At 63.8% G+C, this 49,395-nt stretch carries 61 protein-coding genes and 3 tRNA genes; 13 read left to right on the forward strand and 51 right to left on the reverse strand.

What is annotated here, in order from left to right; translation table 11 throughout:
• Positions 1–129: 129 nt before the first annotated feature.
• On the reverse strand, positions 130–546 hold the full coding sequence (locus GM910_RS18670; protein ID WP_159589978.1) for a winged helix-turn-helix transcriptional regulator: 417 nt from the start codon (positions 544–546) through the stop codon (positions 130–132).
• A 251-nt stretch (positions 547–797) separates the two neighbouring features.
• Between GM910_RS18670 and GM910_RS18675 the strand changes: the two genes are divergently transcribed.
• Entirely contained in the window at positions 798–1,688 is an 891-nt protein-coding gene (locus GM910_RS18675) for an SDR family oxidoreductase (RefSeq protein WP_159589980.1), read from the forward strand.
• On the opposite strand, the gene GM910_RS18680 is transcribed toward GM910_RS18675, so the two are convergent.
• Positions 1,685–4,018: a ComEC/Rec2 family competence protein gene (locus GM910_RS18680; RefSeq protein WP_159589982.1), complete on the reverse strand. Its 2,334-nt coding sequence runs from the start codon at positions 4,016–4,018 to the stop codon at positions 1,685–1,687. The genes GM910_RS18675 and GM910_RS18680 overlap by 4 nt on opposite strands.
• Before the next feature lie 120 nt (positions 4,019–4,138).
• Between GM910_RS18680 and gltX the strand changes: the two genes are divergently transcribed.
• Positions 4,139–5,572, forward strand: coding sequence for a glutamate--tRNA ligase (gltX, locus tag GM910_RS18685; RefSeq protein WP_159589984.1), 1,434 nt, complete (start codon positions 4,139–4,141; stop codon positions 5,570–5,572).
• Positions 5,573–5,723: 151 nt separating this feature from the next.
• Positions 5,724–7,013 carry a citrate synthase gene (gene gltA / locus GM910_RS18690; protein WP_159589986.1) on the forward strand — a complete coding sequence of 430 codons (1,290 nt, stop codon included), beginning with the start codon at positions 5,724–5,726 and terminating at the stop codon, positions 7,011–7,013.
• A gap of 95 nt (positions 7,014–7,108) precedes the next feature.
• On the opposite strand, the gene GM910_RS18695 is transcribed toward gltA, so the two are convergent.
• Positions 7,109–7,801, reverse strand: a complete 693-nt coding sequence (locus GM910_RS18695; protein ID WP_159589988.1) for a hypothetical protein — start codon at positions 7,799–7,801, stop codon at positions 7,109–7,111.
• 127 nt (positions 7,802–7,928) lie between these two features.
• On the opposite strand from GM910_RS18695, the gene GM910_RS18700 reads away from it, so the two are divergent.
• The 3 genes from GM910_RS18700 to GM910_RS18710 all read left to right on the forward strand — a co-directional run bounded on the left by GM910_RS18700 (position 7,929) and on the right by GM910_RS18710 (position 10,521).
• Entirely contained in the window at positions 7,929–8,195 is a 267-nt protein-coding gene (locus GM910_RS18700) for a DUF4212 domain-containing protein (RefSeq protein ID WP_159589990.1), read from the forward strand.
• A gap of 12 nt (positions 8,196–8,207) precedes the next feature.
• Entirely contained in the window at positions 8,208–10,046 is a 1,839-nt protein-coding gene (locus GM910_RS18705) for a sodium:solute symporter family protein (protein ID WP_159589992.1), read from the forward strand.
• 118 nt (positions 10,047–10,164) lie between these two features.
• The gene (locus tag GM910_RS18710) at positions 10,165–10,521 is read left to right on the forward strand and encodes a YggT family protein (protein WP_159589994.1); all 357 of its coding nucleotides are present in this window, start codon (positions 10,165–10,167) and stop codon (positions 10,519–10,521) included.
• 79 nt (positions 10,522–10,600) lie between these two features.
• On the opposite strand, the gene GM910_RS18715 is transcribed toward GM910_RS18710, so the two are convergent.
• The 8 genes from GM910_RS18715 to GM910_RS18750 form a co-directional block, all read right to left on the reverse strand.
• A complete protein-coding gene (locus GM910_RS18715; RefSeq protein WP_159589996.1) occupies positions 10,601–11,401 on the reverse strand; it encodes an ATP12 family chaperone protein in 801 nt (266 codons plus the stop codon).
• Positions 11,402–11,457: 56 nt separating this feature from the next.
• Positions 11,458–12,441: an RluA family pseudouridine synthase gene (locus GM910_RS18720; RefSeq protein WP_159589998.1), complete on the reverse strand. Its 984-nt coding sequence runs from the start codon at positions 12,439–12,441 to the stop codon at positions 11,458–11,460.
• A 63-nt stretch (positions 12,442–12,504) separates the two neighbouring features.
• A complete protein-coding gene (locus GM910_RS18725; RefSeq protein WP_159590000.1) occupies positions 12,505–12,843 on the reverse strand; it encodes a DUF190 domain-containing protein in 339 nt (112 codons plus the stop codon).
• Positions 12,840–13,337: a CrcB family protein gene (locus GM910_RS18730; RefSeq protein WP_159590002.1), complete on the reverse strand. Its 498-nt coding sequence runs from the start codon at positions 13,335–13,337 to the stop codon at positions 12,840–12,842. Before GM910_RS18730 ends, GM910_RS18725 begins: the two co-directional genes overlap by 4 nt.
• Positions 13,334–13,717 (reverse strand): fluoride efflux transporter CrcB, encoded by a 384-nt coding sequence (gene crcB, locus GM910_RS18735; protein ID WP_159590004.1) that lies wholly within the window; start codon positions 13,715–13,717, stop codon positions 13,334–13,336. Before crcB ends, GM910_RS18730 begins: the two co-directional genes overlap by 4 nt.
• 25 nt (positions 13,718–13,742) lie before the next feature.
• The gene (locus tag GM910_RS18740; RefSeq protein WP_159590006.1) at positions 13,743–14,576 is read right to left on the reverse strand and encodes an aspartyl/asparaginyl beta-hydroxylase domain-containing protein; all 834 of its coding nucleotides are present in this window, start codon (positions 14,574–14,576) and stop codon (positions 13,743–13,745) included.
• Between the two features lie 37 nt (positions 14,577–14,613).
• Positions 14,614–15,930, reverse strand: a complete 1,317-nt coding sequence (locus tag GM910_RS18745; protein ID WP_159590008.1) for a replication-associated recombination protein A — start codon at positions 15,928–15,930, stop codon at positions 14,614–14,616.
• A 4-nt stretch (positions 15,931–15,934) separates the two neighbouring features.
• Positions 15,935–17,413 carry a DegQ family serine endoprotease gene (locus GM910_RS18750; protein WP_159590010.1) on the reverse strand — a complete coding sequence of 493 codons (1,479 nt, stop codon included), beginning with the start codon at positions 17,411–17,413 and terminating at the stop codon, positions 15,935–15,937.
• Positions 17,414–17,598: 185 nt separating this feature from the next.
• Here GM910_RS18750 and GM910_RS18755 point away from each other — a divergent pair, with 185 nt between their 5' ends.
• A complete protein-coding gene (locus tag GM910_RS18755; RefSeq protein WP_159590012.1) occupies positions 17,599–17,949 on the forward strand; it encodes a DMT family protein in 351 nt (116 codons plus the stop codon).
• Between the two features lie 61 nt (positions 17,950–18,010).
• Here GM910_RS18755 and rplQ read toward each other — a convergent pair whose 3' ends face one another.
• From rplQ to GM910_RS18905, 30 genes are all read right to left on the reverse strand, one after another.
• Complete coding sequence (gene rplQ, locus GM910_RS18760; protein WP_159590014.1) at positions 18,011–18,442, reverse strand: 50S ribosomal protein L17; 432 nt, start codon at positions 18,440–18,442, stop codon at positions 18,011–18,013.
• A gap of 40 nt (positions 18,443–18,482) precedes the next feature.
• Positions 18,483–19,493: a DNA-directed RNA polymerase subunit alpha gene (locus GM910_RS18765; protein ID WP_159590016.1), complete on the reverse strand. Its 1,011-nt coding sequence runs from the start codon at positions 19,491–19,493 to the stop codon at positions 18,483–18,485.
• 97 nt (positions 19,494–19,590) lie between these two features.
• A complete protein-coding gene (gene rpsK / locus GM910_RS18770) occupies positions 19,591–19,980 on the reverse strand; it encodes a 30S ribosomal protein S11 (RefSeq protein ID WP_009452513.1) in 390 nt (129 codons plus the stop codon).
• 129 nt (positions 19,981–20,109) lie between these two features.
• Positions 20,110–20,478 carry a 30S ribosomal protein S13 gene (gene rpsM, locus GM910_RS18775; RefSeq protein ID WP_159590018.1) on the reverse strand — a complete coding sequence of 123 codons (369 nt, stop codon included), beginning with the start codon at positions 20,476–20,478 and terminating at the stop codon, positions 20,110–20,112.
• A gap of 187 nt (positions 20,479–20,665) precedes the next feature.
• Positions 20,666–21,250, reverse strand: coding sequence for an adenylate kinase (locus tag GM910_RS18780; protein WP_159590020.1), 585 nt, complete (start codon positions 21,248–21,250; stop codon positions 20,666–20,668).
• On the reverse strand, positions 21,247–22,587 hold the full coding sequence (gene secY / locus GM910_RS18785) for a preprotein translocase subunit SecY (RefSeq protein ID WP_159590022.1): 1,341 nt from the start codon (positions 22,585–22,587) through the stop codon (positions 21,247–21,249). The genes GM910_RS18780 and secY overlap by 4 nt, the downstream gene beginning before the upstream one ends.
• 203 nt (positions 22,588–22,790) lie before the next feature.
• The gene (rplO, locus tag GM910_RS18790) at positions 22,791–23,261 is read right to left on the reverse strand and encodes a 50S ribosomal protein L15 (protein WP_159590024.1); all 471 of its coding nucleotides are present in this window, start codon (positions 23,259–23,261) and stop codon (positions 22,791–22,793) included.
• A gap of 19 nt (positions 23,262–23,280) precedes the next feature.
• The gene (rpmD, locus tag GM910_RS18795) at positions 23,281–23,481 is read right to left on the reverse strand and encodes a 50S ribosomal protein L30 (RefSeq protein WP_159590026.1); all 201 of its coding nucleotides are present in this window, start codon (positions 23,479–23,481) and stop codon (positions 23,281–23,283) included.
• 39 nt (positions 23,482–23,520) lie between these two features.
• Complete coding sequence (rpsE, locus tag GM910_RS18800) at positions 23,521–24,081, reverse strand: 30S ribosomal protein S5 (RefSeq protein ID WP_159590028.1); 561 nt, start codon at positions 24,079–24,081, stop codon at positions 23,521–23,523.
• Between the two features lie 76 nt (positions 24,082–24,157).
• Positions 24,158–24,517, reverse strand: coding sequence for a 50S ribosomal protein L18 (rplR, locus tag GM910_RS18805; RefSeq protein WP_159590030.1), 360 nt, complete (start codon positions 24,515–24,517; stop codon positions 24,158–24,160).
• Between the two features lie 12 nt (positions 24,518–24,529).
• Positions 24,530–25,063 (reverse strand): 50S ribosomal protein L6, encoded by a 534-nt coding sequence (gene rplF, locus GM910_RS18810; RefSeq protein ID WP_159590032.1) that lies wholly within the window; start codon positions 25,061–25,063, stop codon positions 24,530–24,532.
• Between the two features lie 37 nt (positions 25,064–25,100).
• Complete coding sequence (gene rpsH / locus GM910_RS18815; protein WP_159590034.1) at positions 25,101–25,499, reverse strand: 30S ribosomal protein S8; 399 nt, start codon at positions 25,497–25,499, stop codon at positions 25,101–25,103.
• Between the two features lie 13 nt (positions 25,500–25,512).
• Positions 25,513–25,818 carry a 30S ribosomal protein S14 gene (gene rpsN, locus GM910_RS18820; protein WP_159590036.1) on the reverse strand — a complete coding sequence of 102 codons (306 nt, stop codon included), beginning with the start codon at positions 25,816–25,818 and terminating at the stop codon, positions 25,513–25,515.
• A gap of 27 nt (positions 25,819–25,845) precedes the next feature.
• Positions 25,846–26,403, reverse strand: a complete 558-nt coding sequence (gene rplE, locus GM910_RS18825) for a 50S ribosomal protein L5 (RefSeq protein WP_159590038.1) — start codon at positions 26,401–26,403, stop codon at positions 25,846–25,848.
• Positions 26,396–26,710, reverse strand: a complete 315-nt coding sequence (gene rplX / locus GM910_RS18830) for a 50S ribosomal protein L24 (protein WP_159590040.1) — start codon at positions 26,708–26,710, stop codon at positions 26,396–26,398. Before rplX ends, rplE begins: the two co-directional genes overlap by 8 nt.
• Before the next feature lie 11 nt (positions 26,711–26,721).
• Entirely contained in the window at positions 26,722–27,090 is a 369-nt protein-coding gene (gene rplN / locus GM910_RS18835) for a 50S ribosomal protein L14 (RefSeq protein ID WP_159590042.1), read from the reverse strand.
• A gap of 57 nt (positions 27,091–27,147) precedes the next feature.
• Positions 27,148–27,390 carry a 30S ribosomal protein S17 gene (rpsQ, locus tag GM910_RS18840; protein WP_159590044.1) on the reverse strand — a complete coding sequence of 81 codons (243 nt, stop codon included), beginning with the start codon at positions 27,388–27,390 and terminating at the stop codon, positions 27,148–27,150.
• Between the two features lie 11 nt (positions 27,391–27,401).
• Positions 27,402–27,602 (reverse strand): 50S ribosomal protein L29, encoded by a 201-nt coding sequence (gene rpmC / locus GM910_RS18845; RefSeq protein ID WP_159590046.1) that lies wholly within the window; start codon positions 27,600–27,602, stop codon positions 27,402–27,404.
• Between the two features lie 11 nt (positions 27,603–27,613).
• A complete protein-coding gene (rplP, locus tag GM910_RS18850) occupies positions 27,614–28,027 on the reverse strand; it encodes a 50S ribosomal protein L16 (protein ID WP_159590048.1) in 414 nt (137 codons plus the stop codon).
• 24 nt (positions 28,028–28,051) lie between these two features.
• Positions 28,052–28,753, reverse strand: a complete 702-nt coding sequence (rpsC, locus tag GM910_RS18855) for a 30S ribosomal protein S3 (protein ID WP_159590050.1) — start codon at positions 28,751–28,753, stop codon at positions 28,052–28,054.
• Positions 28,753–29,142 (reverse strand): 50S ribosomal protein L22, encoded by a 390-nt coding sequence (gene rplV / locus GM910_RS18860; protein ID WP_159590052.1) that lies wholly within the window; start codon positions 29,140–29,142, stop codon positions 28,753–28,755. The genes rpsC and rplV overlap by 1 nt, the downstream gene beginning before the upstream one ends.
• A gap of 2 nt (positions 29,143–29,144) precedes the next feature.
• Positions 29,145–29,423: a 30S ribosomal protein S19 gene (rpsS, locus tag GM910_RS18865; protein WP_159590054.1), complete on the reverse strand. Its 279-nt coding sequence runs from the start codon at positions 29,421–29,423 to the stop codon at positions 29,145–29,147.
• A gap of 16 nt (positions 29,424–29,439) precedes the next feature.
• Positions 29,440–30,276 (reverse strand): 50S ribosomal protein L2, encoded by an 837-nt coding sequence (gene rplB / locus GM910_RS18870; protein ID WP_159590056.1) that lies wholly within the window; start codon positions 30,274–30,276, stop codon positions 29,440–29,442.
• A 20-nt stretch (positions 30,277–30,296) separates the two neighbouring features.
• Complete coding sequence (locus tag GM910_RS18875; protein ID WP_159590058.1) at positions 30,297–30,590, reverse strand: 50S ribosomal protein L23; 294 nt, start codon at positions 30,588–30,590, stop codon at positions 30,297–30,299.
• Positions 30,587–31,207 carry a 50S ribosomal protein L4 gene (rplD, locus tag GM910_RS18880; protein ID WP_159590060.1) on the reverse strand — a complete coding sequence of 207 codons (621 nt, stop codon included), beginning with the start codon at positions 31,205–31,207 and terminating at the stop codon, positions 30,587–30,589. The genes GM910_RS18875 and rplD overlap by 4 nt, the downstream gene beginning before the upstream one ends.
• A complete protein-coding gene (gene rplC / locus GM910_RS18885) occupies positions 31,207–31,938 on the reverse strand; it encodes a 50S ribosomal protein L3 (RefSeq protein ID WP_159590062.1) in 732 nt (243 codons plus the stop codon). The genes rplD and rplC overlap by 1 nt, the downstream gene beginning before the upstream one ends.
• Before the next feature lie 75 nt (positions 31,939–32,013).
• Positions 32,014–32,322 (reverse strand): 30S ribosomal protein S10, encoded by a 309-nt coding sequence (gene rpsJ, locus GM910_RS18890; RefSeq protein WP_007066362.1) that lies wholly within the window; start codon positions 32,320–32,322, stop codon positions 32,014–32,016.
• 66 nt (positions 32,323–32,388) lie between these two features.
• The gene (gene tuf, locus GM910_RS18895; RefSeq protein WP_159590064.1) at positions 32,389–33,564 is read right to left on the reverse strand and encodes an elongation factor Tu; all 1,176 of its coding nucleotides are present in this window, start codon (positions 33,562–33,564) and stop codon (positions 32,389–32,391) included.
• Positions 33,565–33,738: 174 nt separating this feature from the next.
• A tRNA-Gly gene (locus tag GM910_RS18900) sits at positions 33,739–33,812 on the reverse strand.
• Positions 33,813–33,909: 97 nt separating this feature from the next.
• Positions 33,910–33,994: transfer RNA gene (locus GM910_RS18905), tRNA-Tyr, on the reverse strand.
• A 196-nt stretch (positions 33,995–34,190) separates the two neighbouring features.
• Between GM910_RS18905 and GM910_RS18910 the strand changes: the two genes are divergently transcribed.
• Positions 34,191–35,036 carry a TrmH family RNA methyltransferase gene (locus GM910_RS18910; RefSeq protein ID WP_159590066.1) on the forward strand — a complete coding sequence of 282 codons (846 nt, stop codon included), beginning with the start codon at positions 34,191–34,193 and terminating at the stop codon, positions 35,034–35,036.
• Positions 35,037–35,131: 95 nt separating this feature from the next.
• Here GM910_RS18910 and GM910_RS18915 read toward each other — a convergent pair.
• A tRNA-Thr gene (locus GM910_RS18915) sits at positions 35,132–35,207 on the reverse strand.
• Positions 35,208–35,471: 264 nt separating this feature from the next.
• On the opposite strand from GM910_RS18915, the gene GM910_RS18920 reads away from it, so the two are divergent.
• Both GM910_RS18920 and GM910_RS18925 read left to right on the forward strand, forming a co-directional pair.
• Positions 35,472–36,245, forward strand: a complete 774-nt coding sequence (locus GM910_RS18920) for an NAD kinase (RefSeq protein ID WP_159590068.1) — start codon at positions 35,472–35,474, stop codon at positions 36,243–36,245.
• Positions 36,246–36,372: 127 nt separating this feature from the next.
• Positions 36,373–37,824, forward strand: coding sequence for a DEAD/DEAH box helicase (locus GM910_RS18925; RefSeq protein WP_425482705.1), 1,452 nt, complete (start codon positions 36,373–36,375; stop codon positions 37,822–37,824).
• 22 nt (positions 37,825–37,846) lie between these two features.
• Here GM910_RS18925 and GM910_RS18930 read toward each other — a convergent pair whose 3' ends face one another.
• Positions 37,847–38,170, reverse strand: a complete 324-nt coding sequence (locus GM910_RS18930) for a TfoX/Sxy family protein (RefSeq protein WP_159590072.1) — start codon at positions 38,168–38,170, stop codon at positions 37,847–37,849.
• 112 nt (positions 38,171–38,282) lie between these two features.
• Here GM910_RS18930 and GM910_RS18935 point away from each other — a divergent pair, with 112 nt between their 5' ends.
• On the forward strand, positions 38,283–38,780 hold the full coding sequence (locus GM910_RS18935; protein WP_159590074.1) for a GFA family protein: 498 nt from the start codon (positions 38,283–38,285) through the stop codon (positions 38,778–38,780).
• Between the two features lie 2 nt (positions 38,781–38,782).
• Here the strand turns inward: GM910_RS18935 and sufA are convergent, their stop codons facing one another.
• The 7 genes from sufA to GM910_RS18970 form a co-directional block, all read right to left on the reverse strand.
• Positions 38,783–39,169, reverse strand: coding sequence for a Fe-S cluster assembly scaffold SufA (sufA, locus tag GM910_RS18940; RefSeq protein ID WP_159590076.1), 387 nt, complete (start codon positions 39,167–39,169; stop codon positions 38,783–38,785).
• 98 nt (positions 39,170–39,267) lie between these two features.
• Positions 39,268–39,663: an SUF system Fe-S cluster assembly protein gene (locus tag GM910_RS18945; RefSeq protein ID WP_159590078.1), complete on the reverse strand. Its 396-nt coding sequence runs from the start codon at positions 39,661–39,663 to the stop codon at positions 39,268–39,270.
• A 5-nt stretch (positions 39,664–39,668) separates the two neighbouring features.
• The gene (locus GM910_RS18950; RefSeq protein ID WP_159590080.1) at positions 39,669–40,910 is read right to left on the reverse strand and encodes a cysteine desulfurase; all 1,242 of its coding nucleotides are present in this window, start codon (positions 40,908–40,910) and stop codon (positions 39,669–39,671) included.
• 109 nt (positions 40,911–41,019) lie between these two features.
• Positions 41,020–42,285, reverse strand: coding sequence for a Fe-S cluster assembly protein SufD (sufD, locus tag GM910_RS18955; RefSeq protein ID WP_159590082.1), 1,266 nt, complete (start codon positions 42,283–42,285; stop codon positions 41,020–41,022).
• 9 nt (positions 42,286–42,294) lie between these two features.
• On the reverse strand, positions 42,295–43,050 hold the full coding sequence (gene sufC, locus GM910_RS18960) for a Fe-S cluster assembly ATPase SufC (RefSeq protein WP_159590084.1): 756 nt from the start codon (positions 43,048–43,050) through the stop codon (positions 42,295–42,297).
• A 30-nt stretch (positions 43,051–43,080) separates the two neighbouring features.
• Positions 43,081–44,613 carry a Fe-S cluster assembly protein SufB gene (sufB, locus tag GM910_RS18965; protein WP_159590086.1) on the reverse strand — a complete coding sequence of 511 codons (1,533 nt, stop codon included), beginning with the start codon at positions 44,611–44,613 and terminating at the stop codon, positions 43,081–43,083.
• A 165-nt stretch (positions 44,614–44,778) separates the two neighbouring features.
• Positions 44,779–45,939 carry a cysteine desulfurase family protein gene (locus tag GM910_RS18970; protein WP_159590094.1) on the reverse strand — a complete coding sequence of 387 codons (1,161 nt, stop codon included), beginning with the start codon at positions 45,937–45,939 and terminating at the stop codon, positions 44,779–44,781.
• 221 nt (positions 45,940–46,160) lie between these two features.
• On the opposite strand from GM910_RS18970, the gene GM910_RS18975 reads away from it, so the two are divergent.
• Entirely contained in the window at positions 46,161–46,835 is a 675-nt protein-coding gene (locus GM910_RS18975; RefSeq protein WP_159590088.1) for an alpha/beta hydrolase, read from the forward strand.
• A 223-nt stretch (positions 46,836–47,058) separates the two neighbouring features.
• A complete protein-coding gene (gene tyrS / locus GM910_RS18980) occupies positions 47,059–48,312 on the forward strand; it encodes a tyrosine--tRNA ligase (protein WP_159590090.1) in 1,254 nt (417 codons plus the stop codon).
• Between the two features lie 144 nt (positions 48,313–48,456).
• Here the strand turns inward: tyrS and GM910_RS18985 are convergent, their stop codons facing one another.
• Positions 48,457–49,248, reverse strand: a complete 792-nt coding sequence (locus GM910_RS18985) for a GGDEF domain-containing protein (RefSeq protein ID WP_159590092.1) — start codon at positions 49,246–49,248, stop codon at positions 48,457–48,459.
• Positions 49,249–49,395 lie beyond the last annotated feature (147 nt).

The raw sequence follows: 49,395 nt of genomic DNA on the forward strand, positions 1-49,395 counted from the left end.
ACCAGGGAATCTTCCTCAACGTCGTCGGAAAATTCTGACCGCAAAACTCACCCCCGCCGCTCCGAAAGGGGCGGCGGGGAGCTTTTTGACGGGATCACAGGATTGGAGCGTTGCCCGCAACCGGTCGACCTAGCGCGCCTCCGCCTCGTCGAAACGCGTCCGTGCCTTGCGCACGGCGTCGTGGTTGCGCTCGGCCCATTGCATCAGCGCCTGCAACGGCTCGAACATGGAGTGTCCAAGATCGGTCAGGCTGTATTCCACGCTGGGGGGCTTGGTCGGGAAGACCTCGCGGTGCACATAGCCGTCGCGCTGGAGGTCCCGCAAGGTCTGCGTCAGCATGCGCTGGGAAATGTCCGGCACGAGGCGCCGCAACTGGCCGAAGCGGTACGGCTGCTCCGCCAGGGCCATCATGATGAGCGAGTTCCACTTGCCGCCGATATTGGCGATGACATCGCGCACCGGGCAGTCGGCGAAGCTGCCCTCCCCGCCGTTCATGGCGCGATAGCTCTCGATCTTGGCTCTCAGATTGGCGGGCCGCGTGTCCATGTCTTGGCGCTCCAGTGGTCTGACCCAAACAGATGGTATCCATCTGTTTGGGAAAGTCAGCCCACAAACTATTAATCCGGTGGGGCGATTTGTCCTGACAGATGGGTACCATCTGTCAGGATCGCACCACTAGGTGGTTCCCTCGGCGTAACCAGTTCCCGAAAAACTGCCTTCTTTACGCCCAGGCGTCAATTCCTAATTTAGTGCAGCTCTCATTTTGAGACTAACGCTAATCGCAAGGATTTCATAAAATGACCGAGACGCTTCTCGTCACCGGCGCCGCCGGCCAGCTTGGCCGCCGCGTCCTCCACCACCTCCTGGAAACGCAAAACGTGCCGGCAGGCCGACTGGTCGCCACCACCCGCGACCCGTCCAAGCTCGCCGATCTCGCCGCCAAGGGCGTGACCGTACGCGCCGCAAGCTTCGACGACGAGACCTCGCTGGTGAAGGCGTTTTCGGGCGTCGACCGCGTGCTCGTCATCTCCACGGACGCGCTCGACGAGCCGGGCAAGCGGTTCAGGCAGCACAAGACCGCCGTCGCCGCGGCCGTCGAAGCCGGTGTCGGCCACCTCGCCTACACCTCCATGCCGAAGCCCGAGCCGGGCAACCCGGTGCTCTTCGCCCCCGACCATTACGGCACCGAGCAAGCCATCAAGGCCACCGGCCTTCCCTACACGATCTTCCGCAACAGCTGGTATCAGGAGAACCTGATGATGGCGCTCCCGCAGGCGCTCAAGACCGGCAAATGGTTCACCTCCGCCGGCGACGGTCGCACCGCGCATATCGCGCGCGACGATATCGCCCGCGCCATCGCCGCCGCACTCGCCTCCGGCAGCAAGGAGAGCGCAACCTATCTCCTGACGGGCGCGGAAGCCCTGACCAATGCCGAGATCGCGGCTCTTGCGGCAGCGGTGACCGGCAAGCCGATCGAGGCGGTCAACCTGTCGGACGAGGCCCTTACCGAAGGCATGAAGGCCGCCGGTGTGCCGGAAGCCTTCGTTCCCCTCCTCGTGTCCTTCGACGCCAACACCCGCACCGGCGGCCTTGCCGAGGTCACGGCCGACGCCGAAAAGCTTTCCGGCATAACGCCGCGGCCGCTGAAAAGCTTTTTCGAGGCGAACAAGGAGGCGCTTCTCGGCTAACTCGTGGGTTCGTTGGGCGGCAGGCCGCGCGCCGCCCGCGACCAGGCGCGGTGGGCGTGCCAGGGCCGCCACGGCTCTTCGATGGAGAAGAGGATCTCCATCGGCGTGGCGCCTGCCCCGAAATAGACTGCGGCACTGCCCCGCCGTGCCAGCTCACGCTTGGTGATGACCGTGACGCCGGCGCCGCAGGGGTTTCCTGCGACGGCATCGTCGAGGACGAGTAGCGTGGCGGCTCCGCAGGCCGCGCGGGCGGCCGCCGCTCCAGCGGCGTGGGCGATCAAGGCGCTGCTGCCGTGCCGGGCGAGGCAGAGCCCGTTGCCGCAGGAAAAGCCCGTCTCACTTGCGCCCGGAGGGTCCGGAAAACCCTCCCCGCCTCCCCTCGGCTTGATGACCGCCTCCGCCTTCAAGGCCCGCGTCCAGCCCTCCATGGTGAAGCCGTTGGGCCGGGAGCGGTTGACGGCAAGCCGCCCATCCGCCCCGCGCAGGCCGACAAGCCGCGCATCCTCCGTCACGAGCACATCGGGCAGTTGCCGCGCCGCGACGAGGCCGAGGCCAAGGACGATCAGCGGCAGTGCAAGCAACCTCAGCCGGGTGGTCGACACCACGAGAATGACGAGCGCGGATGTGAGCGTCAGAAGGGCCGCCAGCGGCATGAGCCCCACCGCGTCGATAGGTGTGCGGTCGGAAAACCACTCCGCGACGGCGATCACGGCGGCGATGGCCTGTCCCATTGCTTTCAGGAATATACCGTCGAGGCCGAAAGGCATTGCCAGCATGGCCAGCACCGCCGCCGGCATGGCCAGGATCGAGACAAGGGGCATGGCGGCAAGGTTGGCCGGCAGCGCCAGCGGCGTTGCGCGCTGGAAGTGCCATATGCCGTAGAGCGCGGTGGCCGTGCCGGCGATGAGGGAGGTGGCGGCAAGGCCGAGTGCGAAGGCGACGCCATATTGCGCTACGCGCGAAAGGAGCCCTCCGGGCGGTGGGCCGGCGCGCGCGCGGCGGCGCTGGCGCCAATCCGTCCAGGCGGCATAGCCCGCCACCAGCGCGGCCGTGGCGGCAAACGACATCTGGAAGCTCGGCCCCACCACCTCGTGCGGCGACAGGACGAGGATGATGAGGGCCGCGATGGCGACGTTGCGCATGGTGATGGCGGCGCGGTCGAAGATGAGAGCGCCCAGCATCACCGCCAGCATGATGTAGCTGCGCTGCGCGGCCACCGCCGAGCCCGAGATGAACAGATAGAGCGTGCACATGACAAGCGCTGCCGCGGCGGCATACTTCTTCACCGGCAGGCGCGAGGAGAAGCCGGGAAAGAGGGCCGTGCCGGCGCGCAGCATGAACATGATCGTGACGGCGACGAGCGCCATGTGCAGGCCGGAGATGGCGAGGATGTGGGCAAGGCCGGCGCGACGCAGCCACTCGTTTATCTCCTCCGGAATGCCGGCCCGGAAACCGGTGATCATGGCGACCGCGACCTCGCCTTCCGCGCCTCCGACCTTGGCGCGAATGCGCTCGGCCAGTGCCCCGCGCATCGTCTCCAGCCAGCGCGCCGGGCGCGCGGAGACGGGCAGCGGTTCGTCGAGCTCCACGCGCTCCGGCCCGGACATGAAGAAGCCGACCGCGCCCAGACGGTTGAAATAGCTGGCGAATGAAAAATCATAGGCTCCGGGCCGCACCGGCCCGGAGGGCGACATGAGGCGCGTCAGCCCGGCGACGCCGTCGCCGGGACGCAGGTCCGGCGGAACCGCCCGCGCCGTCAACCTGACGCGCTTCGGCGGATAGGAGAGCCGCGGCCGCTGGGTCGCAAGCAGGTCCACGGTGAGCCTGATGCGGCCGCTCGACTGGTGCTCAAGGCGCACGAGGCGTCCGGTGATGCGAGTCGTCACGTCCGAGCCGACCATCGGCGTGGCCAACCGCAAGGTCTCCAGCTTCGCCACGGCAACGCCGAGCATGAAGACCAGCAAGGCCCCGAAGATGAGCGACAGGGCGACCCTGGTGCGCGACAGCCAGGTCGACACGGCCAGGAACGCCATGGGAAGCGCAAGCATCGGCCAGCCGGGCTCACGGGAAAGCGCGAAATAGAAGACCGCGCCTGCCGCCATCAGCACCGGCAGACAAAGAAACGGGGCACCGCGTGCTGCTTCGCTCGCAAGGGCATGGGAAAGGCGAATGGCGGACAATTGCCCTACCAGGACGGCCAAGGGCTTTGCGGCGACGTCCGGCGCCGATATGCTCCTGGCAGCAGGCAACACAGAACCCTCCGGCGCGACGGCCGCCGGCAGAAACTGCGCCCGCTCGCCCTCGGCGACGGCTGCTTTTTCGCCCCCCATGCCCGTTCTTCTCCACAGGCTTGCGCCCCAACCCGCCTATGCTACATGACAGGCAGCCAATTTCTACCCGCGTGAGCCGCCGCTCGTCGGACCGCGCGCACCAACGCTCCCGGAAGAACAATGCCGAAACCCGTCATCACCCGCTTTGCGCCTTCGCCCACCGGCTTCCTGCATATCGGTGGCGCGCGCACCGCGCTCTTCAACTGGCTCTACGCCCGCCACACGGGCGGCAAGATGCTGTTGCGCATCGAGGACACGGACCGCCAGCGCTCAACCGAGGAAGCAACGGCGGCGATCCTCGACGGGCTGAAGTGGCTTGGGCTTGAGTGGGACGGCGAGCCGATCTCGCAATTCGCCCGCGCCGACCGCCATCGGCAGGTGGCCGAGGAACTCGTGGCCAAGGGCGAGGCCTATTACTGCTATGCCACGGCGGAGGAAATCGAGGCGATGCGCGAGAAGGCGCGCGCTGAGGGCCGGCCGCCACGCTATGACGGCACCTGGCGCGACCGCGATCCCAGCGAGGCACCGGAGGGCATCAAGCCCACGATCCGCATCAAGGCACCCGGCGCGGGCGAGATGGTCATCCACGACCGCGTGCAGGGCGAGGTGCGTTTTCCCAACAAGGACCTCGACGACTTCATCATCCTGCGCTCCGACGGCTCGCCGACCTACATGCATGCGGTGGTGGTGGACGACCACGACATGGGGGTCACCCACGTCATCCGCGGCGACGACCACCTCACCAACGCCGCCCGCCAGGCCCTGATCTACAAGGCCATGGGTTGGGAGGTGCCGGCGATGGCGCATGTGCCGCTGATCCACGGACCGGACGGAGGCAAGCTTTCCAAGCGCCACGGGGCGCTGGGCGTCGAGGCCTACCGTGCCATGGGCTATCTGCCGGCGGCCCTGTGCAACTATCTCGCCCGCCTCGGCTGGAGCCATGGCGACGACGAGGTGATGTCGATCGACCAGATGGTCGAATGGTTCGAGATCGAGGACATCAACAAGGGGGCCGCGCGCTTCGACTTCCAGAAGCTGGAGGCGCTGAACGGCATTCATATGCGCCAAGCGGACGACGATACGCTGCTCGGCATCCTCGTCTTCACGCTGCCCCATCTTGAGGGCGGGCAAGCACTGCTCGACCGCCTCGACGAAAAGCGCAAGGCGCAACTCCGCGCCGCCCTACCCGGCCTCAAGGAACGAGCCAAGACGCTTGTCGAGCTGATCGACGGCGCCGGTTTCCTCTTTGCCGAACGGCCGCTTGCGCCTGACGAAAAGGCGGCGGCGCTGATCGACGACGAAGCGCGCGCCATGCTGGCCGCCCTGGCCGAGGATCTTTCCGCCCTGACAGACTGGACGGCAGAGACGACGGAAGCCGCGGTGCGGGCCTTCGCGGAGAGAACCGACCGCAAGCTCGGCAAGGTGGCTCAGCCGCTGCGTGCCGCGCTTACCGGGCGCACCACTTCTCCCGGCATTTTCGATGTGCTCGCAGTTTTGGGCCGCAAAGAAGCACTCGCCCGCATCGGCGATCAGGCGAAGCGGACAGCGACGTAACTGCTTATGTTGCAGCGCGATATTCGCCCTTGTCAAGCTTGGCACGCCGGGGCAAATGCGCTAGCTAGATGCCACCCTGGCGGCGGTTGAGCGTCATCCTTATGGCGACACGACTCCTGCCCCAAGTTTCAAGAACAGAGAGGTGATTGCCATGGCCAATTCGACTGCGAAACTGGAACTTGGTGGCGAGAACCGCGAATACGAGATACTGGAAGGTACCGTCGGTCCCGACGTCATCAACATCTCCTCGCTCTACAAAGACACGGGGATGTTCACCTACGATCCCGGCTTTACGTCCACTGCGAGCTGTGAATCCAAGATCACCTATATCGACGGGGACGAGGGCACGCTGTTGCACCGCGGCTACCCCATCGAGCAGCTCGCCGACCACGGCGATTTCCTGGAGGTGTGCTATCTGCTGCTTTACGGCGAACTGCCCACCAAGGCGCAGAAGGAGGACTTCGACTACCGCGTGACGCGGCACACCATGCTGCATGAGCAGATGTCCCGCTTCTTTACCGGCTTTCGCCGCGACGCCCACCCGATGGCGGTCATGTGCGGCATGGTCGGGGCGCTGTCGGCCTTCTATCACGATTCCACCGACATCTCCGACCCGCACCAACGCATGGTCGCCTCGATCCGCATGATCGCCAAGATGCCGACCATCGCGGCGATGGCCTATAAGTATCACATCGGCCAGCCCTTCATTTACCCGCGCAACGAGCTGTCCTATGCGGCCAACTTCCTGCATATGTGCTTTGCGGTGCCGTGCGAGGAATACCATGTGAATCCGGTGCTGGCGCGGGCCATGGACCGCATCTTCATCCTGCATGCCGACCATGAGCAGAACGCCTCGACCTCGACGGTCCGGCTTGCCGGCTCCTCGGGCGCCAATCCCTTCGCCTGTATCGCCGCCGGTATCGCCTGCCTGTGGGGACCGGCCCATGGCGGCGCCAACGAGGCGGCGCTCAACATGCTGGCCGAGATCGGCACGGTCGACCGCATCCCCGAGTATATCGACCGGGCCAAGGACCGCGACGACCCGTTCCGCCTGATGGGCTTCGGTCACCGCGTCTACAAGAACTACGACCCGCGCGCCAAGATCATGCAGAAGACGACCCACGAGGTCCTCGGCGAGCTCGGCATCAAGGACGATCCGCAGCTGGACGTGGCGCTGGAGCTGGAGCGCATCGCTCTGACCGACGAGTATTTCATCGAAAAGAAGCTCTATCCGAACATCGACTTCTATTCCGGCATCACGCTCCGGGCGCTCGGCTTCCCGACCACCATGTTCACCGTGCTGTTCGCGCTTGCGCGCACGGTCGGCTGGATCGCCCAGTGGAAGGAGATGATCGAGGATCCGAACCAGAAGATCGGTCGCCCGCGCCAGCTCTACACCGGCGCCACGCAACGCGACTACGTGTCGATCGCCAACCGCTAAGGCAGCACGTTATTGGAAGAGAAACCTCCGCTTTATGAAGAAGCGGAGGTTTTTTGTTGAAGCCTTTGATTTTAAAATAGCTTCTTTCGTATGCTTCAGTCGGAGGAGGCGGCGCGGAAGTCCTCCGCAATCGCCTGCGGCACGGCGCGCTTGCGGAAGTCGCGGGTGACTTCGGCCCAGGCGAAGCGGATCGAGTTCTCGACGATCTCACGGTCGTAGCGCTTCAGTGTCTCGTCGATGGGGGCCCAGTGGTAGAGGGCCTGCGGGCTCTCGGTAAAGCTGTCGCCACCGGCGGCGAGGTTCTCCCAATGCGCCTTTGCGAGCCGCGCGGAAAAGGCGGCGCGCCACGCCGCCAGCATCGCCTCGTCCTCAAGGTCGTCACGGTTGGCGTCCAAACCCGCATCGTAGCAGTGAAGGGCAAGCAGGCGCCCCGCCTCCTCTTCCAGCCCCCCCGCCGCCACGACACGCGCCACCGAATGGACAGCGATGTCCGACAGGCAGGCGGCAAAGACATGGCGCTTGGCGACATTGATGGATTCCACGAAGACCGCGTCCTCGAACATCGAGGGATACCGGGTGCCCATGCGCGCCTTGAGGTAGCCGTAGAGCTTCTTCTGCGCCACGAAGGCCGCCCGTGTATGGGCGAAGCGGGCCAGCGCGTCGACCGTGTCGATGGGACCCGTCTCGCGCCGCACGCGAAGGCGCTGGGCTGCCTGACGAACAAGCGCCGCCGCACGGTGCCAGAAGGAGCCGTCGGCGGCAGAAGAGGCGTTCTCACTTACGACCAATGTTGAATTCCATTTACCGGGCGGATGGCCAAGACTTAGGGAGTGCCATTGTGGTTGCGATTCGCTTCGCGGGCAATGGCGTCCGGCAACGACTTTAGTCGCTGCGATTCGCAGGGAGGAGGACACCATGTCCGCTGAAAGCACAGATGTGCGAGACCGCTACTGGCAAAAAACCAGGAACCTGACGATCCTGGTCCTGGCCCTGTGGGCGTTCTTCGCGCTGATTATCCCGACGCTGGTCGGAACGCTCAATGACGTGACGTTCCTCGGCTTCCCGCTCGGGTTTTACATGATCGCGCAGGGCTCGCTCATCGCGTTCGTTGTTCTGATCTGGTTCCAGAACTGGCGGCAGGACGCGATCGACGACGAGTTCGGCTTTGGCGAGGAAGAGTGAGGGGGGACCGACATGGCTCTTATCCAAGGACGATTCCTAGACAATATCGGCCGCGTCTACGGAATCTACACGGGCGGCTTCATCGCCTTCATCATTCTCATGGCGATCCTGGAACAGCTGGGCGTGGGCGCCGATACGATCGGCATTCTGTTCGTCGCCTTTACCATCGCCATCTATGCGCTGATCGGCTGGCTGTCGCGCACCATGGAGGTGGATGCCTACTACGTGGCCGGACGCCAGGTGCCGGCCGTCTATAACGGCATGGCGACGGCTGCCGACTGGATGTCGGGCGCTTCCTTCGTGGCGCTCGCCGGCGGCATCTATTTCGGCGGTTACGGCTACATGGCCTTCATCGTCGGCTGGACCGGCGGCTACGTGCTCGTCAACTCGCTGATGGCGCCCTATCTGCGCAAGTTCGGCTGCTATACGGTGCCCGATTACATCGGCACCCGCTATGGCGGCAATCTGGCGCGCTTCTGTGCCGTCGTCGTGCTGGTGGTCGCCTCCTTCACCTATGTGACCGCGCAGATCAACGCCACAGGGACCATTGCCGCGCGCGCGCTGCATATTCCCTTCTCCGTCGGCGTCTGGTTCGGTCTTCTCGGCATCCTGCTGTGCTCGATGCTGGGTGGCATGCGGGCCGTCACCTGGACCCAGGTCGCACAGTATATCGTGCTGATCATCGCCTATCTGGTGCCGGTTATCTGGATGTCCAACGTGCAGGGCTTCGGCATCATTCCGCACTTCACCTACGGCGAGGCGGCTTCCACGCTTTCGCAATTCGAGGCGGAGTACGGGCTCAATCCGCCGGCCGAGGCCATCGCTGGCCTGTCGGTGCTGATGACGCCGCATACCGGGCCCGTGGGCGAATACGCGGAATGGAAGTTCGTGACGCTGGCGCTGTCGATGATGGCGGGAACGGCATCGCTGCCGCATATCCTGATGCGCTACTTCACGACGCCCTCGGTGCGTTCGGCGCGACGGTCGGTGGCCTGGTCGCTCCTGTTCATCTTCCTTCTGTACTTCACGGCACCGGCACTTGCCACGCTGACCAAACTGCAGCTCCTCGATCCGAGCCTGCCGACGGCCATCATCGGCAAATCCTTCGAGGAGGTGGCATCGCTGGCCTGGATACAGAACTGGTCGAGTGTCGGCTTCCTTGCCATCACCGACCAGAACGGAGACGGTATCCTGCAGCTCAACGAGTTCTTCATGCGGCCGGATATCGTCGTCCTGGCCACGCCTGAGATCGCCGGTCTTCCCTACGTGATTTCCGGTCTCGTTGCCGCCGGCGGCATGGCGGCCGCCATGTCGACGGCGGATGGCCTGCTGCTGGCGATTGCCAATGCGCTCAGCCACGATCTCTACTACAAGATGATCGATCCGAAGGCAGACACCTCCGTCCGGCTGATCGTTGCACGCATCCTGCTCATCTGCATCGGTGCGCTCGGTGCCTTGATCGCCTCACTGCAGCTCACCGGCATTCTGGGTGCGGTGGCCTGGGCCTTCTGCTTCGCCTGCTCCGGTCTGTTCTTCCCGCTCACGCTCGGCGTGTGGTGGAAGCGGGCCAACAGGCAAGGAGCTATCGCCGGCATGGCCATCGGCTTCCTCTCCGGTTCGCTCTATCTCTATCTCGTGAACGACTGGGATGGGGCAGGTGCTGCGTACCCGATCATGGCGCCCTGGATCGGCCTGGACAATCTGCGCTTCGGCATCGTCGGAATGGCTGCGAGCCTGGTTTCCATGGTCGTCGTCACCCTCATGACGCCGGCACCCGACGAGGAGATCCAGCGGATGGTCGAAGACACGCGCGTTCCCGTCGGACCGCCAATCCTGGCGGCCAAGCACTAGTGGTGCGATCCTGACAGATGGTACCCATCTGTTTGGGTCAGGCCACTAGGCGGCTTGCCAAAATCATCAGGGGCGGGACATTCTCCCGCCCCTGAACTTGTGCCGAGGGAATCAATATATGCAGCAGACGCTGACCGCCTTCCCCATCTGGGTAATCGTCATCGACTATGTATTGGGCGTCGTCATGTGGACGCTGATCGGGCGGGCGGCGATGAACATCTTCCTTCCGGAAGATTCCAGCTTCTTCTTTATGCGCTTCTTCGTGCGTGCAACCGATCCGCTCCTGCGCCTTTTCGCACCGATCACACCAAGCTTCCTGGTCCGCTTCCTGGTGCCGGTCTATGTGGCGTGGTTCTTCTTCATGATCCGCTTTTACCTGATGCCCTGGCTTCTCGGCTACTCGGTGATGGGCATGCTGTCCTTCCCGCTGGAAAGCGAGATCGCCGCCATGCTCTACCAGACGTTCGGGCGGTAGAGAGTGAATAGTGAGTGGTGAATAGAAATCAGAGGAGCGGCCGAGCAGGGGAAACACATTCTTCACTATTCACTATTCACTATTCACTATTCACTCCCATCGCCTCAAGCAGCGCCACCGCGCCCATCATATCGCGCTTGCGTGCCGCACGCCTCGCAGCGGCCTCGGCATCCTCGCCCCATTGGGAGATGTTCCAGTCCTCGTCGACATGGGCCACCTGCCAGGCGGCTTCGGCGTCGACGGCACCGGCCTCGACCGCCAGCGCCAGAAGCGCCGAGCCGGTCAACGAGGTCATCACATGCAGGGCTGCAAGCCTGAGCGGCTCGCGGCGGGGACGCAGGTGGGCGCCGACGGCGGCGATCGTCTGCCGCGGCTGCTCCACATGCATCACCCCCTCGGCCAGAACGAAACGCACGCCAAGCTCCGCCTCCACCCAGTCGAGCACCGGGTCCCAAGCCTCCGCCTGCAGCGCCACCAGGCGATCGGGGGCGTCGGCGCGGTAACACAGCAGGTCGCTGGAGGCGAAACGCAGGATATCCTCGGCGACCACCTGCGTATCGCTCGCCACACCGTCGATCGCCGTATTGACGAGCCGCGTGACGGGCATCGTCATGGGATCGATCTCTTCGCCCTGCGCCTGGTACTCCTGGGCGATCAGATGCGCGGCCTGCTGGCTGGGCAGCACCACATGCGCGCCGGCCGGCGTGCGCACCGCCCGCTCGTCCAGCAGGACCTTGTACCCCTCGCCCTCCTCGACCACCGTCACCTTGGCATAGAATCGCTTCGGCAGCGGTGTGCGCATCTGCTTCTGCGCGCGGCGCACCGGATCGGGGTCGGAAAGACGCGGGTCGTTGTCGAGATCGTTCAGAATATCGCGCATGGCACTCATATAGGCAGTGGGCGGCGGGCCGTCACCTCAAGAAGGGCAAACCCTCTTCACTCGGCGTCTTCGTCCGCCGCCTGGTCGAAGCCGAGCAGGTTCCAACTCTGCTGCATGTGCGGCGGAAGCTCGGCCGTGACATCGATCGTACCGCCGTCCGGGTGCGGGATGACGAGGCGGCGGGCGTGCAGGTGCAGGCGGTTCTGGATGCCGCCCGGCAGCTCCCAGTTTTGCTCCGCCTCGAAATATTTCGGGTCGCCGATGATCGGGCAGCCGATGAGCGCCGCATGGACGCGTAACTGGTGGGTACGGCCGGTGAACGGCTCCATATGCAGCCAGGAAAGCGCCGTACCGGCCTGCTCGACCACCCGGTAGCTCGAGACCGCATGGTCGGCATCCGGCTCGCCATGGCGTGCCACGCGCACCCGGTCGCCGTCGGGCGTCAGCTCCTTCACGAGCCAGGTCGAGATGCGATCCTGCGCCTTCTTTGGCACACCCTTCACCAGCGCCCAATAGATCTTCTTCGTTTCCCGCGCGCGAAAAGCCTCGCCGAGCCTTACGGCGGCAAGCCGCGTGCGCGCCACGACAAGCACGCCGGACGTGTCGCGGTCGAGCCGATGCACCAATCGCGGCTTTTCTCCCTTCTTGCTGCGCCAGGCCTCCAGCATGCCATCGACGTGGCGGCTGACGCCGGAGCCGCCCTGCACGGCCAACCCTGCTGGCTTGTTGAACACGAAGACCTTCTCATCCTCGTGGAGCAGCATCTGCTGGAGCACTTCGCCGTCGCCGCGGTCGCGGATGGTGCGCATGGTCGTCGGCGCACCTTTGCGGTCGATGCTCAGCGGCGGCACGCGGATCGTCTGGCCCGGCTGCACTCTCGTGTCCGCCTTGGCCCGCCCGCCATCGACACGCACCTGGCCGGTACGCAGGAGCTTCTGCAACCGCCCGAAGCCGAGGCCCGGGTAATGGACCTTGAACCAGCGATCGAGCCGCATACCCGCCTCGCCGCCTTCCACCGAAATCTGCTCTACGCCTGCCATGAATCCAATCGTCGCCACTTCCACCGAGCCCGGCCGCATTCCGGAGCCGCACCCGTGTTCAGATCATTCGCCGTTCGTTCCATATTGCAGGACCTGAACTTTCTCCAGCGTAATCAGGCCGCTCGTCATGATCGTTTCCAGCACGGGCAGGAAAGCCTCGATCTTCTCCTCGCCGTCGACGATCTCGATCACCAGCGGCAGATCCTCCGAAAGACGAAGGATCTTGGCGGTGTGGAGGCGGCTGGAATGGCCATACCCCATGGCACCGCGCAGGACGGTGGCCCCGGCGATCTCCATTTCGCGGGCCTTGAGCACGATCACCTCGTAGAGCGGACGGCCGTCCGCCCTGTCGTCCTCACCGATGAAGATGCGCAGCAATAGCGCCTGCTTGGGTATTTTCATCGCTCAGATCCTCTCAACCGGTTGAGGCGCATTGCAAGTATGTGGCCGAGCCAGGCGGCGGCAAGCCATGAGGGGAGGGAAATCCCGACATTGAGTCCCGCCGCAAGCAACTCCCCACCACGCGCCAGCATGAGGGTCTCCAGATTGAACATGGAGAAGGTCGTCAGCCCTCCGCAAAAACCGGCCATGAAAAACTGACGCTGGCGCGCGCCAGGAAAAACACGGCCGTCGGGGCCGGTCAACGTCGCGTAGAAACCTATGAGGAAGGAGCCCACCACATTCACGAGCAGCGTGCCGAGGGGAAAGCCGTCTCCCCAAAGAGCCGCGCTGCCAAGCGAAGCAAATGCCCGCAGAGCGGCGCCGATCATGCTGCCGGCCGCCACCGCCGCGTAGAGCAGCAGCGTGTCGTTTATTTTCCACCGGCGTAGGCGGCGCTCGGCAGACCGACCCGGTAGAGCGGTCCTGCCGGGCCGGGGCTCCGTCCGCCTCTTCATGGGCTCTCGCCGATCCAAAGACCGGCTAAAGCGAGACCGAGGGCAGCGGCAGCGAGCGTGAGCCCGACCGAAAGGAGCACGTTGCCACCTGCGCGCAGCCAGTCCCCTTCCCTTACCAGCGCCAGCGTCTGCAGGCTGAAGGAAGAAACGGTCGTGTAGCTGCCGAGGCCGCCGGTGATGGCGAAAGCCCAGACGGCCGGCATGTCGTAGCGCATCACCGCGTCAGCAACGACACCGATGGCAAAAGCCCCGGTTACGTTGACCACCATCGTGCCCCAGGGAAAGGTCTCGCCGAACCGGCGCCCGATGAAGCCCGACAAAAGAAAACGGGCCATGCCGCCGAGGGCCGCACCGACGCAGACGAGAAACAGGTGGTACATGCTTCTCCCCTTCGCCTCGCCAGCCCTATTCCGCCGGCGCGCCGCCCCGCGGCTTCGCACCGATCATGATCCAGTTCTTGTAGAACACCCTCTTCACCCCATCCACCAGCAGCGAAACGAGCCGCAGCAGGCCGGAAAGCAGGCCCGGCACCGGAGAGGGACGGATGATGTCCATGAAGACGCAATAGCGCCGCCCGTCATACTCGTTCACCGAACGGTGCAGAAGCGTATCGTCGAAGATGAAGAGCGGGTTTTCGTGCCAATAGTGCTTGACGTTGCCGCATTCGATGAAAACCTGGTCCGTCTTCACCGGCACCAGATTGTAGAGCACGCGCAGGGTGAGCCTCAGCGGCCCGAAATGGAGCGACGTCGATTCCCGGCCGCTGAAGACGGAAACGGCAATCGTGCGGATATATTTATAGCGGTGCGTGAAGGCCGGCACGTTGTCGATATGCTGCTTGCCGTACCACTGATAGACATACATGCCGCGCCGGCCGCTTTCGAATTTGGCGTCGATGTCGGCGATGATCTCGTTTCTGCGCTCCTGGAAGACCGCCAGAACCTCCTCCACCTCGCGCCGGTACTCTTCGGGGAACTGCTCGAGCTGCCATACGCCGCGATTGCGATAGGATATCAAGTCGATAAGAAGGTTGAACGGCGAAAGAAGCCAGGTGAACAGGCCGTTGCCGAGAAAATAGCCGTTGAAGAGAGCGGCGTTCCTTTGGTCGTTGCGCAGCACGTCGACAATGCCGCACAAGAGATAAAGGAGGGTGACGATCGGGATGAAATAAAGCCCAACCGCAAGCACCACCGCAGCAATGACCGCCTTGCGCAATATCCTGATGGATTTCTTATTCATGGTCTCACTCAAAAATTGTCTGAAATAGAACGTTTGGTCACGTGTTGCCCCCTGCCCTTTCTCGCCTGAGTTTCGACCAATAGTCGAGCCTTTTGCGAATCTCACGCTCGAAACCACGCTCGGGCGGGTCGTAGAAGGTTTTGCGCCCCATGACATCGGGAAAATAATCCTGCCCCGAGAAAGCCTCAGGCGCATCGTGATCGTACTGGTAACCTTCGCCGTAGCCCGTTTCCTTCATCAGCCTGGTCGGCGCATTGAGGATGTGCTTCGGCGGCAGCAGCGAGCCGTGCTCCTTGGCCGCGGCCATGGCCGACTTGAAGGCCGAGTAGGCGGCGTTGGATTTGGGCGCTGTGGCGAGGTAGATGCAAGCTTGAGCGAAGGCGAGTTCCCCCTCGGGCGAGCCCAGATAGTCGTAGGCATCCTTGGCGGCATTGGCGATCACCAGCGCCTGCGGATCGGCCAGGCCGATATCCTCCACCGCCATGCGCACCAGCCGCCGGCCGATATAAAGCGGATCCTCGCCGGCATCGAACATGCGACAAAGATAGTAGAGGGCGGCATCAGGGTCCGAGCCGCGAACCGATTTGTGCAGGGCGGAGATGAGGTTGTAATGCCCGTCCTGGCTCTTGTCGTAGACGGGTGCGCGCCGCTGGACGATTTTCTGCAAGGCGTCGGCATCGAAAACCTCGCCGTCGCGGGCTGCCCGCCACGCCTCCTCCGCCAAGCTCAACGCCGCACGCCCGTCCCCGTCGGCCATGCGCAAGAGCACCGCCCTCGCCTCCTCGTCAAGCGGCAGCGGGCGGCCTTCCGCCGCTTCCGCGCGTTCCAGGAGGCGCGCCAGGCTGTCGCTCTCGAGCGGATGAAAGACGAGCACGCGGGCGCGCGACAGGAGGGCGGCGTTGAGCTCGAAGGACGGGTTTTCCGTGGTGGCGCCCACCAGGATCACCGTCCCGTCTTCCATCACCGGCAGGAAGGAATCCTGCTGGGCGCGGTTGAAGCGATGAATCTCGTCGACGAAAAGCAGCGTCTGACGGCCCTGGCTGCGGCGCAAGCGGGCGCCTTCGAACACCTTCTTCAAGTCCGCCACGCCGGAGAAGATGGCCGATATCTGCTCGAATGCCATCGACGTCTCGCCGGCGAGCAGCCGCGCGACGGTGGTCTTGCCCGTGCCGGGCGGCCCCCAGAAGATGAGCGAGCCGAGCGAGCCGGAGCGGATCATGCGTGTAAGCGCGCCTTCCTCGCCGGTCAGGTGCTCCTGACCGACCACCTCGTCCAAGTGTGTAGGACGCAGGCGGTCGGCCAACGGCTTGGCCACATCTGCGGCGGGCTCTTTGCTTTCGAACAGATCAGCCATCGTCTCAGTACCGCAGCATCTGCCGGATAAGGCGTCCGTTGCGCTCGACGGAGAAACGCCACCACCTGGCCGGGGTTTCGGCGACCGCCTTCATGCGTTCCGGCGTATCGATCTCTTCGCCGTTGATCTCACGCACGATGTCACCTGCCTTGAGCCCGAGACCGGTGGCCGGCGAATTGCGCACCGTCGCCACCACGACCACGCCCTTCTCATTGACCGGCAAGCGGAGGCGCTGCGCCAGCGCGGGCGAAAGGGCGGCCACCTTCGCGCCAGCGAAAGGCCCCTCGCCGCCGATATCCAGCTCCTGGCCGCTTCCTTCGGGCGCCCGCTCGATCGGCATAGCCAGGCGCTGCCGGTGGCCGCCCCTCAAAACCTCGATCTCGGCGGTCTCGCCCATGGGTAACGTCGCCAGACGGTAGTCGAGTGCCTCCGGGTTGTCGATGCGCTTGCCGTTCACCGTTTCCACCACGTCGCCGCTCTCAAGACCGGCTCGCGCGGCTGGACTGTCGGATGCGACATTGGTGACGAGGGCGCCGGCCGGACGCTCCATGCCGAGCGCCTCGGCGATATTCGGCGTCACCGGATCGAAACTCGCCCCAACGTAAGGGCGCGCGAAATAATCGTCGCCGCTTTTGGCGGCCTCGACCACGGCGCGCACGATGTTGGCGGGAATGGCGAAACCTATGCCATTCGAGCCGCCGGAGCGGCTATAGATGGCGGTGTTGATGCCGACGACCTCTCCGCCCATGTTGATGAGCGCACCGCCGGAATTGCCGGGATTGATAGCAGCGTCGGTCTGAATGAAGAAGCCGAAATCGGAAACGCCGCCCAGCGTGCGCGCAAGCGCGGAGACGATACCGCTGGTGGTGGTCTGGCCGACGCCGAAGGGATTGCCGATCGCCAGCACCAGATCGCCCACCTCGAGCGCCTCCGAATCGCCCAGCCGCGCGGCGGGGAAGGCCTCCGGCGCTTCTATCTTGAGCACCGCGAGATCGAGTTCCTCGTCCTGCAGCAGAATTTCGCTCGAAAACTCGCGATCGTCGGCCAACGCCACCTTCACTTCGTCGGCCGCGCGGATGACATGGTGGTTGGTCACGACGATGCCGGAGGGGTCGACCAAAACACCCGAGCCGAGCGAGGACTGCACCCGCGGCGGCATCTGCGGGAAGTCGAAGAAGCGTTCGAAGAACGGGTCGCCCATGAAAGGCGAGCGCGCCTCCACGCGCGCCGAGGCATAGACATTGACCACGGCAGGCGCGGTCTCCTGCACCAGAGGCGCGAAGGAAAGCTGGATTTCCTCGCGGCTGAACGGGATGCGGCGCTGCACCTCTGTGGACGGAGGCGGGCTCTCATCTGCTCCTCGCAGCAATCTTGAAAGCGCATCAGGCAGGCTCTCAGCCGGCGCATCCTGCGCCTGGGCGGGCGCAACAAGAAATGCCACCAGAACGAACAGATGAAGCAAAGAGACCATCGTGCCTTTCATGCCGATTCTCGCTTTGATGAAGCCACCTTTTCACACGCGATTGAGCAGAATAAAAGGCTGATCGCCATAACGTTCCGCCCTCGGGACCACGTCAGATACAAGGGCACTGTGAGCGGGTACGTTGCGGAATGCCTTCCCCAAATTCTGCTTCACCCGGGCTTTGAGGCCGGGTTTCCGAGGACCCCATGATCCTGTCCAATCTGACGCCGGTCGTCTTGCTCGCGATCTCCAACATTTTCATGACCTTTGCGTGGTACGGCCACCTGAAGTTCACAAACAAGCCGCTCTTTCTGGTCATAATTGCAAGCTGGTCGATTGCCTTGATCGAATACTGCTTCGCCGTTCCCGCAAACCGGTACGGCCATGCTGCCTATAGCGCTGCTGAGCTCAAGACCATGCAGGAGGTGATCACGCTCGCGGTCTTCGCGGTCTTTTCGATTTTCTATCTGGGTGAGCAGCTCACGATCAATCACGCAATCGGCTTTGCGCTCATTTGTCTCGGAGCCTTCTTTATCTTCAAGGGGCCGATCGGCTGAAAGTACAAACAAAGAAGGGGCCCGAGGGCCCCTTGAAATCCTGCCAGTAAGTGCGGCACGATCATGCCGCCTCGGCTTCCTCGCTCGCCGCCTCGGCCTCGGTGCGGGCGCGGTCTGCGGCACCCTTGGCCGCAACGTCCCGGTCGACGAACTCGATCACGGCCATAGGCGCATTGTCGCCGTGGCGGAAACCGGCCTTCATGATGCGCGTGTAGCCGCCGTTGCGCTCCGTATAGCGCGGGGCAAGCGTATCGAACAGGCGGCGCACCTGGGTCTCGTCGCGGATGGCGGCGATAGCCTGGCGGCGGGCGTGAAGATCACCACGCTTGCCGAGCGTCACCAGCTTCTCGACGATGGGCCTGAGCTCCTTGGCCTTGGGCAGCGTCGTGACGATCTGCTCATGCTCGATGAGCGAGGCCGCCATATTGGCGAACATGGCCTTGCGATGGCTCGATGTCCGGTTCAGCTTGCGGCCGGATTTTCCGTGGCGCATGGCTTGTCTCCTTCAAATCCCGCGGGCGCTGCCCTTGGGGTCAATACTGGTCTTCGTAGCGCTTGGCGAGCTCTTCGATGTTGTCCGGCGGCCAATCGGGCACTTCCATGCCCAGATGCAGGCCCATCGAGGCGAGCACTTCCTTGATCTCGTTCAACGATTTGCGGCCGAAGTTCGGCGTGCGCAGCATCTCGGCTTCCGTCTTCTGGATCAGGTCGCCGATATAGACGATGTTGTCGTTCTTCAGGCAATTGGCCGAGCGTACGGAAAGCTCGAGCTCGTCCACCTTCTTCAGAAGCGCCGGGTTGAAGGCAAGCTCGGTAACCTGCTCCGCCGGAACCTCCTTCTGCGGCTCCTCGAAATTGACGAAGAGGTCGAGCTGGTCCTGCAGGATGCGGGCGGCGAAAGCCACCGCGTCCTCACCAGTGACCGAGCCGTCGGTCTCCAGCGTCATGGTCAGCTTGTCGTAGTCGAGAACCTGGCCCTCACGGGTGTTCTCGACCTTGTAGGAGACCTTCTTGACCGGCGAATAGAGGCTGTCGACCGGAATGAGGCCGATGGGCGCATCCTCGGCGCGGTTACGGTCTGCCGGCACATAGCCCTTGCCCGCATCGACCGTAAACTCCATGCGGATCTCGGCTTCCTGATCGAGCGTGCAGATGACGTGGTCGGGGTTGAGGATCTCGACATCGCCCACGGTCTGGATATCGCCGGCGGTGACGGCACCCGGGCCCTGCTTGCGCACGACCATGCGCTTCGGCCCGTCGCCCTCCATCTTGATGGCGATTTCCTTGATGTTGAGCACGATGTCCGTCACATCCTCGCGCACGCCGGCGATGGAGGAGAACTCGTGCAGCACGCCGTCGATCTGCACCGCCGTGACGGCGGCACCGCGCAGCGAGGAAAGCAGCACCCGGCGCAGCGCGTTGCCGAGCGTCAGGCCGAAGCCACGCTCCAGCGGCTCGGCGACGAGGGTCGTCTGTATCTTGTTCTTGGACGTGAACTCGATCTTGTTGGGCTTGATGAGTTCTTGCCAGTTTTTCTGGATCATGAGGCGTTCCTTCCGTTACCCCGCCACCATCCAATCGTGGCGGGCGCTCTGGAAACCGCAGAGGAGCGCGTTGTGCGCTCGTACGGCAATATTTCTGTTAGACCCGGCGCTTCTTGCGCGGGCGGCATCCGTTATGAGGGATGGGGGTCACATCACGGATGGAGGTAATGGTGAAGCCCGCCGCTTGCAAGGCGCGAAGTGCGGACTCACGACCCGAACCGGGCCCGGACACCTCCACCTCGAGGGTGCGCATGCCATGCTCCTGCGCCTTGCGGGCGCAATCCTCGGCGGCCACCTGGGCGGCGAAGGGGGTGGACTTGCGCGAGCCCTTGAAGCCCTGCGCGCCCGCCGACGACCAGGCAATGGCGTTGCCCTGGGCATCGGTGATGGTGATCATGGTGTTGTTGAAGGTCGAACTGACATGAGCGACCCCCGACGAAATGTTCTTGCGTTCACGACGGCGAACGCGCGTGGCTTCCTTGGCCATGGTCTTCCTTTCGAACGATCTCTACACCGCCGTAATTCCAGCGGCTCCACCTTTGATGAGGGAATAGGGAGTAGCGAATAGTGAGCAAGATTCTCTACTCACCACTCTCTATTTCACTACTCACTCAACCTACTTCTTCTTACCGGCGATCGGCTTCGCAGGCCCCTTGCGCGTTCGCGCATTGGTATGCGTGCGCTGGCCGCGGACGGGGAGCGAGCGGCGATGACGCAGACCGCGGTAGCAGCCGAGGTCCATCAGGCGCTTGATGTTGATTGATACCTCACGGCGCAGATCGCCCTCGACCCTAAAGTCACGGTCGATCGTCTCGCGGATCTGCAACACTTCGGCGTCGGTGAGCTCGCTCACCCGGCGCTCGTCCGGAATGTTGACCTTGGTAACGATATCACGGGCGAGTCTCGGCCCGATGCCGTGAATATACTGCAGCGCGATCACCACGCGCTTGTTGGTCGGAATATTGACGCCAGCGATACGGGCCACGTCGGCTCTCCTTGGTTCTTCCTGCCACCTTGCCGGCGGCGCTTTTGACCTGCGACCGGACAAGACGAAAGCGCCCGGCCCGGCCAACGATTTTTCCGACCGGCACCGACCGCTTTGACATTCAAGCGAATTGGCGCCGTCTTTGACGGAATCGCCGGGAAAAGTCAACTCCCCGGGCGATGTTCTTTCAGATCGAACGCAAAACCTTTTCGATCTTGGTTGTGACGTCCGCAATGCTGGCCATGCCGTCGACGGTGTGGAGCCGTCCCTTGGCGTAGTAGTAGCCGATCAGCGGGGCCGTTTTCTTGTAGTACTCGCGCAGCCGCTCCTCGAACACGGCGGGATTGTCGTCCCTGCGCACCGGCTGGCCTGCGGATTTCGTCTCTTCCGCCCGCTTGGCGATCCGGCCGATCAACGCCTTGTCGTCGACCGCCAGCTCGATCACCGCGTCCAGCTTCAGCCCGCGTTCGGCGAGCATCGCCTCGACCGCGTCGGCCTGCGCGAGCGTGCGCGGATAGCCGTCGAGAATGAAGCCGTTCGCGCAGTCTGGCTGGCCGATCCGCTCCGCGACGATGGCGTTGACGATAGCGTCCGACACCAGCTCTCCAGCGTCCATGACGGCCTTCGCCCGCTTGCCTACGTCGGTCCCCGCGTTCACCGCCGCGCGCAGCATGTCGCCTGTCGATAGCTGCGGAATACCGTATTTCTCGACGAGCTTTTGTGCCTGGGTCCCCTTCCCCGCCCCCGGCGGCCCAAGAAGTATAAGCCTCATCGTCCCCTCTTGCCTCCCCGGAGCTTCGATTTCTTGATCAGTCCCTCATACTGATGCGCGATCAGGTGGCCCTGAACCTGCGCCACCGTGTCGAGCGTGACGCTGACGACGATGAGCAGAGACGTGCCGCCGAGGTAGAAGGGCACGCCGGTCGCCGAAATCAGAAACTCCGGAAGCAGACACACCAGAACGAGATAGATAGCGCCGACCACCGTGATGCGGGTCAACACATAGTCGATATAATCCGCCGTGCGCTCACCCGGCCGGTAGCCGGGAATGAAGCCGGAGTGCTTCTTCAGCTGATCGGCCGTGTCCTTCGGGTTGAAGACGATGGCCGTATAGAAGAAGGCGAAGAAGGCGATCAGCGCGGCGTAGAGCAGCATGTAGAGCGGCTGGCCATGGCCCAGTGTCGCAAGCAGCGAGCCGGCCCAGGCGGGAAGCTGGGTCGTGTCGGAAAAACCGGCCACGGTGGCAGGCAGGAGAAGCAGCGAGGAAGCGAAGATCGGCGGGATGACCCCAGCCGTGTTGAGCTTCAAGGGCAGATGCGAGGTATCGCCCTGGAACATGCGGTTGCCGACCTGGCGTTTCGGATACTGGATCAGAAGCCGCCGCTGAGCGCGCTCGAAGAAGACGATGACGCCGATCACGACGATGGCGATCACGATGATGGCGAGGATCAGCCCCGTCGACATGGCGCCGGTGCGGCCAAGCTCCAGCGTACCGCCGATGGCCGATGGCAGGCCGGCGACGATGCCGGAGAAGATGATGAGCGAGATGCCGTTGCCGATGCCACGCGCGGTGATCTGCTCACCGAGCCACATCAGGAACATGGTGCCGCCGACCAGCGTGATGACGGCGGAGATGCGGAAGAACCAGCCGGGGTCGGTGACGATGTTGGCCCCGCCTTCAAGCCCCACGGCGATGCCGTAGGCCTGCACGGTGGCCAGGAGCACAGTGCCGTAGCGGGTGTACTGGTTGATGACCTTGCGGCCCTGCTCGCCCTCCTTCTTCAGCTGCTCCAGCGAGGGCACGACCGACGTCATCAACTGCATGATGATGGAGGCGGAGATGTAGGGCATGATGCCGAGGGCGAAGATCGCCATGCGCTCCACCGCGCCGCCGGCGAACATATTGAACATACCCAAAACGCCGCCCGACTGCTGCTGGAAGGCCTGCGCGAACGCCTCCGGGTTGATGCCCGGCATCGGGATGTAGGTGCCGAGGCGATAGACCAGCAGCGCGCCGAGCGTGAACCAGATACGCTTCTTCAAATCCTCGGCCTTGGCGAAAGCCGCGAAATTGAGGTTGGATGCAAGTTGCTCGGCTGCCGATGCCATGAAGAATTCTCCGCTCCGTCACACGCCCCATGCGCGACCAGGAAAGGTGGATGCAGGCTTACCCGCCGTCGGCGGTCAAGTCCAGAAGGGTCCTGTGTGACCAAAGCACCCAGACGCCCGCCCCGCGGCGGATCGCGCCGCCCCGGAGATAGGCCGGGGGCAGCGGACTTGCAAGCGGCGGGTACCCGCCCGCCCGCGCCGCGTTACTCTGCGGCCTTCTCCGGCAGCTTGACCGAGCCGCCGGCCTTCTCGACCTTCTCGACCGCCGACTTGGAGGCGCCGGCGACGTCGAGCGTCACCTTGGCCTTCAATTCGCCGTCGCCAAGTACCCGCACGCCGTCCCTGGCCCGGCGGATGACGCCGGCCTTGATCAGAGCTTCGGTGTCGATGGTGGCCTTGGCGTCGAGCTTCTTGGCGTCGATGGCAGCCTGGATGCGGCCGACGGAGACTTCGTTGAAGTCCTTGCCGAAGATGTTGACGAAGCCGCGCTTCGGCAGGCGCCGATAGAGCGGCATCTGGCCACCCTCAAACCCCTTGATGGCCACGCCCGAGCGGGACTTCTGGCCCTTCACGCCGCGCCCGCCGGTCTTGCCGAGGCCCGAACCGATGCCGCGGCCGACGCGCTTGCGCGAGTGGGTCGCGCCTTCCTGGTCCCTGAGTTCGTTGAGCTTCATTTTTCCGTTCCTCGGTTCCTCAGGCCTCGTCGACGACGCGCACGAGGTGCTGCACCGCGGCGATCATGCCGCGCACGGAGGGCGTATCCTCCAGCGTCGAGCGGCGATGCATTTTGTTGAGCCCCAGGCCGATCAGCGTCGCGCGCTGCTCCTTGGGGCGGCGGATGGGGCTACCGATCTGCTCGACCGTGATCGTCTTGCCCTTCTTCTTCTCAGCCATCTTCGTCATTCCTTGAGCTCAGGGCTTGCCGCGCGCGGCCTACTCTTCCGCCCCGACGGCTACGCTGCCGCGGCGTGCCTGCAGGGTCGAATATTTGATGTTGCGCTGGGCAGCCACATCCTTGGGATGCATCTGGTGCTTCAGCGCGTCGAACGTTGCGCGCACCATGTTGTACGGGTTCGCCGAGCCGAGAGACTTGGCGACCACGTCCTGCATGCCGAGCGTTTCGAAGACGGCGCGCATCGGGCCGCCGGCGATGATGCCGGTACCGGGCTTGGCGGCGCGCAAAAGAACGCGGCCGGCGCCGTGGCGGCCCTGCACGTCGTGGTGCAGCGTACGACCGGCACGCAGCGGCACGAAGATCATGTCGCGCTTGGCGCTCTCGGTGGCCTTGCGGATTGCCTCGGGCACCTCACGGGCCTTGCCGTGGCCGAAGCCGACGCGGCCCTTCTGGTCGCCGACGACGACGAGCGCGGCGAAGCCGAAACGGCGGCCGCCCTTGACCACCTTGGCGACGCGGTTGATGTGAACGAGCTTGTCGACGAACTCGCTGTCGCGCTCTTCGCGCTCGCGGCGATCGTCCCTGCGTGGCTGTGCCATTGTCCTTGTCCTTGTTCTTTTCCGGTAGCACGGGGTTGATGGGAGCTGCGGGCGCCTTCCGCGCCCGAAGCAGTGATTAGAACTCCAAGCCGCCCTCGCGAGCGGCGTCGGCCAGCGCCTTGACACGGCCGTGATAGAGATAGGCGCCACGGTCGAAGACGACCTTCTCGACGCCCGCCTTCTTGGCGCGCTCGGCGATCAGCTTGCCGACCGCACTCGCCGCTTCCGTGTCGGCGCCGGTCTTGAGCTTGCCCTTCAGATCCTTCTCCAGCGTGGAGGCGGCGGCAAGCGTGCACCCCTTCACGTCGTCGATGACCTGAGCATAGATGTTTTTCGACGAGCGATAGACCGAAAGCCGCGGCTGCCCATTGGCAACCGACTTAAGCTTGCGGCGAACGCGCCCGGCGCGTCGCGTAACGGATACCTTCGACACCATGGCTTATCGTTCCTACTTCTTCTTGCCTTCCTTGCGGATGATCGTCTCATCCGCGTATTTCACGCCCTTGCCCTTGTAGGGCTCGGGCCCGCGGAACTTGCGGATCTCCGCGGCCACCTGGCCGACCACCTGCTTGTCGACGCCGCTGACGACGATTTCCGTCGGCTTCGGCACGGCGATGGTGACGCCTTCCGGCGCCTCGTAGTTCACCTCATGGCTGTAGCCCAGGGAGAGCTGCAGCTTCTTACCCTGCATGGCCGCACGGTAACCGACGCCGTTGATCTCGAGACGCTTCTCGAAACCGCCCTTCACGCCGTTGACGATATTGGCGATCTGGGTGCGCGACATGCCCCACTTGGACCGCGCGATCTTGGACTGGTCGCGCGGATCAACCGCGATCGCCCCGTCCTCCATCTTCACCAGGACCTCGTCATTGACGACGAAGGTCAATTCGCCCTTCGGCCCCTTGGCCGTAACCGTCTGGCCATCAACAGTGGCCGTCACGCCTTCCGGCACGGGGACCGGCTTCTTGCCTATACGAGACATTGTCTTGTCCTCGTTGTTCTTGGTCAGCCTCCGCAGATCAGAAGATCTGGCAGAGAACCTCTCCGCCGACGTTCTGCTCACGCGCCTGGTGGTCGGCCATCACGCCTTTCGGCGTGGAAAGGATGGCTACGCCAAGACCGTTGGCAACGTTGGGAATCGACTTCACGGACACATAGACGCGACGGCCGGGCTTGGAAACCCGCGCGATCTCGCGGATCACGGGCGCGCCTTCGAAATATTTCAGCTCGATCTCGAGTTCCGACTTGCCGTTGTCGTAGTCGACCTGGCTGTAGTCACGGATATAGCCTTCCGCCTTCATGACATCGAGCACACGCACGCGCAGGCGCGAGGCAGGCGAAGAAACGGTGTTCTTCTTGCGCCCGATGGCATTACGGATGCGGGTCAGCATATCGCCGAGAGGATCGTTCACGGACATCTCAATGGCCCCCTTACCAGCTCGACTTGACCAGGCCCGGGATCAGGCCGTTGTTGCCAAGTTCGCGAAGCGCGATGCGCGACATCCTAAGCTTGCGATAGAAGGCGCGCGGGCGGCCCGTCACGTCGCAGCGGTTGCGAATGCGCGTCTTCGACGAGTTGCGCGGCAGCGCAGCAAGCTGAAGCTGCGCCTTGAAGCGCTCTTCCATCGGCTGCGTTTGATCCATGATGGTGGCCTTCAGTGCCGCACGCTTCGCGGCGTAACGGTCCACCAACTTGCGGCGCCTCTTGTTCTTCTCGACTGCGCTAACTTTTGCCATTTGGAATTTCCTTGTTCTCGCCTGCCGTTACTGCCGGAACGGGAAGTTGAAGGCCTTCAACAGCGCCCTCGCCTCGTCGTCGGTCTTGGCGGTCGTACAGACGATGATGTCCATTCCCCAGATCTGGTCGACCTTGTCGTAATTGATCTCGGGGAACACGATGTGCTCCTTCACGCCCATGGCAAAATTGCCACGGCCGTCGAAGCTCTTCGGGCTCAGGCCCCGGAAATCGCGAACACGCGGGAGCGCGACATTCACCAGCCTGTCCAGAAATTCATACATGCGGTCCTTGCGCAGCGTCACCTTTGCGCCGATGGGCATGCCTTCGCGCACTTTGAAGCCAGCGATGGAGTTGCGGGCCTTGGTGATCACAGGCTTTTGGCCGGCGATCAACGCCAGGTCTTCCGCCGCGACGGTCGGCTTCTTGGAATCGCCCGTCGCCTCGCCGACACCCATATTGATGACGACCTTGTCGATGCGCGGAACCTGCATCTCGTTCTTGTACTTGAAAGCCTCGAGGAGCTCCTTGCGGATCGCCTCCTCATACTGCTTCTTCAAGCGCGGCTGATAATCGGCCTTAGCCATCGATCAATTCTCCCGAGCGCTTCGCCACGCGCACCTTCTTGCCGTCCTTCTGGACCTGGAAGCCGACGCGGGTGGGCTTCCCGTCCTTGGGGTCGGCCAGCGCCAGGTTCGACACGTGGATCGGCGCTTCCTTGGTGATGATGCCGCCTTCGGACTGTGCCGACTGCTTCTGGTGCCGGCGTACGAGGTTGACGCCGCGCACCAGCGCCTTGTCTTCCTTCGGCATCATCTTCAAAATTTCACCGGTACGCCCTTTGTCGCGGCCGGTCAGCACGACGACATTGTCGCCTTTTTTGATCTTCTGCATTTTCCGGCCTCCTAAAGAACTTCCGGCGCCAGCGAGATGATCTTCATGTGGTTCTTGGCGCGAAGCTCGCGCGGAACCGGGCCGAAGATACGCGTGCCCACGGGCTCTTTCTTGTTGTCGACGAGGACGGCGGCATTGTTGTCGAAACGGATCACGCTGCCGTCGGAACGGCGAATGTCCTTGGCGGTGCGCACGACAACCGCCTTCATCACGTCACCCTTCTTCACGCGGCCGCGCGGAATGGCTTCCTTGACCGAGACGACGATGACGTCGCCGACGGAAGCATATTTCCGCTTCGAGCCGCCCAGCACCTTGATGCACATGACACGACGGGCGCCGGAATTATCCGCCACGTCGAGGTTTGTTTGCATCTGAATCATGACTGGCCGCCTTCTTATCTTATTCGGGGAAGCGGTGCTTCCCGGCTTGTTCCAACCTTATTGCGCTTGGGCTTCGTTCACGACGACCCAGCACTTTTCCTTCGAGATCGGGCGCGTTTCCTGGATCAGCACCGTGTCGCCGACCTTGCACGCATTGTTCTCGTCATGGGCCTTGTACCGCTTGGAACGACGCACCGTCTTCTTCAGAAGCGGATGCGCGAACCGGCGCTCGACGCGGACGACCACCGTCTTGTCGTTCTTGTCGCTTACCACGGTGCCCTGCAAAACGCGCTTTGGCATTCTCGTTTTCCTCAGGCCTTGCTGCCGGCCGATTTCTCGGCGGCAATTGTCTTGATGCGCGCAATGTCACGGCGAATCTGCTTCACCCGCGCGGTTTTTTCGAGCTGCCCCGTCGCCTTCTGGAAACGGAGGTTGAACTGCTCTTTCTTCAGCTTGGCCAACTCGTCGTCGAGCTGGTCGGGCGTCATCGCCCTCACGTCAACGGCCTTCATGGCGCCTTCTCCTACTCTGCGATGCGCTGGATGAAGCGCGTCTTGACCGGGAGCTTGGCTGCCCCGAGGCGAAGCGCCTCGCGCGCCACGTCGTCGGCCACACCGTCGATCTCGAACATGACGCGACCAGGCTTCACCCGGCACGCCCAATAATCCACCGAGCCCTTGCCCTTACCCATGCGGACTTCGGTCGGCTTGGAGGTGACGGGCACGTCCGGGAAGATGCGGATCCACACCCGGCCCTGGCGCTTCATGAAACGCGTGATGGCGCGGCGTGCGGCCTCGATCTGCCGGGCGGTCACCCGCTCCGGCTCAAGCGCCTTCAGGCCGTAGGAACCGAAATTCAGCTCAGTGCCGCCCTTGGCAACGCCGTGGATACGACCCTTGAACTGCTTGCGGAATTTCGTGCGCTTTGGTTGCAGCATCTTTATCTACTCCAAAATTCCGGCTCAAGCGTTTTCGCGACGGCGGCCGCCGCCCTGCTCGCCCTCGACAGCACGGCGCTCCGAGGCCATCGGGTCGTGCTCCAGGATCTCGCCCTTGAAGACCCACACCTTGACGCCGCAGATGCCATAGGCGGTCTTCGCCTCGGACGTGCCGTAGTCGATGTCGGCGCGCAGCGTGTGCAGCGGCACACGGCCCTCGCGGTACCATTCGATGCGCGCGATCTCGGCCCCGCCCAGACGGCCGGTGCAGCTGATGCGGATCCCTTCAGCACCGAGCCGCATGGCCGACTGCACGGCGCGCTTCATGGCGCGGCGGAAGGCGACACGGCGCTCGAGCTGCTGGGAGATCGACTGGGCGATCAGCGTCGCGTCGATCTCCGGCTTGCGCACCTCGACGATGTTCAAATGCGTCTCCGCATTGGTCATCTGCGAGACCTTGCGGCGCAGCTTCTCGATATCCGCACCCTTCTTGCCGATGATGAGGCCGGGGCGCGCGGAGTGGATCGTCACCCGGCACTTCTTGTGCGGGCGCTCGATGACCACCTTGGAGATCGCCGCCTGCTTGAGCTCCTTCTCGATGTACTCGCGGATCTTCAGATCCTCGTGAAGAAGCTGGCCATACTCGGCATTGTCCGCGAACCAGCGAGAGTTCCAGGTGCGGTTGATGCCGAGACGGAGACCGATCGGATTGACTTTCTGGCCCATTATGCGGCCTCCACTTGTTCTTCGACTTCTCGAACGACGATCGTCAGGTGCGAGAATGGCTTCTCGACGCGGTTGGCACGGCCGCGGCCGCGGGCGTGGAAGCGCTTCATGACGATCGACTTGCCGACATAGGCCTCTGCCACCACCAGCGCATCCACATCGAGGTCGTGGTTGTTCTCGGCATTGGCGATCGCCGATTCCAGCGTCTTCTTCACCGCGTCGGCGATACGCTTGCGCGAGAACTCGAGGTCCGCGAGCGCGGCCGCGACCTTCTTGCCGCGGATCATGGCAGCGACGAGGTTCAGCTTCTGCGGGCTGACGCGGACCGTGCGCAGGACCGCACGCGCCTCGTTGTCTGCAAGCCTGCGCGGCGCTTTGGCCTTGCCCATTTCTACTTCCTCTTTGCCTTCTTGTCCGCACCGTGGCCGTAATAGGTACGGGTCGGAGCGAACTCACCGAATTTGTGGCCCACCATCTCTTCGGAGACGAGCACGGGAATGTGCTTCTGGCCGTTATAGACGCCGAAGGTCAGCCCCACGAACTGGGGCAGGATGGTGGAGCGGCGGCTCCACATCTTGATGACCTCCTTGCGGCCGCTTTCACGGACCTTGTCGACTTTCTTCAGAAGAAAGCCGTCGACGAAGGGGCCTTTCCAGACTGAACGGGACACGAGCCGTTACCTTTCCTTACTTCTTGCGCTGATGGCGCGAGCGCATGATGAACTTGTCGGTCGCCTTGTTGGACCGCGTCTTCATGCCCTTGGTGGGCTTGCCCCAGGGCGAAACTGGGTGGCGACCGCCGGACGTGCGGCCTTCGCCGCCGCCATGCGGGTGGTCGACCGGGTTCATGGTGACGCCGCGGTTGTGCGGGCGCTTGCCCAGCCACCGCTTGCGCCCGGCCTTGCCGAGGCTGATATTGCCGTGATCCGGATTGGACACCGCGCCGACGGTAGCCATGCAGGAACCGGAAACCAGCCGCTGCTCGCCCGAGTTCAACCGCAGGATCGCCATGCCCTGGTCACGACCGACAAGCTGCACATAGGCACCCGCCGAACGTGCGATCTGGCCGCCCTTGCCCGGCTTCATCTCCACATTGTGGACGATCGTGCCGAGCGGCATGGCCGACAGCGGCATCGCGTTGCCCGGCTTCACGTCCGCGCCCTGCTCGGAAGCGATCACACGGTCGCCAACCGAAAGACGCTGCGGCGCCAGGATGTAGGACAACTCGCCGTCATCATAGCGGATGAGCGCGATGAACCCGGTGCGGTTGGGATCATACTCCAGCCGCTCGACGACGCCCGAGACGTCGAACTTGCGGCGCTTGAAGTCGATCAGACGGTACGTGCGTTTGTGGCCGCCACCTTGGAAACGCGCCGTGATGCGGCCGGTGTTGTTGCGGCCGCCCTTGCTCGTCAGGCCCTCGGTCAGGCCCTTGACGGGCTTGCCCTTATAGAGGCCCGAGCGGTCGACGATGACCAGCTGGCGCGTGCCCGGCGTTACCGGTTTGTAGTTCTTGAGTGCCATGTCTTAATCCTCGCGGCCTCTCAAAGACCTGTCGCGATGTCGATGGAATGGCCCTCGGCCAGCGTCACGACAGCCTTCTTGACGTCGCTCGTCCGTCCGATGGTGCCGCGGAACCGCTTCACCTTGCCCTTGCGCACAAGCGTATTGACGCCCTTGACCTTGACGTTGAACAGCGCTTCCACCGCCGCCTTGATCTCGGGCTTCGTGGCCTTGCGCGCCACGTTGAAGACGACCTGGTTGTTCTCCGAGGCCATCGTCGATTTCTCGGTGACCGCCGGGCTGACGATCACGTCATAGTGGCGAAGGTCCGTCATTTGAACCGCTCCTCGAGTGCCTCGACAGCGGCCTTGGAGAGGACCAGCGTGCCGCGGCGCAGAATGTCGTAGACGTTGATGCCCTGGACCGGCAGCACGTCGATGTTGGGGATGTTCGCCGCCGCACGCTTGAAGCCGGCGTCGATTTCCGCCCCGCCGATCATCAGCGCGTTGGTCAGCCCCAGCTTGGCGAAGTTATCCACCAGCACTTTCGTCTTGCCGTCCGTCAGCGCCAGATCATCGATGACGATGATGTTGGCAGCCTTGGCCTTGGCCGAAAGCGCATGCTTCAGGCCCAACGCCCGTACCTTCTTCGGCAGGTCGTGGGCGTGGCTGCGAACCACCGGTCCATGCGCCCTGCCGCCGCCGCGGAACTGCGGCACGCGCGCCGACGAATGGCGTGCGCGACCGGTGCCCTTCTGGCGGTACATCTTGGCGCCGGTGCGCGCGATCTCGGCGCGCCCCTTGGTCTTGTGCGAGCCCTGCTGACGCTTGGCAAGCTGCCAACGCACGACGCGGTGAAGAATGTCCTCGCGCGGGTCAAGCCCGAAGATCTCCTCGGAAAGCTTCAGCTTACCGGCATCCTTGCCCGCAAGGGTGGTTACCTTCAGTTCCATCACTCAGCCCCCTCGGTGGCGGCGGTTTCTTCGGCCTTCACGGCGTCTTTCTTGGCAGCGGCGCGAATGGCGCCAGGCTGCGGCGCATTCTCCGGCAGTGGCGCCTTCACGGCATCGCGCACCATGATCCAGGCACCCTTCGAGCCCGGCACTGCACCGCGCACTAGGATAAGGCCGCGCTCGGTGTCGGTCGAAACCACTTCCAGGTTCTGGGTGGTCACGCGATGGTCGCCCATGTGGCCGGCCATCTTCTTGCCTTTGAACACCTTGCCGGGATCCTGGCGCTGGCCGGTCGAGCCGTGCGAACGGTGCGACACGGAGTTACCGTGCGTCGCGCGACCGCCGCCGAAATTATGGCGCTTCATGACGCCCTGAAAGCCCTTGCCGATCGAGGTGCCCGTCACGTCGACCTTCTGTCCGGCGACGAAGTGATCCGCCGTGATCTCGGCGCCGACGTCGAGCAGATTGTCCGGCGACACGCGGAACTCCGCCACCTTCGCCTTGGGCTCGACGGAGCTTGCGGCGAAATGGCCGCGCAGCGCCTTCGACGTATTCTTTACCTTGGCGAGCCCCACGCCGAGCTGAACGGCGGTGTAGCCATTCTTCTCCTCGGTGCGCTGGGCCACGACCTGGCAATTCTCCATGCGCAGCACCGTGACGGGGATATGCTCACCCGCCTCGTTGTAGACGCGCGTCATCCCGATCTTCTGTGCGATAACACCTGAACGCATCGGTTCGATTTCCTTTCAGGCTTCCCGCCGCCGGCCGCTTGGGCCTGCCCGGGTTCCTATCCTCTTGTCTTCCGCCTAAAGCTTGATCTCGACGTCCACGCCGGCTGCCAGGTCGAGCTTCATCAGAGCGTCCACCGTCTGAGGCGTCGGATCGACGATGTCGAGAAGACGCTTGTGGGTCCGCATTTCGAACTGCTCGCGGCTCTTCTTGTCGATGTGCGGCGAGCGGTTCACCGTGAACTTCTCGATCCGCGTCGGCAGCGGGATGGGGCCGCGGACATTGGCGCCGGTGCGCTTGGCCGTGGACACGATCTCGCGCGTCGAGGCATCGAGCACCCGGTGGTCGAACGCCTTGAGGCGGATACGGATATTCTGTCCGTTCATGTGTCAGTTCCTCGTTCGGCTGCGGCGCGGGCTTGTCCCGCGCCGCGAGCGCGAATATCTGCCCCGTTACTCAGTGATTGCCGCGACGATGCCGGCGCCGACGGTGCGGCCGCCCTCGCGGATGGCGAAGCGCAGCCGCTCCTCCATGGCGATCGGCACGATCAGTTCGACGTCCATCGTCACATTGTCGCCCGGCATCACCATCTCCGTGCCTTCCGGCAGCGACACCACGCCCGTCACGTCCGTCGTGCGGAAGTAGAACTGCGGCCGGTAGTTCGTGAAGAACGGCGTGTGGCGACCGCCCTCCTCCTTCGTCAGGATGTAGGCTTCCGCCTTGAACTTCGTGTGCGGCGTCACCGAGCCGGGCTTGGCCAGAACCTGACCGCGCTCCACGCCCTCGCGCTCCACGCCGCGCAGAAGCGCGCCGATGTTGTCGCCCGCCTGCCCCTGGTCCAGAAGCTTGCGGAACATCTCGACGCCCGTGCACGTCGTCTTCGACGTCGGACGGATGCCGATGATCTCGATCTCGTCGCCCACCTTGACAACGCCGCGCTCAACGCGCCCCGTCACAACCGTGCCGCGGCCCGAGATCGAGAACACGTCCTCGATCGGCATCAGGAACGGCTGGTCGATCGGGCGCTCCGGCGTCGGGATGTAGGCGTCCACCTCCTTCATCAGCGCCCGCACCGCGTCCTCGCCGATCTCCTTGTTGGAATCCTCCAGCGCCGCAAGCGCCGAACCCTTGACGATCGGAATGTCGTCGCCCGGGAACTCGTAGCTCGACAGAAGCTCGCGCACCTCGAGCTCCACCAGCTCCAGAAGCTCCGGATCGTCCACCTGGTCGACCTTGTTCAAGAACACCACGATCGCCGGCACGCCGACCTGGCGGGCAAGCAGAATGTGCTCGCGCGTCTGCGGCATCGGGCCGTCGGCCGCCGACACAACCAGGATCGCCCCGTCCATCTGTGCCGCTCCCGTGATCATGTTCTTCACGTAGTCGGCGTGGCCCGGGCAGTCGACGTGCGCGTAGTGCCGCGCATCCGTCTCGTATTCCACATGCGCCGTCGAGATCGTGATGCCGCGCGCCTTCTCCTCCGGCGCCGCGTCGATCTGGTCGTACGCCTTGTACTCGCCGAAGTACTTCGTGATCGCCGCCGTCAGTGACGTCTTGCCATGGTCGACGTGACCAATCGTCCCGATGTTCACATGCGGCTTCGTGCGCTCAAATTTACCTTTGGCCATCTCAATTTTCCTTGGGCGGCGTGGTTGTCGGTTTCAGTTGCGGGGCGATTAGCGGCAAAGCCCGCAAAAAACAAGCCCCTTGTCGGCAACGGGCCGGCGCCGCCTCTTAATCCTCCTCGCCGGCGGAAATACCAGGCCTATGAACACGATATCGGCAGGTGTTCGCTATAGCGCTGGAGCGGGTAGCGGGAATCGAACCCGCATATTCAGCTTGGAAGGCTGCTGCTCTACCATTGAGCTATACCCGCCCATCCGTGGGCAACCCTCCGCTGAAGCTTCGGAGGGGCACTCCTTCGTCTAACGACCTTCGGGTGGCCTGCCACCCGAAGCTCGAAGAGCGAAAGGTGGTGGAGGGGGCTGGATTCGAACCAGCGTAGGCATAGCCAACGGATTTACAGTCCGTCTCCTTTAACCACTCGGACACCCCTCCGAACTGTCGCCGGAATCGTACAGCGAGTTATTTGGGAAAGCCGGCGCAACCAGTCAATGGTACGCCCGTTTTCCGCGACGCCTTATGGCGATGACGTCGAGCGCTGTCAACAGCGTGATAGGCTTTCGACGGGAAATTCGCGCCGCCTCCTCTTTCTGCGATAGGCGTACGCCCGCGCCTCCGCTATAGGAGCCCGATGAGCGACGACAAGCCCGGAACACCCAAGGACAGTCACTATGCCCGCCTGCGCCGGGCTCACCGGCAGCGCGCAGGCGCGCCCCAAGTGCAACACACGCGCGGTGCGATGCCTGCTGCAGCCGTTCCCGAAGGCCTGGTGCGCCTTTACGGGTTGCATACGGTGCGCGCCGCCCTCGACAACCCCGCCCGCACAATCCACCGCATGCTGGTGACGCGCAACGCCGCGCAGCGGCTGGGGCTTGGCGATCTTTCCGCCCTGCCCTTTCCCGTGGAACAGGTGGAGCCGAAGGCGATCGACGCGCTGACCGGCACCGAGGCCGTGCACCAGGGCGTCCTGATCGAGGCGGAGGCGCGCGCGCCCAAGCCGCTCTCCACGCTTGGCGAGGCATCACTCGTCCTCGTGCTCGACCAAGTGACCGACCCGCACAATGTCGGCGCCATCATGCGCTCGGCCGTCGCCTTCGGTGTCGATGCGCTGGTGACCACCGCCCGCCACAGCCCGGCCGAATCGGGCGTGCTCGCCAAGGCGGCATCCGGCGCGCTGGAGCACATCGACCACATCGCGGTGCGCAATCTGGCCGCCGCGCTCGAGGATCTGCACGCGGCGGGGTTTTACACCATTGGCCTCGACTCGGACGGGCCGCGAGCGCTGGAAGAGACGGTAAAAGGCGGCAAACTCGCCCTCGTGCTGGGAGCGGAAGGCAAGGGATTGCGGCAAAAGACACGAGAGACCGTCAGCGTGCTCGCTCGCCTCGACATGCCCGGCCCCATCCGCTCGCTCAACGTATCGAATGCCGCCGCCGTCTCGCTCTACGTCGCCCGGCGGCGTCCGGGCAACGGCTGAAACGGCTGGTAGAGTCTACGGGGGAGTTCATTCCCAGCGCCGGACGTAGCCGAAGTGCGCTATCAAGCAATCAACTGAAATCGTTGGGTGAAGCGTGGTGCCCCCGTGCGGACTCGAACCGCAGACCCCCTGATTACAAATCAGGTGCTCTACCAACTGAGCTACAAGGGCATGGCTGTGCGCATAGCACAATCGGCGACGGAGTAAAACGCATTCCGTTCAGCCGCGGCTGAACATATGGCCCTAACGGTCTGACCCAAACAGATGGTACCCATCTGTTTGGAAAAGTCAGCCCCACAAGCTATTAATCTGGTGGGGCGATTTGCCCTGACAGATGGTACCATCTGTCAGGATCGCACCACTAGCTTTGCAGACGTGCAAGACGCGTGCTACCCGTTGTCTCCTTTCGGCCAGCAACGGAATCACCTGCCGCACATGACCCAGCCGCAGCTTGCCATCGCCTTCGCCTCGGCGAATACGGACGACGCCCGGGAAGCCGCCGCCAGGCTTTCCGTGCTGTACGGCCAGGAACGGCCCGAGAATGCCGATATCATCGTCGCGCTCGGCGGCGACGGCTTCATGCTGCACACCCTGCGCGAGACAATGGGCTCGGGCAAGAAGATCTACGGCATGAACCGGGGCACGATCGGCTTCCTCATGAACGAGTATCGCGAGGAGGGTCTGCGCGAGCGCATCATGGAGGCCATCGCCGAGACCGTGCGGCCGCTGGAGATGACGGTCACCGACATGGACGGCAAGGTATCGAAGGCGCTCGCCATCAACGAGGTGTCGCTTCTGCGCCAATCCTACCAGGCGGCCAAGATCCGCATCGCCATCGACGGTAAGGTGCGGCTCGACGAATTGATCTGCGACGGCGTCATGGTGGCCACCCCCGCCGGCTCCACCGCCTATAATCTGTCGGCGCACGGGCCGATCCTGCCGCTTGACGCGCCGCTTCTGGCGCTTACCCCGGTAAGCCCCTTCCGGCCGCGGCGATGGCGCGGGGCGCTCCTGCCCAACCAGGCGACCGTCGACCTGACGGTGCTGGAGCCGGAAAAGCGGCCGGTCAACGCGGTCGCTGATCATACAGAGATAAAATCGGTGGTGGAGGTGCGCGTGCATGAATCCCACAACATGACCGCCACCATCCTCTTCGACGCCAGCCATTCGTGGAACGAGCGCATCCTGGCGGAACAGTTCCGCTACTAGCCCGTTACGCACGCTGTTGACATTATGCGCACCACGCCTTAGGCCCCATCTTGAGGTCGTGGGCATGTGCCCGGCCGGAGTGCGAGGCATCCGCCGCAACGCATAGAGCAGCAAAGACAATCGATACGTGTCTATAGACCAAGAAACCGCACAGGACGCTGTGACGTTCGCAGACCTCGGCCTGTCGCCGAAGGTTCTTTCGGCCGTCACCGACGCCGGCTACACGGAACCGACGCCCATTCAGGCCGGCGCTATCCCGCATGCGCTTGAGGGCAAGGACGTGCTGGGCATCGCCCAGACCGGCACCGGAAAGACCGCTTCCTTCGTACTGCCCATGCTCACCAGGCTCGAGCGCGGGCGGGCGCGGGCGCGCATGCCGCGCACCCTGATACTGGAGCCGACGCGCGAACTCGCCGCCCAGGTGGAAGAAAACTTCGTCAAATACGGCAAGAACCACCGGCTCAACATCGCGCTTCTGATCGGCGGCGTCTCCTTCGACGAGCAGGAGAAGAAGCTGGAGCGCGGGGCGGATGTGCTGATCGCCACGCCGGGCCGCCTGCTCGACCATCATGAGCGCGGCAAGCTGCTTTTGACCGGCGTGGAAATCCTCGTCATCGACGAGGCGGACCGCATGCTCGACATGGGCTTCATCCCGGATATCGAGCGCATCTGCAAGCTCATCCCCTTCACGAGGCAGACGCTGTTCTTCTCCGCCACCATGCCGCCGGAGATTACCAAGCTCACACAGCAGTTCCTGCAGGCGCCGGTGCGCGTCGAGGTATCCCGGCCGGCGACGGCGGCCGTCAACATCACCCAGCGCCTCGTCAAGGCCGGTTCCAAGCCGTGGGCAAAGCGCGAGCGCCTGCGGGAGCTCATCCGCGCCGAAGGCGACGAGGTGAAGAACGCCATCATCTTCTGCAACCGCAAGACCGAAGTGGCCACGCTTTTCCGCTCGCTGGCGCGCCATGAGTTCGATGCCGGTGCGCTGCATGGCGACATGGACCAGCGCGCGCGCATGATGATGCTGGAGAATTTCCGCAAGGGGAAGCTCAGGCTGCTCGTCGCATCAGACGTGGCCGCGCGCGGCCTCGACATTCCCGACGTCAGCCATGTCTTCAATTACGACGTGCCGACGCACTCTGAAGATTATGTGCACCGCATCGGCCGCACGGGCCGCGCCGGCCGCTCCGGCAAGGCCTTCACCATCGTCACCCGCGCCGACCAGAAATATGTGTCGGGCATCGAGAAGCTGATCGGCCAGCAGATCGAGTGGCTCGACGGTAACCTCTCCACTCTGACGGCGGAAGACGAGGCCGAGGAGCGGCCTCGTCGGGGCCGTTCAGGGCGCGACGAAAGAGCGCGTGGCGGCCGTAAACCCGCGCCGGAAAGAGCCAAGCACACCGGCGAAGCCGCACCGAAGGCCCAGGACGACCGGCGTCGGCGCAAGGACGCGATCAAATCCTCCAACGAGGCCGAGCAGAGAAGGCCCGCCCGGCAGCGCGAACGAGAGGAGGCGAACGCCCCGGTAGGCTTCGGCGATGACGTTCCGGACTTCATGAAAGTCCACGGGAAGGTCTGAAGAGACCTTCTCCCTGTCCGCGCTATTTTTTCGAGCGCAGCCCCGCCTCATAGGCGCGCCGCGCCCACACCGCCATCTCATCGGGATCGTCGATGGCGCGGTCGGGTATGGACCAGTAAGGCATAGCCGTCGGCTTGCGGCCGGGATGACCCGCATAGACCCATTGCCGGCTACCCGCGGTCGCAAATTCGGGGGCGCTCTCCGCATCAGCCTTCAGCAGGACTTCGCCATCCACATCGAGGGCGACGATCAGACCCTCGTGATAGATGCCCTTGCCGCCGAACATGCGCTTGATCGTAACCGGCCCCAAGCCGGCGAAGAGGTCGCGGATATCTTGGTCGTTCATCCCATGAAGATGCCAGTATCCGCCTCACCTGTCAGCTAGCTTTGCAACATCTGCTGACAGAGCGCGTTTTCCCCCTTAAGTTCCTGCCGTTCGCTCCTTGAGGAACTCTGCCATGCCCATGATGCTGAAAGGCTCGTGCCGCTGCGGTGCGGTCAGGTTTCAAGTCGAAAGCCACACGCCCGTCCCCTATCAGCGCTGCTACTGCAGCATCTGCCGCAAGCAGCAGGGCGGCGGCGGATACGCGATCAATCTCGGCGCGCAATCATCGACGCTTGCCGTGGAAGGCGAAGAGCATCTTGGTCTCTACCGCGCCGAGATCGAGGACGACGAACATCCGCGCTGCGAGATTTCCACCGGCGAGCGCCGCTTCTGCCGCGAGTGCGGCTCGGCCCTCTGGCTCTACGATCCTACCTGGCCGGATCTCATCCACCCGTTCGCTTCAGCGATCGATACGGAACTCCCGAAGCCGCCGAGCAGCGTGCACCTCATGCTGAAATACAAGGCGGGCTGGGTCGAGCCGGAGATACGCAAGGGCGACGCGACGTTTACGCTCTACCCGAGGGAGTCAATTGCCGAGTGGCACCGGCGCAATGGTGTGTGGGTGGAATAGGCTCACGCCGCACCCGCGGCGCGCGCCTCGGCCAAAGCCTTCAGATCGGCGGGCTTGAGTTCGACGGATTCACCGCAGCCGCAGGCGGAACTCTGGTTGGGATTCTTGAAGGTGAAGCCTGTCCTGAGCTGCGTCACCTCGAAATCCATCTCCGTGCCGAGAAGGAAAAGGGCGGCTTCCGGCGCCACATAGACATGGGCGCCGTCGTGCTCGACATGATCGTCCTTCGGGTCGGGCGCGCTCACCAGATCGACCGTATATTCCATGCCCGCGCAGCCGCCCTTCTTGATGCCCACGCGGACGCCATGCGCGCCGTCGCGCGCCTCGACGATCTCACGCACGCGGGAAGCGGCAGCGTCCGTTATGGTGATGACTTGAAAGCGGCCCATAAATTTCTCCATTCACGGCGAGGTCAAGACTCGCGGAAAGGCTTCTCTATAAAGATGGTCAAGAAAGGCGGGCGTTGCAAGCACCGCCTGTCCGACCCTCAGTACCAGCCGATGGCGACCTGCGCCTCCTCCGACATACGGTCGGGCGTCCAGGGCGGGTCGAAGACCATGCTGACCTCGACGTCGCCGACGCCCTCGACGGCACCGACAGCGTTCTCCACCCAGCCGGGCATCTCGCCGGCCACGGGGCAGCCGGGCGCCGTCAGCGTCATGTCGATCTTGACCGAGCGGTCGTCCTCGATGTCGATCTTGTAGATCAGGCCAAGCTCGTAGATATCGGCCGGGATTTCCGGATCGTAGACGGTCTTCAGCGCGCCGATGATGTCGTCGGTCATGCGCGCAAGCTCATCCTGAGGAATGGCGGAGGCTGTAAAAAGCTCGCCTCCGGCCGCCCCGGCATCGTTCGTCTCTGGCTTCTGGCTCGTATCCGTCATCGTCTTCATCCGAAGAATTTGCGCGCCTCATCGAGCGCGTCGGCGAGCGCATCCACCTCGGCCCGCGTATTATACATGGCGAAGGAAGCGCGGCATGTCGAGGTCACGCCGAAACGCTTCAGAAGCGGCTGCGCACAATGGGTGCCGGCGCGCACCGCCACGCCCGCGCGGTCGATGACCATCGAAACGTCGTGGGCATGGATACCGGCAAGCTCGAAGGACAGGATCGAGCCCTTGCCGGGTGTCGTGCCGAAAATGCGCAGGGAATTGATCTGGCTCAACCGCTCGTGGGCGTATTTCGAAATATCCGCCTCGTGCGCGGCAATGTTCTCGCGGCCGATGCCTTCCACATATTCGAGCGCCGCTCCAAGGCCGATCGCCTGCACGATAGGCGGCGTGCCGGCCTCGAAGCGGTGCGGCGGCTCGTTATAGGTGACGTCGTCCACCGTCACGTCCTCGATCATCTCACCGCCACCCTGGAAGGGCCGCATCTCCTCGAGCCGTTCACGCTTCCCGTAAAGAACGCCGATGCCCGAGGGGCCGTAGAGCTTGTGCCCGGTGCAGGCATAGAAGTCACAGCCGAGCGCCTGCACGTCGACCGGCATATGGACGGCGCCCTGGCTGCCATCGACCAGCACCGGGATACCGCGCGCATGGGCGATGCGCACGATGTCGGCAATGGGCGTCACCGTGCCGAGAACGTTCGACATATGCGTGATGGCGACGAGCCTGGTGCGCTCGGTCAGGCACTTCTCGAAGTCTTCGATGTGGAAGGCGCCGTCGTCGTCCACCGGCACCCAGGTAAGCTTCGCGCCCTGCCGCTCGCGCAGGAAGTGCCAAGGCACGATATTGGAGTGGTGCTCCATGATCGACAGCACGATCTCGTCGCCCTCGCCGATCCGCGGCATCGCATAGCCATGGGCGACGGTGTTGATGGCCTCGGTCGCCGATTTGGTGAAGACGATCTCCTCGGCGCTTGGCGCGTTCAGGAAGCGGCGCACCGTCTCCCGCGCCTTTTCATAGGCTTCGGTCGCGGCATTCGACAGGAAGTGCAGGCCGCGGTGCACGTTCGCGTACTCCTGGGAATAGGCGTACGTGACCGCGTCGATGACGGCCTGCGGCTTCTGTGCGGAAGCCGCGTTGTCGAGATAAGTCAGCGGCTTTCCGTAGACCTCGCGCGCAAGGATCGGGAAGTCGCGGCGGATCGCCTCGACGTCGTATGTGCTGCTTTCCAGCTTCTGATCCATCAACATCCTCGCTTCGTCATCCCGGAAAGCCGAAGGCTTGTCCGGGGTCTATTCCGGAACGTTGGTGCCCGGCGCAAGCGCGCCGGGATGGCGCCCGCCTATTGCAACCTCACCCGTGCTTGGCGAACCAGGCGTCGAGCTTTGCTTCCAGCGCCTCGATAACCGGTTCGTTCTCCAGCTCCTCGATCACCTCGGCCACGAAAGCCTTGACGAGGAGGCCGCGCGCCGTCTTCTCGTCGATGCCGCGCGCCATCAGGTAGAACAGGTGATCGGCCTCGATCTCCGTCACCGTCGCGCCGTGGCCGCAGGCCACGTCGTCGGCGAAGATTTCCAGCTCCGGCTTTGACGAGAAGCCGCCCTCGTCCGACAGGAGAAGGGTGTTGCAGGCCATCTTGGCGTCGGTCTTCTGCGCCTGGCGCGCCACCCGGATCTGGCCCTGGAAAGCGCCCTCTGCCTTGTCCGTCACAACATTGCGGATGGTCTCGGTGGACACGGTCGCCGGGCCCACATGGTCGAGCACCATGGTGACGTCGCAATGGGTTTCGCCGGAGAGCAGGTTGACGCCGCGCAGGCGGAACTCGGAGCCCTCGCCCTCCGCCACCAGCCGCAGTTCCTGGCGCACCAGCTTGCCGCCGGCGTTCATTACGAACAGGGTGAGCTTGGCATCCTTGCCGATCTTCACGTTGATCTGGCCGAGATGGCTCGCCCCTTCCGGCTGCTCCTGAATGATGAGGTAGAGGATTTCCGCCCCGTCGCCCACGTCCAGATGACTGACGGAGGAGACCAGCGCATCGCCCTCGCCCGTCTGCCGCTCTACGATGGTCGCCTTGGCGTCCTCGCCCGCACGCACGGCGAAGCGCGTGTGCACCTGCCCGCCGGCCTGCACGTTCTGCAGCTCGATGGGACGTTCAAGGGCCGTACCGGCGGGGATATCGACGGCGAAACCGTCGGCAGCGAAGGCCGAATTGATGGCCGAGACCGTATCATCCGCGTCCGCCGGCCCCAGCAGCGAGGCAAGGCTGCCGTCGGTCAGCTTGCTCGCCACGCTGGCGACCGAGATGCCCTCGGGCACTTGCGCCTCGCCGGCCACGCCGTTCAGCACCGGAAGCACCGCCGAGCCCGCCAGAAGCGGCTCCCGGGGTGCTGCATGCGCGGTAAGGTCGAACGCCGGCACGAAGGAAAGGAGCCGGCGCAGGTCCGTATAGTGCCAGGCCTCGACCTTGCGGTTGGGCAGGCCGCGCTTCAAAAGCTCCACCGCCGCACTGCGCTTTTCCGCGACCTCGGTGTCGCCCGGCAGGTATTCGGCGCGCTCCACGAAAGCCTGAAGAAGCGCATCCTCGGCGGCGGTGCGCCTGATTTGCGTCTGAATGTTCATCGCCGCCCCCTATGCCGCCTCGCCGACGAGCCCGGCATAGCCGTTCTTCTCCAGCTCCTGCGCCAGTTCCTTCTCGCCCGACCTCACGACGCGGCCCCTGTAGAGCACGTGCACCGAATCCGGCACGATATAGTCGAGCAGGCGCTGGTAATGGGTAATCACCACGATCGTCCGGTCCGGCGATCTGAGAGCGTTGACGCCGTCGGCGACGATCTTCAGCGCATCGATATCGAGGCCGGAATCGGTCTCGTCGAGCACGCAAAGCGCCGGCTCCAGGAGCTTCATCTGCAGGATTTCCGCGCGCTTCTTCTCGCCGCCGGAAAAGCCGACGTTGAGCGGCCGCTTGAGCATGCTGATGTCCATGTCGAGCGCCTCGGCCGCGCCCCGCACGCGCTTCATCAGCTCCGGGATCTTCAGTTCCTCCTGCCCGCGCGCCTTGCGCTGCGCGTTCATCGCCACCTTGAGGAACTCCATGGTGGCCACGCCCGGTATCTCCATCGGATACTGGAAGGCGAGGAAGAGGCCGGCGGCCGCGCGCTCGGCCGGGTCCATCTCGAGGATCGATTCCCCGTTGAAAAGAATGTCGCCCTCGGTCACCTCATAGTCCTCGCGGCCGGCGAGCACATAGGAAAGCGTCGACTTGCCGGAGCCGTTCGGCCCCATGATGGCGGCCACCTCGCCGGCCTTCACGGTGAGGTCCACGCCGCGCAGGATTTCCGTGCCATCCTCGGCGATGCGGGCGTGCAGGTTCTTGATTTCAAGCATATTTGTTCTTCCCAAACTTCTCACGCCGACTCAGCCGACCGAACCTTCAAGCGAAATGCCGATCAGCTTCTGCGCCTCGACGGCGAACTCCATCGGCAGCTCCTGGATGACGTCCTTGACGAAGCCGTTGACGATCAGCGCGATGGCCTCTTCCTCCGGGATGCCGCGCTGCATCACATAGAAGAGCTGGTCCTCGGAGATCTTCGACGTCGTCGCCTCGTGCTCGAACTGCGCGGTGGCGTTCTTCGCCTCGATGTAGGGCACGGTGTGCGCGCCGCAGTCATTGCCGATCAAGAGCGAGTCGCACTGGGTGAAGTTGCGCGCGTTCGCCGCCTTTCTGTGCGCGGAAACCTGACCGCGATAGGTGTTGTTCGACTTACCGGCCGAAATGCCCTTGGAGATGATGCGGCTCGACGTGTTCTTGCCGAGGTGGATCATCTTGGTGCCGGAATCGATCTGCTGGTGCCCGTTGGAAACCGCAATCGAGTAGAACTCACCGCGGGAATTGTCGCCGCGCAGCAGGCAGGACGGATACTTCCACGTGATCGCCGAGCCGGTCTCGACCTGCGTCCAGGAGATCTTGGAGTTCTTGCCGCGGCAGTCGCCCCGCTTGGTGACGAAGTTGTAGATACCGCCCTTGCCTTCCATGTCGCCCGGATACCAGTTCTGCACCGTCGAGTACTTGATCTCCGCATCGTCGAGCGCGATCAGCTCGACCACGGCCGCGTGAAGCTGGTTCTCGTCGCGCTGCGGCGCCGTGCAGCCTTCCAGATAGGACACATACGCCCCCTCCTCGGCGATGATCAGCGTACGCTCGAACTGGCCCGTGTTCTTCTCGTTGATGCGGAAATAGGTGGACAGCTCCATCGGGCAGCGAACGCCCTTCGGCACATAGACGAAGGAGCCGTCGGTGAAGACCGCCGAATTGAGCGTGGCGTAGAAATTGTCCGTCGGCGGCACCACCGAGCCCAGATACTTGCGCACCAGCTCAGGATGCTCGCGGATCGCCTCGGAGATCGAGCAGAAGATGACGCCGGCCTTGGCCAGCTCCTTCTTGAAGGTGGTCACCACGGAGATGGAATCGAACACCGCGTCGACCGCCACCCGGCCGGACTGATAGACGTTGTCGCCTGGCTCATCGGTCTCGCCGTCCACAGGTCTCGGCTCGCCCTGCTTGCGCACACCGGCCAGAATCTCCTGCTCCTTCAGCGGAATGCCGAGCTTCTCGTAGGTGCGCAGCAGCTCCGGATCGACCTCGTCGAGCGAGCTCGGCCCGGCTTGGCTCTTCGGCGCGGAATAATAATAGATGTCCTGGAAATCGATCTTGGGATAGCTGACGCGCGCCCAGCTCGGCTCCTGCATGGTGAGCCAGCGCTCATAGGCGTGCAGGCGCCATTCGGTCATCCACTCCGGCTCGCCCTTCTTGGCCGAGATAAAGCGGATAATGTCCTCGTTGAGCCCCTTGGGCGCCTTGTCGCTCTCGATGAGCGTCTCGAACCCGTACTTATACTGGTCCACATCGATCATGCGGACCTGATCGATCGTCTCCTGCACAGCAGGCATCAGCGTTCTCCATCCTCGCCGGAGTCAAGGTCCGGCAGTTTTCCAACTCTGGCCGGCTTTGCGCCTTATTTAGTGTGCAAGCGCGCCGGATTCATCGTTCAGTCGCAAAAATATGTGTCTTTTACTCCATTTTTCTCGCACTGGCGGAACCGCCGAATAGCAGGCTCACGCGGCAGCGCTCGTCGTTCTTCGTCTTAGGATTATTTTCTCCAGCACAGCGCCAAAAGCAACGATTTCCTCTTCAACCGTTCCGGGACCGATCGAGACGCGTAGCGCGCCCGCCTCACTGCCGAAACCCATGGCCTGAAGCACGTGGCTTGGCCCCACCTTGCCGGACGAGCAGGCCGAGCCCGCCGACAGCGCTATCCCCGCCAGATCGAAGGCGATCTGCGCCGTTTCCGCCTTCATGCCGGGTATCGAGAAGAACAGGGTATTGGGCAGGCGCGGCGCCTTCTCGGCGTAGATCACCGCATCGGGCACGAGATCGCGGACGATCGCCTCCAGCCGGTCCCGCTTGGCACGCACGGCGTCCATATGTGCAAGGCCGGCCGCCGCTTCCCGCGACGCCGCACCGAAGCCGGCGATGGCAGCCACGTTCTCGGTTCCGGCGCGATGGCCCCTCTCCTGGCCCCCGCCCCTCACCAGGGCGGGCGGCATCATCAGGTCGCTCATGCCGACCAGAGCGCCGGCACCCTTGGGACCGCCGATCTTGTGCGAGGAGAGAACGAAGAAATCCGCATATCCCGCCGAGATATCGAGCGGAATGCGGCCCGCGGCCTGCACGGCATCGAAGATCGCCACACCGCCGGCCTTCTTCGCCAAACGGCCGATCGTCTCCATCGGCTGAACGACGCCCGTCTCGTTGTTGGCCGCATGCACGGCGACGAGCGGCAGCCCTTGCGTCTTGTCGTGGCCTTCAAGCGCACGCTCCAGCGCGGCCGGGTCGATGAGGCCGTCGGCATCGACGCCGATCGTCTCCACCGCCTCCGCGGGAAAGCGCCCGCCGGCAAGCAGGCACGGATGGTCGGCCGCACAGACATAGAGGCGGCTGAAGCGAAGCGGCGCCCGGCCGATGGTCCACTCGGGCGACAAGAGCATGGCGGCCGCTTCGGTGGCGCCGGAGGTGAAGACTACATGCTCGGCCTGTCCGCCGGCAAGGGCGGCGACATCACGCCGCGCGGCCTCGACGATCTGCCGCGATGCGCGGCCCTCGGCGTGGACCGAGGACGGATTCGCCGCTTCCAGCGCGTCCAGCATCGCCTGCCGCGCCGCCGGCAAAAGGGGTGCCGTGGCGTTGTGGTCGAGGTAGATGCGCTTTGCCGCCATATCCATCCATGATGCCATTTGCCGCAATTGCGGCAGAGATGGCTTTATTTCCTTGAATTCGCAAGGCCAGCCGTCCTATCTACCCGGCTTGCCAAGGGCGGCAGCGCCGCCCAGTTTTGAACAGTTCTAAACTAGCTTCTATGGAGGCGTAGGCGCCGCGTCAAGACCTGCCCGCGATTCGATTTCAACGAACCGGGAGGCTGCGCCAAGGTGGAGTGAAAATGCCCGAGGTTATCTTTACCGGCCCAGCCGGCCGTCTCGAAGGCCGATACCAGCCATCGAAGGAGAAAAACGCGCCGATCGCGCTGATCCTGCACCCGCATCCGCAGTTCGGCGGCACGATGAACAACAAGATCGTCTACGATCTGTTCTACATGTTCCAGAGCCGCGGCTTCACCGCTCTGCGCTTCAATTTCCGCGGCATCGGCCGCAGTCAGGGCGCCTTCGACCATGGCACGGGTGAGCTTTCCGATGCCGCCGCCGCGCTGGACTGGGTGCAATCGCTGCATCCCGATTCCAAGAGCTGCTGGGTTGTCGGCTACTCCTTCGGCGCCTGGATCGGCATGCAGCTTCTGATGCGCCGGCCGGAGATCGAGGGGTTCATCTCGATCTCTCCGCAGCCCAACATCTACGACTTCGCCTTCCTTGCCCCCTGCCCCTCATCCGGCCTCATCATCCATGGCGGCGCCGACCGCGTCGCCCCGCCGGCGGATGTGCAGACGCTGGTCGACAAGCTGCAGTCGCAAAAGGGCATCACCATCACGCAGAAGACAATCCCCGAGGCCAACCACTTCTATACGAACGTCGCCGACGTGCTGATCGAGGAATGCGCCGACTATCTCGACCGGCGCCTGAAGGGCGAGCTTGCCGAGCCGAGGCCGAAGCGCATTCGCTGACCGTGCTCTTCTAGACAGTTCATCGTTTCATGGAATCGATGAACTGGCCTAACTCCTTGTTTTATCGCGATTCCGGACGGAAAACCGGTTTCCACTTTTCCTGGAATTGCTCCAAGCAAGCACGCCTTCACCCCGGCCCGCCGCTTGTGCGGGCCGCGAAAGTGGTGCTAAACGCCGCTTTCACTCTCCAGCCCCTGTTCCCCACCGACGGGATTTTGAGACAATGCCCGAGTTCAAGTCCGATTTCCTGCGCGTGCTCGACGAGCGCGGCCTCATCCACCAGGTCTCCGACCCGCAAGGGCTCGACGAGGCGGCGGCCAAGGGCACGATCACGGGCTATGTCGGCTACGACGCGACGGCGACGAGCCTGCACATCGGCAATCTCATCACTGCCACCATGCTCTACTGGCTGCAGGAGACGGGGCATCGCCCGATCGCGCTGATGGGCGGCGGCACGTCCATGATCGGCGATCCCTCCTTCCGCGACGAGCAGCGCCGGCTCCTGCCGCCTGAGACGATTGCCGAGAACATCGACGGCATCAAGCGCATCTTCGGCCGCATCCTGCGCTTCGGCGAAGGGCCGACAGATGCCGTCATGGTCAACAACGCCGACTGGCTGCTCGGCCTCAACTATGTCGAGTTCCTGCGCGATGTCGGCCGTCATTTCTCGGTCAACCGGATGCTTACCTTCGATTCGGTGAGGCTGCGGCTCGACCGCGAGCAGTCACTCTCCTTCCTCGAATTCAACTACATGATCCTGCAGGCCTACGACTACGTGGAGCTGAACAAGCGCTACGGCTGCATCCTGCAGATGGGCGGCTCCGACCAGTGGGGCAACATCGTCAACGGCATCGATCTCGGCCACCGCATGGGCACGCCGCAGCTCTACGCCGTCACCACGCCACTTCTGACCACCTCGTCGGGCGCCAAGATGGGCAAGACCGCCGGCGGCGCAGTCTGGCTCAACGAGGAGGTCTTTTCGCCCTATGATTTCTGGCAATACTGGCGCAACGTCGAGGACGACGACGTCGAGCGCTTCCTGAAGATCTTCACGCGCCTGCCGCTCGACGAGATCGCCCGGCTCGGTGCTCTCGGCGGTTCCGAGATCAACGAAGCCAAGAAAGTGCTGGCCACCGAGGCGACGGCCATCGTGCACGGTCGGGAGGCCGCCGAAGCCGCCGCCGAGACCGCGCGCAAGACCTTCGAGGAAGGCGCCCTCGCCGAAAGCCTGCCCACGGCGGCAGTCGACCGCGCCGAACTGGATAAGGGCATCGGCCTTCTTTCGCTCTTCGTGACGGCTGGCCTGGCAGGCTCGAACGGCGAGGCGCGGCGCCATGTGCAGGGCGGTGCGGTCCGCGTCAACGACGAGCCGGTCGCCGACGACCGCCGCGTTGTCTCGACGGACGACCTGACGGCCGAGGGCGTCGTGAAGCTCTCGCTGGGAAGGAAGAAGCACGTTCTCGTCCGCCCGCGATAAAGGGCGTACCCTTCCCTCCGAGTTCTTCCGCCTTAGAACAGTTCATCGTTTCATGGAATCGACGAACTGTTCTAACTCGTTGTTTTATCACAATTCCGGACGGGAAACCGACCTCCACTTTTCCTGGAATTGCCCTAAGCGGCGCTACGCGCACACCCGGTTCCGCCCAAGCCGCTTGGCCTGGTAGAGCATCTTGTCGGCGCGGCGATAGAACTCGTCGACCGTCTCCTTGCCGTCCCAGACGGCCAGCCCCACGCTGGTGGTGATTTTGAGCCGCATGGTGCCGGCATCCACGGTCAGCGCGGAAATCGCCTTGCGGATGCGCTCGGCAAGCTTCACCAGCGCGTCCTGGTTCATGTTCGGCGCCACGATGGCGAACTCCTCGCCGCCCAGCCGCGCCACCACGTCGTGATAGCGGGTCAGGTCCTTGAGGCAGCCGGACACGCGGCGCAGCACCTCGTCGCCGACATCGTGGCCGTGTGTGTCGTTCACCTGCTTGAAGTGGTCGAGATCGAGCACCATCAGCCCCACCGGCTTCTCGATACGGCCGAACTCCTGCAGGTACTCGCGCAATGCATCGTCGAAGAAGCGGCGGTTCTGGGTGCCGGTCAGGCTATCGGTGAGCGCTGCATGTTGCAGGGACTCCGAGCGCGCGCTGAGCGATTCCGTCATCGCCCGGAGCTTGCCCTCCTCGCGCACCTGCGTGCGGATAAGCGGGTAGATGAAGAACAGCCCGAAGATGATGGCCGTTGTCAAAAGAACGCCGGTGGTGAACAGAAGCCGCGCGAAATCGCTGAAATCGGTCGCCCCGCCGACAGTCGCCAGCTTGAGTGCATTGGTTCGCATGATGCCATAGGCGAAAAACAACAGCACGCCGGCACTGAAGACCAAGGCGATGAAGACGAAAAATGCCGACTCCGCTTTGTGAAAACGCATACCCGACCCGCTCGCGCACTTTTACCACTTCTCTCATGCGGCACCTTACGGGAGGTTAACTGGCCTGCCCCTATGAGGTGGTCCAGTTTCAGTCTTAATGCATGATCGGCTTTCCGGCCATTGCCTGTGCAGATGGTGGTGCCGATC

The sequence above is a fragment of the Chelativorans xinjiangensis genome (assembly GCF_009812055.1).
GTDB classification, from domain to species: Bacteria; Pseudomonadota; Alphaproteobacteria; order Rhizobiales; family Rhizobiaceae; genus Chelativorans; species Chelativorans xinjiangense.

Bases quoted from the DNA above. Each gene is read 5' to 3' on its own strand.
- GM910_RS18700 (WP_159589990.1), top strand. From the start codon at position 7,929: ATGTCCGCTGAAAGCACAGATGTGCGAGACCGCTACTGGCAAAAAACC.
- GM910_RS18680 (WP_159589982.1), bottom strand. From the start codon at position 4,018: ATGGGGGGCGAAAAAGCAGCCGTCGCCGAGGGCGAGCGGGCGCAGTTT.
- rplF (WP_159590032.1), bottom strand. From the start codon at position 25,063: ATGTCTCGTATAGGCAAGAAGCCGGTCCCCGTGCCGGAAGGCGTGACG.
- rplN (WP_159590042.1), bottom strand. From the start codon at position 27,090: ATGATTCAGATGCAAACAAACCTCGACGTGGCGGATAATTCCGGCGCC.
- GM910_RS18745 (WP_159590008.1), bottom strand. From the start codon at position 15,930: ATGGCTGATCTGTTCGAAAGCAAAGAGCCCGCCGCAGATGTGGCCAAG.
- rplQ (WP_159590014.1), bottom strand. From the start codon at position 18,442: ATGCGCCACGGAAAATCCGGCCGCAAGCTGAACCGGACATCGAGCCAT.
- GM910_RS18780 (WP_159590020.1), bottom strand. From the start codon at position 21,250: ATGAGGCTTATACTTCTTGGGCCGCCGGGGGCGGGGAAGGGGACCCAG.
- GM910_RS18970 (WP_159590094.1), bottom strand. From the start codon at position 45,939: ATGGCGGCAAAGCGCATCTACCTCGACCACAACGCCACGGCACCCCTT.
- GM910_RS18705 (WP_159589992.1), top strand. From the start codon at position 8,208: ATGGCTCTTATCCAAGGACGATTCCTAGACAATATCGGCCGCGTCTAC.
- gltA (WP_159589986.1), top strand. From the start codon at position 5,724: ATGGCCAATTCGACTGCGAAACTGGAACTTGGTGGCGAGAACCGCGAA.
- rplP (WP_159590048.1), bottom strand. From the start codon at position 28,027: ATGCTGCAACCAAAGCGCACGAAATTCCGCAAGCAGTTCAAGGGTCGT.
- sufD (WP_159590082.1), bottom strand. From the start codon at position 42,285: ATGAACATTCAGACGCAAATCAGGCGCACCGCCGCCGAGGATGCGCTT.
- rpsQ (WP_159590044.1), bottom strand. From the start codon at position 27,390: ATGCCAAAGCGCGTTTTGCAGGGCACCGTGGTAAGCGACAAGAACGAC.
- GM910_RS18920 (WP_159590068.1), top strand. From the start codon at position 35,472: ATGACCCAGCCGCAGCTTGCCATCGCCTTCGCCTCGGCGAATACGGAC.
- GM910_RS18710 (WP_159589994.1), top strand. From the start codon at position 10,165: ATGCAGCAGACGCTGACCGCCTTCCCCATCTGGGTAATCGTCATCGAC.
- GM910_RS18930 (WP_159590072.1), bottom strand. From the start codon at position 38,170: ATGAACGACCAAGATATCCGCGACCTCTTCGCCGGCTTGGGGCCGGTT.
- rpsE (WP_159590028.1), bottom strand. From the start codon at position 24,081: ATGGCACAGCCACGCAGGGACGATCGCCGCGAGCGCGAAGAGCGCGAC.
- rplC (WP_159590062.1), bottom strand. From the start codon at position 31,938: ATGCGTTCAGGTGTTATCGCACAGAAGATCGGGATGACGCGCGTCTAC.
- GM910_RS18975 (WP_159590088.1), top strand. From the start codon at position 46,161: ATGCCCGAGGTTATCTTTACCGGCCCAGCCGGCCGTCTCGAAGGCCGA.
- GM910_RS18725 (WP_159590000.1), bottom strand. From the start codon at position 12,843: ATGAAAATACCCAAGCAGGCGCTATTGCTGCGCATCTTCATCGGTGAG.
- secY (WP_159590022.1), bottom strand. From the start codon at position 22,587: ATGGCATCGGCAGCCGAGCAACTTGCATCCAACCTCAATTTCGCGGCT.
- GM910_RS18765 (WP_159590016.1), bottom strand. From the start codon at position 19,493: ATGATCCAGAAAAACTGGCAAGAACTCATCAAGCCCAACAAGATCGAG.
- rpsK (WP_009452513.1), bottom strand. From the start codon at position 19,980: ATGGCCAAGGAAGCCACGCGCGTTCGCCGTCGTGAACGCAAGAACATT.
- GM910_RS18950 (WP_159590080.1), bottom strand. From the start codon at position 40,910: ATGGATCAGAAGCTGGAAAGCAGCACATACGACGTCGAGGCGATCCGC.
- GM910_RS18875 (WP_159590058.1), bottom strand. From the start codon at position 30,590: ATGACGGACCTTCGCCACTATGACGTGATCGTCAGCCCGGCGGTCACC.
- GM910_RS18675 (WP_159589980.1), top strand. From the start codon at position 798: ATGACCGAGACGCTTCTCGTCACCGGCGCCGCCGGCCAGCTTGGCCGC.
- rpmC (WP_159590046.1), bottom strand. From the start codon at position 27,602: ATGAAGGCCGTTGACGTGAGGGCGATGACGCCCGACCAGCTCGACGAC.
- GM910_RS18945 (WP_159590078.1), bottom strand. From the start codon at position 39,663: ATGACGGATACGAGCCAGAAGCCAGAGACGAACGATGCCGGGGCGGCC.
- rpsJ (WP_007066362.1), bottom strand. From the start codon at position 32,322: ATGAACGGACAGAATATCCGTATCCGCCTCAAGGCGTTCGACCACCGG.
- rplB (WP_159590056.1), bottom strand. From the start codon at position 30,276: ATGGCACTCAAGAACTACAAACCGGTAACGCCGGGCACGCGCCAGCTG.
- rpsC (WP_159590050.1), bottom strand. From the start codon at position 28,753: ATGGGCCAGAAAGTCAATCCGATCGGTCTCCGTCTCGGCATCAACCGC.
- GM910_RS18910 (WP_159590066.1), top strand. From the start codon at position 34,191: ATGAGCGACGACAAGCCCGGAACACCCAAGGACAGTCACTATGCCCGC.
- rplX (WP_159590040.1), bottom strand. From the start codon at position 26,710: ATGCAGAAGATCAAAAAAGGCGACAATGTCGTCGTGCTGACCGGCCGC.
- tyrS (WP_159590090.1), top strand. From the start codon at position 47,059: ATGCCCGAGTTCAAGTCCGATTTCCTGCGCGTGCTCGACGAGCGCGGC.
- sufC (WP_159590084.1), bottom strand. From the start codon at position 43,050: ATGCTTGAAATCAAGAACCTGCACGCCCGCATCGCCGAGGATGGCACG.
- GM910_RS18670 (WP_159589978.1), bottom strand. From the start codon at position 546: ATGGACACGCGGCCCGCCAATCTGAGAGCCAAGATCGAGAGCTATCGC.
- GM910_RS18720 (WP_159589998.1), bottom strand. From the start codon at position 12,441: ATGGCAGGCGTAGAGCAGATTTCGGTGGAAGGCGGCGAGGCGGGTATG.
- rpsH (WP_159590034.1), bottom strand. From the start codon at position 25,499: ATGTCCGTGAACGATCCTCTCGGCGATATGCTGACCCGCATCCGTAAT.
- gltX (WP_159589984.1), top strand. From the start codon at position 4,139: ATGCCGAAACCCGTCATCACCCGCTTTGCGCCTTCGCCCACCGGCTTC.
- sufB (WP_159590086.1), bottom strand. From the start codon at position 44,613: ATGCCTGCTGTGCAGGAGACGATCGATCAGGTCCGCATGATCGATGTG.
- rplO (WP_159590024.1), bottom strand. From the start codon at position 23,261: ATGAAGCTCAACGAACTCAGGGACCAGGAAGGCGCGACCCACTCGCGC.
- rplR (WP_159590030.1), bottom strand. From the start codon at position 24,517: ATGGTGTCGAAGGTATCCGTTACGCGACGCGCCGGGCGCGTTCGCCGC.
- GM910_RS18755 (WP_159590012.1), top strand. From the start codon at position 17,599: ATGATCCTGTCCAATCTGACGCCGGTCGTCTTGCTCGCGATCTCCAAC.
- rplV (WP_159590052.1), bottom strand. From the start codon at position 29,142: ATGGGCAAGGCCAAAGCGCCGCGCAGGCTTGCAGACAACGAGGCGCGT.
- tuf (WP_159590064.1), bottom strand. From the start codon at position 33,564: ATGGCCAAAGGTAAATTTGAGCGCACGAAGCCGCATGTGAACATCGGG.
- rplD (WP_159590060.1), bottom strand. From the start codon at position 31,207: ATGGAACTGAAGGTAACCACCCTTGCGGGCAAGGATGCCGGTAAGCTG.
- GM910_RS18740 (WP_159590006.1), bottom strand. From the start codon at position 14,576: ATGAATAAGAAATCCATCAGGATATTGCGCAAGGCGGTCATTGCTGCG.
- GM910_RS18730 (WP_159590002.1), bottom strand. From the start codon at position 13,337: ATGAAGAGGCGGACGGAGCCCCGGCCCGGCAGGACCGCTCTACCGGGT.
- rplE (WP_159590038.1), bottom strand. From the start codon at position 26,403: ATGGCTAAGGCCGATTATCAGCCGCGCTTGAAGAAGCAGTATGAGGAG.
- rpsN (WP_159590036.1), bottom strand. From the start codon at position 25,818: ATGGCAAAAGTTAGCGCAGTCGAGAAGAACAAGAGGCGCCGCAAGTTG.
- crcB (WP_159590004.1), bottom strand. From the start codon at position 13,717: ATGTACCACCTGTTTCTCGTCTGCGTCGGTGCGGCCCTCGGCGGCATG.
- GM910_RS18935 (WP_159590074.1), top strand. From the start codon at position 38,283: ATGCCCATGATGCTGAAAGGCTCGTGCCGCTGCGGTGCGGTCAGGTTT.
- GM910_RS18985 (WP_159590092.1), bottom strand. From the start codon at position 49,248: ATGCGTTTTCACAAAGCGGAGTCGGCATTTTTCGTCTTCATCGCCTTG.
- sufA (WP_159590076.1), bottom strand. From the start codon at position 39,169: ATGGGCCGCTTTCAAGTCATCACCATAACGGACGCTGCCGCTTCCCGC.
- GM910_RS18715 (WP_159589996.1), bottom strand. From the start codon at position 11,401: ATGCGCGATATTCTGAACGATCTCGACAACGACCCGCGTCTTTCCGAC.
- rpmD (WP_159590026.1), bottom strand. From the start codon at position 23,481: ATGGCTGAGAAGAAGAAGGGCAAGACGATCACGGTCGAGCAGATCGGT.
- GM910_RS18750 (WP_159590010.1), bottom strand. From the start codon at position 17,413: ATGAAAGGCACGATGGTCTCTTTGCTTCATCTGTTCGTTCTGGTGGCA.